At 72.2% G+C, this 57,250-nt stretch carries 48 protein-coding genes and 1 tRNA gene; 28 read left to right on the top strand and 21 right to left on the bottom strand.

Features of this window, described 5'->3' with window-relative positions; genetic code table 11:
* The 5 genes from BIU94_RS16370 to BIU94_RS16350 all read left to right on the top strand — a co-directional run.
* Window positions 1-1,459 (top strand): S1C family serine protease (locus BIU94_RS16370; RefSeq protein ID WP_083404926.1); only part of this gene is annotated, 1,459 nt, incomplete at its 5' end.
* 186 nt (window positions 1,460-1,645) lie between these two features.
* On the top strand, window positions 1,646-2,689 hold the full coding sequence (locus tag BIU94_RS16365; RefSeq protein ID WP_071263313.1) for a glycosyltransferase family 2 protein: 1,044 nt from the start codon (window positions 1,646-1,648) through the stop codon (window positions 2,687-2,689).
* Between the two features lie 4 nt (window positions 2,690-2,693).
* Entirely contained in the window at window positions 2,694-3,515 is an 822-nt protein-coding gene (locus BIU94_RS16360; RefSeq protein WP_071263311.1) for a CDP-alcohol phosphatidyltransferase family protein, read from the top strand.
* Complete coding sequence (locus BIU94_RS16355; protein WP_175472154.1) at window positions 3,512-4,420, top strand: glycosyltransferase family 2 protein; 909 nt, start codon at window positions 3,512-3,514, stop codon at window positions 4,418-4,420. Before BIU94_RS16360 ends, BIU94_RS16355 begins: the two co-directional genes overlap by 4 nt.
* Window positions 4,421-4,462: 42 nt before the next feature.
* On the top strand, window positions 4,463-5,713 hold the full coding sequence (locus tag BIU94_RS16350; RefSeq protein ID WP_071263609.1) for a hypothetical protein: 1,251 nt from the start codon (window positions 4,463-4,465) through the stop codon (window positions 5,711-5,713).
* A 35-nt stretch (window positions 5,714-5,748) separates the two neighbouring features.
* On the opposite strand, the gene BIU94_RS16345 is transcribed toward BIU94_RS16350, so the two are convergent.
* From BIU94_RS16345 to BIU94_RS16330, 4 genes are all read right to left on the bottom strand, one after another.
* Entirely contained in the window at window positions 5,749-6,051 is a 303-nt protein-coding gene (locus BIU94_RS16345; protein ID WP_071263309.1) for a hypothetical protein, read from the bottom strand.
* 116 nt (window positions 6,052-6,167) lie between these two features.
* The gene (locus BIU94_RS16340) at window positions 6,168-6,938 is read right to left on the bottom strand and encodes an ABC transporter ATP-binding protein (RefSeq protein ID WP_071263307.1); all 771 of its coding nucleotides are present in this window, start codon (window positions 6,936-6,938) and stop codon (window positions 6,168-6,170) included.
* On the bottom strand, window positions 6,938-7,762 hold the full coding sequence (locus BIU94_RS16335) for an ABC transporter permease (protein ID WP_083404925.1): 825 nt from the start codon (window positions 7,760-7,762) through the stop codon (window positions 6,938-6,940). Before BIU94_RS16335 ends, BIU94_RS16340 begins: the two co-directional genes overlap by 1 nt.
* 44 nt (window positions 7,763-7,806) lie before the next feature.
* Entirely contained in the window at window positions 7,807-8,502 is a 696-nt protein-coding gene (locus BIU94_RS16330; protein ID WP_071263305.1) for an NTP transferase domain-containing protein, read from the bottom strand.
* Between the two features lie 300 nt (window positions 8,503-8,802).
* Between BIU94_RS16330 and BIU94_RS16325 the strand changes: the two genes are divergently transcribed.
* The 3 genes from BIU94_RS16325 to BIU94_RS16315 are packed head-to-tail and all read left to right on the top strand — an operon-like array spanning window position 8,803 to window position 11,955.
* Window positions 8,803-10,101: an ABC transporter ATP-binding protein gene (locus tag BIU94_RS16325; protein WP_254784838.1), complete on the top strand. Its 1,299-nt coding sequence runs from the start codon at window positions 8,803-8,805 to the stop codon at window positions 10,099-10,101.
* Window positions 10,077-11,648 carry a hypothetical protein gene (locus BIU94_RS16320; RefSeq protein ID WP_071263303.1) on the top strand — a complete coding sequence of 524 codons (1,572 nt, stop codon included), beginning with the start codon at window positions 10,077-10,079 and terminating at the stop codon, window positions 11,646-11,648. Before BIU94_RS16325 ends, BIU94_RS16320 begins: the two co-directional genes overlap by 25 nt.
* A gap of 46 nt (window positions 11,649-11,694) precedes the next feature.
* On the top strand, window positions 11,695-11,955 hold the full coding sequence (locus tag BIU94_RS16315; RefSeq protein WP_099051947.1) for a DUF3039 domain-containing protein: 261 nt from the start codon (window positions 11,695-11,697) through the stop codon (window positions 11,953-11,955).
* A 281-nt stretch (window positions 11,956-12,236) separates the two neighbouring features.
* Here the strand turns inward: BIU94_RS16315 and BIU94_RS16310 are convergent, their stop codons facing one another.
* Entirely contained in the window at window positions 12,237-13,526 is a 1,290-nt protein-coding gene (locus BIU94_RS16310) for a nicotinate phosphoribosyltransferase (RefSeq protein WP_083404924.1), read from the bottom strand.
* Window positions 13,527-13,641: 115 nt separating this feature from the next.
* On the opposite strand from BIU94_RS16310, the gene murI reads away from it, so the two are divergent.
* The 3 genes from murI (at window position 13,642) to rdgB (ending at window position 15,878) form a co-directional block, all read left to right on the top strand.
* Window positions 13,642-14,481 (top strand): glutamate racemase, encoded by an 840-nt coding sequence (murI, locus tag BIU94_RS16305; RefSeq protein WP_071263301.1) that lies wholly within the window; start codon window positions 13,642-13,644, stop codon window positions 14,479-14,481.
* A gap of 75 nt (window positions 14,482-14,556) precedes the next feature.
* The gene (gene rph / locus BIU94_RS16300) at window positions 14,557-15,288 is read left to right on the top strand and encodes a ribonuclease PH (protein ID WP_071263298.1); all 732 of its coding nucleotides are present in this window, start codon (window positions 14,557-14,559) and stop codon (window positions 15,286-15,288) included.
* Window positions 15,285-15,878: an RdgB/HAM1 family non-canonical purine NTP pyrophosphatase gene (gene rdgB, locus BIU94_RS16295; RefSeq protein ID WP_071263296.1), complete on the top strand. Its 594-nt coding sequence runs from the start codon at window positions 15,285-15,287 to the stop codon at window positions 15,876-15,878. The genes rph and rdgB overlap by 4 nt, the downstream gene beginning before the upstream one ends.
* A 187-nt stretch (window positions 15,879-16,065) precedes the next feature.
* Here the strand turns inward: rdgB and BIU94_RS16290 are convergent, their stop codons facing one another.
* The 3 genes from BIU94_RS16290 to BIU94_RS16280 all read right to left on the bottom strand — a co-directional run bounded on the left by BIU94_RS16290 (window position 16,066) and on the right by BIU94_RS16280 (window position 18,322).
* On the bottom strand, window positions 16,066-16,782 hold the full coding sequence (locus BIU94_RS16290; protein WP_071263294.1) for a DedA family protein: 717 nt from the start codon (window positions 16,780-16,782) through the stop codon (window positions 16,066-16,068).
* A 136-nt stretch (window positions 16,783-16,918) separates the two neighbouring features.
* Window positions 16,919-16,999, bottom strand: a tRNA-Leu gene (locus BIU94_RS16285).
* Between the two features lie 42 nt (window positions 17,000-17,041).
* Window positions 17,042-18,322, bottom strand: coding sequence for an MFS transporter (locus BIU94_RS16280; protein ID WP_071263292.1), 1,281 nt, complete (start codon window positions 18,320-18,322; stop codon window positions 17,042-17,044).
* A 56-nt stretch (window positions 18,323-18,378) separates the two neighbouring features.
* On the opposite strand from BIU94_RS16280, the gene mnmA reads away from it, so the two are divergent.
* The 9 genes from mnmA to BIU94_RS16235 all read left to right on the top strand — a co-directional run bounded on the left by mnmA (window position 18,379) and on the right by BIU94_RS16235 (window position 31,509).
* Complete coding sequence (mnmA, locus tag BIU94_RS16275; protein ID WP_083404923.1) at window positions 18,379-19,485, top strand: tRNA 2-thiouridine(34) synthase MnmA; 1,107 nt, start codon at window positions 18,379-18,381, stop codon at window positions 19,483-19,485.
* Window positions 19,486-19,551: 66 nt separating this feature from the next.
* Entirely contained in the window at window positions 19,552-21,942 is a 2,391-nt protein-coding gene (gene ligA, locus BIU94_RS16270) for an NAD-dependent DNA ligase LigA (protein ID WP_254784837.1), read from the top strand.
* Between the two features lie 149 nt (window positions 21,943-22,091).
* Window positions 22,092-23,417: an alpha/beta hydrolase gene (locus tag BIU94_RS16265; protein ID WP_071263287.1), complete on the top strand. Its 1,326-nt coding sequence runs from the start codon at window positions 22,092-22,094 to the stop codon at window positions 23,415-23,417.
* A gap of 232 nt (window positions 23,418-23,649) precedes the next feature.
* A complete protein-coding gene (locus BIU94_RS16260; RefSeq protein ID WP_071263284.1) occupies window positions 23,650-25,974 on the top strand; it encodes a transglycosylase domain-containing protein in 2,325 nt (774 codons plus the stop codon).
* A 231-nt stretch (window positions 25,975-26,205) separates the two neighbouring features.
* Window positions 26,206-26,505: an Asp-tRNA(Asn)/Glu-tRNA(Gln) amidotransferase subunit GatC gene (gene gatC / locus BIU94_RS16255; RefSeq protein ID WP_071263282.1), complete on the top strand. Its 300-nt coding sequence runs from the start codon at window positions 26,206-26,208 to the stop codon at window positions 26,503-26,505.
* The gene (gatA, locus tag BIU94_RS16250; RefSeq protein ID WP_071263280.1) at window positions 26,502-28,049 is read left to right on the top strand and encodes an Asp-tRNA(Asn)/Glu-tRNA(Gln) amidotransferase subunit GatA; all 1,548 of its coding nucleotides are present in this window, start codon (window positions 26,502-26,504) and stop codon (window positions 28,047-28,049) included. The genes gatC and gatA overlap by 4 nt, the downstream gene beginning before the upstream one ends.
* Window positions 28,049-29,554 carry an Asp-tRNA(Asn)/Glu-tRNA(Gln) amidotransferase subunit GatB gene (gene gatB / locus BIU94_RS16245; RefSeq protein ID WP_071263276.1) on the top strand — a complete coding sequence of 502 codons (1,506 nt, stop codon included), beginning with the start codon at window positions 28,049-28,051 and terminating at the stop codon, window positions 29,552-29,554. The genes gatA and gatB overlap by 1 nt, the downstream gene beginning before the upstream one ends.
* Before the next feature lie 96 nt (window positions 29,555-29,650).
* Complete coding sequence (locus BIU94_RS16240) at window positions 29,651-30,790, top strand: type III polyketide synthase (protein ID WP_071263274.1); 1,140 nt, start codon at window positions 29,651-29,653, stop codon at window positions 30,788-30,790.
* A complete protein-coding gene (locus tag BIU94_RS16235) occupies window positions 30,787-31,509 on the top strand; it encodes a methyltransferase domain-containing protein (protein ID WP_302846888.1) in 723 nt (240 codons plus the stop codon). Before BIU94_RS16240 ends, BIU94_RS16235 begins: the two co-directional genes overlap by 4 nt.
* Window positions 31,510-31,717: 208 nt before the next feature.
* Here BIU94_RS16235 and BIU94_RS16230 read toward each other — a convergent pair whose 3' ends face one another.
* The 7 genes from BIU94_RS16230 to BIU94_RS16200 form a co-directional block, all read right to left on the bottom strand.
* Window positions 31,718-32,719 (bottom strand): N-acetylglucosamine kinase, encoded by a 1,002-nt coding sequence (locus BIU94_RS16230; protein ID WP_071263594.1) that lies wholly within the window; start codon window positions 32,717-32,719, stop codon window positions 31,718-31,720.
* A 74-nt stretch (window positions 32,720-32,793) separates the two neighbouring features.
* Complete coding sequence (locus BIU94_RS16225) at window positions 32,794-34,098, bottom strand: 6-phospho-beta-glucosidase (RefSeq protein WP_071263272.1); 1,305 nt, start codon at window positions 34,096-34,098, stop codon at window positions 32,794-32,796.
* A 7-nt stretch (window positions 34,099-34,105) separates the two neighbouring features.
* The gene (locus BIU94_RS16220) at window positions 34,106-34,999 is read right to left on the bottom strand and encodes a carbohydrate ABC transporter permease (protein ID WP_071263270.1); all 894 of its coding nucleotides are present in this window, start codon (window positions 34,997-34,999) and stop codon (window positions 34,106-34,108) included.
* Window positions 34,999-36,039 (bottom strand): carbohydrate ABC transporter permease, encoded by a 1,041-nt coding sequence (locus BIU94_RS16215; protein ID WP_217639517.1) that lies wholly within the window; start codon window positions 36,037-36,039, stop codon window positions 34,999-35,001. The genes BIU94_RS16220 and BIU94_RS16215 overlap by 1 nt, the downstream gene beginning before the upstream one ends.
* A complete protein-coding gene (locus BIU94_RS16210; protein WP_071263268.1) occupies window positions 36,039-37,379 on the bottom strand; it encodes an extracellular solute-binding protein in 1,341 nt (446 codons plus the stop codon). Before BIU94_RS16210 ends, BIU94_RS16215 begins: the two co-directional genes overlap by 1 nt.
* 177 nt (window positions 37,380-37,556) lie before the next feature.
* On the bottom strand, window positions 37,557-38,798 hold the full coding sequence (locus BIU94_RS16205; protein WP_071263266.1) for an ROK family transcriptional regulator: 1,242 nt from the start codon (window positions 38,796-38,798) through the stop codon (window positions 37,557-37,559).
* A gap of 177 nt (window positions 38,799-38,975) precedes the next feature.
* Entirely contained in the window at window positions 38,976-40,028 is a 1,053-nt protein-coding gene (locus tag BIU94_RS16200) for a zinc-binding dehydrogenase (RefSeq protein WP_071263264.1), read from the bottom strand.
* A 79-nt stretch (window positions 40,029-40,107) separates the two neighbouring features.
* Here BIU94_RS16200 and BIU94_RS16195 point away from each other — a divergent pair, with 79 nt between their 5' ends.
* On the top strand, window positions 40,108-41,052 hold the full coding sequence (locus BIU94_RS16195) for a DUF3097 domain-containing protein (RefSeq protein WP_071263260.1): 945 nt from the start codon (window positions 40,108-40,110) through the stop codon (window positions 41,050-41,052).
* Between the two features lie 809 nt (window positions 41,053-41,861).
* On the top strand, window positions 41,862-42,515 hold the full coding sequence (locus BIU94_RS16190; protein WP_071263258.1) for a spermidine/putrescine ABC transporter substrate-binding protein: 654 nt from the start codon (window positions 41,862-41,864) through the stop codon (window positions 42,513-42,515).
* 16 nt (window positions 42,516-42,531) lie between these two features.
* Here the strand turns inward: BIU94_RS16190 and BIU94_RS16185 are convergent, their stop codons facing one another.
* A complete protein-coding gene (locus BIU94_RS16185) occupies window positions 42,532-42,954 on the bottom strand; it encodes a DUF3054 domain-containing protein (protein ID WP_071263256.1) in 423 nt (140 codons plus the stop codon).
* 72 nt (window positions 42,955-43,026) lie between these two features.
* Here BIU94_RS16185 and BIU94_RS17180 point away from each other — a divergent pair, with 72 nt between their 5' ends.
* From BIU94_RS17180 to BIU94_RS16160, 5 genes are all read left to right on the top strand, one after another.
* Window positions 43,027-44,616: an inositol monophosphatase family protein gene (locus tag BIU94_RS17180; RefSeq protein ID WP_139196086.1), complete on the top strand. Its 1,590-nt coding sequence runs from the start codon at window positions 43,027-43,029 to the stop codon at window positions 44,614-44,616.
* A 198-nt stretch (window positions 44,617-44,814) separates the two neighbouring features.
* Window positions 44,815-45,579 carry a hypothetical protein gene (locus BIU94_RS16175; protein ID WP_071263253.1) on the top strand — a complete coding sequence of 255 codons (765 nt, stop codon included), beginning with the start codon at window positions 44,815-44,817 and terminating at the stop codon, window positions 45,577-45,579.
* A gap of 59 nt (window positions 45,580-45,638) precedes the next feature.
* Window positions 45,639-46,655 carry an ATP-binding cassette domain-containing protein gene (locus tag BIU94_RS16170; protein WP_071263248.1) on the top strand — a complete coding sequence of 339 codons (1,017 nt, stop codon included), beginning with the start codon at window positions 45,639-45,641 and terminating at the stop codon, window positions 46,653-46,655.
* The gene (locus BIU94_RS16165; protein WP_071263246.1) at window positions 46,652-47,497 is read left to right on the top strand and encodes an ABC transporter permease; all 846 of its coding nucleotides are present in this window, start codon (window positions 46,652-46,654) and stop codon (window positions 47,495-47,497) included. Before BIU94_RS16170 ends, BIU94_RS16165 begins: the two co-directional genes overlap by 4 nt.
* A gap of 148 nt (window positions 47,498-47,645) precedes the next feature.
* Window positions 47,646-49,547, top strand: a complete 1,902-nt coding sequence (locus BIU94_RS16160) for an amino acid transporter (protein WP_254783032.1) — start codon at window positions 47,646-47,648, stop codon at window positions 49,545-49,547.
* A 554-nt stretch (window positions 49,548-50,101) separates the two neighbouring features.
* Here the strand turns inward: BIU94_RS16160 and BIU94_RS16150 are convergent.
* A complete protein-coding gene (locus BIU94_RS16150) occupies window positions 50,102-51,787 on the bottom strand; it encodes a long-chain-fatty-acid--CoA ligase (RefSeq protein WP_071263240.1) in 1,686 nt (561 codons plus the stop codon).
* 59 nt (window positions 51,788-51,846) lie between these two features.
* On the opposite strand from BIU94_RS16150, the gene BIU94_RS16145 reads away from it, so the two are divergent.
* Window positions 51,847-52,797, top strand: coding sequence for an oxygenase MpaB family protein (locus BIU94_RS16145; RefSeq protein ID WP_071263233.1), 951 nt, complete (start codon window positions 51,847-51,849; stop codon window positions 52,795-52,797).
* 56 nt (window positions 52,798-52,853) lie between these two features.
* On the opposite strand, the gene BIU94_RS16140 is transcribed toward BIU94_RS16145, so the two are convergent.
* From BIU94_RS16140 to BIU94_RS17170, 4 genes are all read right to left on the bottom strand, one after another.
* Window positions 52,854-53,801 carry an aldo/keto reductase gene (locus BIU94_RS16140; RefSeq protein ID WP_071263587.1) on the bottom strand — a complete coding sequence of 316 codons (948 nt, stop codon included), beginning with the start codon at window positions 53,799-53,801 and terminating at the stop codon, window positions 52,854-52,856.
* A gap of 128 nt (window positions 53,802-53,929) precedes the next feature.
* Window positions 53,930-54,496 (bottom strand): TIGR03086 family metal-binding protein, encoded by a 567-nt coding sequence (locus tag BIU94_RS16135; protein ID WP_071263231.1) that lies wholly within the window; start codon window positions 54,494-54,496, stop codon window positions 53,930-53,932.
* Window positions 54,497-55,307: 811 nt separating this feature from the next.
* On the bottom strand, window positions 55,308-55,868 hold the full coding sequence (locus BIU94_RS16130; protein WP_071263229.1) for a YceI family protein: 561 nt from the start codon (window positions 55,866-55,868) through the stop codon (window positions 55,308-55,310).
* Window positions 55,869-55,966: 98 nt separating this feature from the next.
* Window positions 55,967-56,560, bottom strand: coding sequence for a hypothetical protein (locus BIU94_RS17170; protein WP_083404919.1), 594 nt, complete (start codon window positions 56,558-56,560; stop codon window positions 55,967-55,969).
* Window positions 56,561-57,250: the final 690 nt, after the last annotated feature.

Here is a 57,250-nt window from a genome sequence, read left to right as displayed (position 1 = left end):
CCAGCAGCCGTCGCAGTACGGTCAGCAGGGCCAGCAGTCGCAGTACGGCCAGCCCACGGCCGCCCAGCCCCGCTACGGCGAGTACGCCCAGCCGGCGTCCGCCACCGCCCCGGCCTCGTCGTCCGAGTACACCGCAGCGTCGGCCCAGGCGCCGCAGTCCGCCACGAGCGCCTTCGGCGACGTGGACGGCTCCGACCGCCGCAACGGCCACTACTTCACCGAGGGCTCGACGGCCGCCAGCACCTCCGACCGACGGACGGGTCGCAACCGCCTCGTGCTGCCGATCGTCGCCGGTCTGGTCCTCGCGGGGCTCGTCGGCGGCGGCGCCGGGTGGGCCGCGAGCGCCGCGAACGACGGCGGCGGCATCGTGTCCTCCGGTTCGTCGCAGGGCGGCAACCTCACGGTGAACGACTACGACTCCGCGACGGTCGTCACCGCCGTCGCCGCGCAGGCGACCCCGTCGGTCGTGACGATCAACGTGTCGTCGAGCAACGAGGCCGGCACCGGTTCCGGCGTCGTGATGACGAAGGACGGCTACATCGTCACGAACACGCACGTCGTCACCCTCGACGGCGACAGCGCGAACGGGTCGATCACGGTCACGACCTCCGACGGCAAGATCTACCCCGGCAAGCTCATCGGCACCGACCCGACGGTCGACCTCGCGGTCATCAAGATCGATGCCTCCGGCCTCAAGCCGATGGCGTTCGCCGACTCGACGAAACTCAACGTGGGCGACACCGCGGTCGCGATCGGTGCCCCGCTCGGCCTGTCGAACACCGTCACCGACGGCATCGTCTCGACGCTCGACCGCAGCATCCAGGTCACCTCGAGCGCCCCCAGTCAGGGCGGCGACTCGAACGAGGGCGGCAACGGCGGCAGCGGTCCGTTCGACTTCTGGGGCAACGGCGACAACGGCAGCAGCTCCTCGGCGAACACGACGGTGTCGCTGCCGGTGATCCAGACCGACGCGTCGATCAACCCCGGCAACTCGGGCGGTGCGCTGCTCGACTCGAAGGGCCGCCTCATCGGCATCAACGTCGCCATCGCGTCGGCCGGCAGCTCGTCGTCGTCCGAGTCGGCGGCCGGCAGCATCGGTGTCGGCTTCTCGATCCCGTCGAACCTGGTGAAGCGGGTCGCGAACGAGATCAAGGACAACGGCTCGGCCACGCACGGACTCCTCGGTGCGACCGTCGGCGACGCCTCCGACGACCGGAGCGCCACGCAGATGGGCGCGCTCATCAAGTCGGTGTCGTCCGGCGGAGCGGCCGCGAAGGCCGGCCTGCAGAAGGGCGACGTCGTCACGAAGATCGGGTCGGCGAACGTCTCGGACGCAACCGACCTGACCGCGCAGGTCCGGTACTTCGCCGGCGGCGCCTCAACGACGATCTCGTACCTGCGGAACGGCCAGTCCCGCCAGGCCGACGTGACCCTGGGGACGTACGACAGCAAGGGCTGACGCGACCAGCCGACGAACAGGAGGCCCGGTGCACGACGTGCGCCGGGCCTCCCGTCCGTCCCGGGGCGGCGTCCGCAGCCGCACCGCAGGGAGCCGGTTCGGCTCCTTGATAGGCTCATGGTCGCTCTGCGGGGCGGCACCGGCCCCGGTGCGTCCCGTGCTCCCAGCCAGCACCCCGAGGTACGCATGCAGACAGACGGACAGCCCCTGCCGGGCGTCTCGTACGTGATGCCCGTGCTCAACGAGGTCACGGAGGTCCGCGCCGCCGTGGGCAGCCTGCTCGACCAGGACTACGACGGCCCCTTCGAGGTCATCCTCGCCCTGGGGCCCTCGATCGACGGCACGAACGAACTCGTCGCCGAGATGAGCGCGGCCGATCCCCGCATCCGCGCGATCGAGAACCCGGTCGGCTCGACCCCCGCGGGCCTCAACGTCGCGATCCGCGCGTCCGTGCACCCCGTCGTCGTCCGGGTCGACGCGCACTCCGTGCTGCCGACGGACTACACCCGGATCGCCGTGCGCACGCTGCTCGAGTCCGGCGCCGACAACGTCGGCGGCATCATGCGGGCCGAGGGGCGCACGCCCTTCGAACGGGCGGTGGCCCTGGCCTACGGCAGCCGGGTCGGGCTCGGCGGCACGCCCCACCACGTCGGCGGCACCGCCGGACCGGCAGAGACGGCGTACCTCGGGGTCTTCAAGCGGGACCGCCTGTTCGCGGTCGGCCTGTTCGACGAGGGCATCAAGCGCGGGCAGGACTGGGAACTCAACCGGCGCCTGCGCCAGACCGGCGGCACCGTGTGGTTCACGCCGGAGCTCGTCGTGACCTACCGCCCGCGGCCGAGCCTGAAGCGCCTGGTCCGGCAGTTCGTCGCGACCGGTCTGTGGCGTGGCGAGCTCGCCCGACGGTTCCCGGCGAACAACGGCCTGCGCTACTTCGTGCCCCCGGCGATGGTCGCCGCGATGGCGCTCGGGATCGTCGTGGGGCTCGTCGGCGTCGTCGGTGCTGCGCTGGGCACACCGCTCGCCTGGGCGCTGATCGGCTTCGTCGTCCCCGCGGTGTACCTGCTCTTCGTCGTGCTCGGATCGGTCGCCGTCGCGCGTCGGTCCGGGGTCGCGACCCTCGCCTGGCTGCTCGTGGTGCTGCCGTGCATCCACGTCGGGTGGGGGATCGGTTTCATCATCGGGTTTCTCACCCGGACCTCCGAGCTGACCACCCACACCGGACGGTGACCGCATGACCGACCACGCTCTTCCCCACCAGGGCGCCGCACGGCCGTCCTCGATCGCCGAACTGCGTGCCGTGGGCCAACCGGACGAGGTCCGCGCCCGCGCCAACGCGGAGCACTGGACCGCCTCGCTGTACCTGCGTGACGTGTCGCCGTACCTGACCTGGGTGCTCCTCAAGACCCGGGTCAGCGCCAACCAGGTGACGGGCCTCATGATCCTGGTCGGCTGGAGCGTCGCCGCTGCTCTGCTCATCCCCGGCATCTGGGGTGCCCTGCTCGCGCTGGTGCTCGGGCAGCTGCAGATGCTCGTCGACTGCAGCGACGGCGAGGTGGCCCGTTGGCGCGGCACGCACTCGCCCGCTGGGGTGTTCCTGGACAAGGTCGGCCACTACACGACGGAGGGGCTGATCCCCGTCGCCCTCGGCATCCGTGCCGCGACCTGGCCCGTGCACGACGCCGACTGGATGTGGACGACGATCGGGTGCGCACTCGGTCTCGTCATCGTCCTCAACAAGGCGCTCAACGACATGGTGCACGTCGCCCGCGCGAACGCCGGCCTGGACAAGCTCGTCGACCGCCGCGACGCGTCGACCGCCCCGTCCGGACGGAAGCTCGCATCGCTCCGTCGGCTCGCCCGGTTCCTGCCCTTCCACCGCCTGTACCACTCTGTCGAACTGAGCATGCTCGCCTTCGTGTTCGCCCTGCTCGGACTGGTCATCGGCGACCCGCTCGCCAGCCGGATCCTCGTCGGCGCGCTGCTGCCGCTCGCGGTGCTCGCCACGATCGGGCACTTCCTGGCGATCATCGCGTCGAAGCGGGTCCGCGCGTGACACCCGGCACCGTGCGGCGTCACGCCGTCGTCCACCGGGCGCACCCCCGCGTGGCGGTCGTGAGCCTGTCGCAGGGCACCCGCCCGGACGACCTGCACCGCGGCCTCGAGAGCGTCCTGGCACAGCGGGACGTCGAGCTCGACGTCGTCTGCGTCGGCAACGGCTGGGAGCCGACCGGCCTGCCCGACGGGGTGCGGGCCCTGGCCCTGCCGGAGAACGTCGGGATCCCCGCCGGGCGCAACGCCGGAGCCGCAGTCGTGGACGGCGACTACGTGTTCTTCCTGGACGACGACGCGTCGGTGCCGTCGGACACGTTCCTGCGCGACGCGATCGACCGGTTCGAGCACGACCCGTCGCTCGGGCTCCTGCAGCCCCGCGTCGTCGACCCGACCGGGGCCGCGAACCCCCGCCGCTGGGTCCCGCGCATCCGCAAGGGCGAGCCGGACCACTCGTCGCCCGTCTTCTCGGTCTGGGAGGGCGCGGTCGTCCTGCCCACGGACGTCTACCGGGCTGTCGGCGGCTGGGGTGCCGAGTACTTCTACGCGCACGAGGGCATCGAGCTCGCCTGGCGGGTGTGGGACGCCGGCCGCCGTGCGTTCTACGCGGGGGACCTCGTGGCGCACCACCCGGCGATCGACCCGGCACGGCACACCGAGTACTACCGGCTGAACGCCCGCAACCGGGTGTTCCTGGCACGCCGCAACCTGCCGGCGGTCCTGCGCCCGGTGTACGTCGGCACCTGGGCCGGGATCCAGGTGCTGCGCTGGTGGCGGCACCCGCGTCGACTCGCGACCTGGTTCGGTGGGATCCGCGAGGGGTGGACGGCCGACTGCGGTCCCACCCGCCCGATCGGCTGGCTCACCGTCGCGCGGATGACCCTGGCCGGTCGCCCGCCGGTCGTCTGAGCCGTCCGGACCAGAACAGCAGACCCCTGCGGGAGGATGACCATGCCCATCACGAGCGACCTGCGCACCGCCGTCCGGCTCGCGAGCCGACTGCTCGCGTCGCGTCGGAGCCGTCGTGCGCTGGCCCGTCGGCTGCCGTCGGTGGAGACTCCCGCACCGGGATCCATCGAGGTCGCCGTGTACTTCGCCGACGGCCCGGTGAACATGTACCAGGTGCGCCAGTGGTACGCGCCCCTCGCCGAGCTCGCCCGCACCCACCCGGTGGCGATCGTCTCGCGCAGCCCGGGCACGATGCTCCAGCTGCTCGAGGAGTCGCCGGTCCCGGTCGTGTACGCGCGGCAGGTGATCGACCTGGAGCACTTCGTCGAGACCCAGGCGCCGAAGCTCGTGCTGTACGTCAACCAGAACGCCCGCAACTTCCAGATGATGCGGTACGGGCGCATGTGGCACGTCTTCGTCAACCACGGCGAGAGCGACAAGATGTACATGACGACGAACCAGTTCAAGGCGTACGACCACGCGCTCATCGCGGGCGACGCCGCGCGCGACCGGCTGGCCGAGGCGCTGTGGGACTACGACCTCGACACGCGCACCACCGCGATCGGCCGGCCGCAAGCGGACCACTTCGCCGGCACCGTGCCGTACCCGCACGACGAGCGCACCGTGGTGCTCTACGCACCGACGTGGGAGGGCGACCGGCCTGCGGCGGCGTACGGGTCGATCGCGTCGCACGGCACGACCATCGCGGAGCAGGTCCTCGCCTCGCCGCGGCACCGGCTCGTGTACCGGCCGCACCCCCGGAGCGGGGTGCTGGACCCTGCGTACAAGGCGGCACACGAGCGCATCCTGGCGGCCATCGCCGCGGCGAACGCGGCGGACCCGTCGGCGCACCACGTGCACGACGACGGCCCGACGCTCGGCTGGCAGCTCGCCGACGCCGACGTCGCGATCACCGACATCAGTGCGATGATCTACGACCGGCTCGCCGTGGGCAAGCCGCTCATCGTGGCGCGTCCGGTCTCGCCGGAGGCCGAGGTCGACGAGCGCGGGTACCTCGGTGACGCGAACTGGCTGACGGCGGAGGACGCACCCCGCGTGCTCGAACGGGTGGACGCGGCGGCGGGCGACGCCGACGAGCTCGCCCGTCTGCAGCACTGGGTCGTCCGCTACTTCGGCGACACCACGCCCGGCGCCGCGACCGCGCGGTTCCACGCCGCCGTCGAACAGTTGCTCGCGCGGTGGCGGGACGTCGCGGCTGCCCGCGGCGAGGGCGGCCCCCGAGCGGAGCGCTGAGCCCGGGCGGATCGCTGCCGGTTGCTCGTGCCCCGTCACGCGACCGGCCCGCCACCGACGAGCGACATGCGCCAGAGGTACTCGGAGCGGTCCGGGCGCCGCCACCGCACGACGACGACCCCCGTGCGCTCGGGATCGGCTCCGAAGACCGCGATGGACAACGCGCGGCCCGGTTCGAGGCGTCGCACGGCGAGCGGCGGGCAGTACCCGTCGCCGAGGTGGGTGAGGGTCAGGCCGTCGAGTGGCTCGTCCCCGGTGTTGACGAGGTCGTAGCGGCGCGGGGCGTGGGTGCGGTCGACGGAGAACGGGACGGGGTAGGCGGTCGGTGGGTGGTGCATGCCCGGAACGTTAGGGGGAGGGTCCGACGGTGGGGGCCGCCGGAACCCCGGGGACGCGCGGGCTGTGGAGGGAGCACCCGGAGGCGGTGACCGTGCAGGGGGAGTACCCCGGTCGGTCAGGACCCGTAGTCGGCCGAGTAGCGGGCCAGCGCGGCCTCGATCGTGTCGTCGAGCTGCAGCCGTCCCTTGTCCAGGTACAGCCCGCGGTCGCAGAACCGGCGCAGGTCCTTGTCGCTGTGCGAGACGAAGAAGAGCGTGCGGCCGCCGGCGAGCAGCTCCTCGATCCGCTTGTAGCACTTCTCGCGGAAGGCCTTGTCGCCGACCGCCAGGACCTCGTCGACCAGGATGACCGGCTCGTCGAGGCGCGAGATGACCGCGAAGGCGATGCGCACCTTCATGCCGCTGGACAGGTGCTTGTACGGGGTGTCGACGAAGTCGCCGATCTCGGCGAACGCGATGATCTCGTCGAACGCCTCGCGGATCTCGGAGCGCGTCATGCCGTGCAGCCCCGCGGTCAGGTACACGTTGTCCCGGACGGACAGGTCGCCGACGAACCCGCCGGTGATCTCGATGAGCGGGGCCACCCCGGCGCCGACGTCCACGCGGCCCTCGTCCGGCAGCATGACCTGCGCCACGAGCTTGAGGAGCGTGGACTTGCCCTGGCCGTTGCGTCCGACGACGCCGATCGCCTCGCCGGGGCGCACGTCGAAGGAGACGTCGCGGAGCGCCCAGAACTCGTCCGCGCGCTTCCGGCGTCCCCGGCCGGCGAAGAGGTCCTTGAAGTTGCGGCTCGCGCGGCGGTTCCGCTTGAAGCAGATGCCGGCGCCGCGCACGGAGATCACCGGGGCGACGGTCTCGGTGCGGGTGGTCTGGTCGGTGGCGGTCATCACAGCTCCTTGAGCACGCGGTGCTCGCTCCGACGGAACACGGCGAAGCCGACGACCAGGACCACGGCGGTGGTGAGCACCGACGCGCCGACCTCGAACCAGTCGAGCTGCGCGGGGAAGAACGCCGACCGGTACAGACCGAAGATCCCGGTGAGCGGGTTGATCGCGGCGATCCCGCGCAGCGCGTCCGGCAGCGCGGTGGTGCCGTAGATGATCGGCGACGCGTAGAAGAGGAAGCGCAGCACGAGCTTGGTCGCGCGCTCGAGGTCACGGAAGAACACGACGAGCGGCGCCACGATGAGGCCCAGGCCGTAGACCAGGGCGCACTGCAGGACGATCCCGAGCGGGAAGAACACCGCCTGCCAGTGCAGGTGCGCGCCCGTCGCGACGACGAACACCGCGAGCACCGGGATGCTCAGCAGGAACTCGATGCCCTTCGACGCGACGATCCGTGCGACCCAGATCGAGCGCGGGATCGTCGTCGACCGGATGAGCTTCGACTCCTTGATGAAGGCCCGGGTCGAGTCGGAGACTCCCCCCGTGAACCACATCCAGGGGAGCAGTGCCACGAGCAGGAAGACGATGTACGGGTCCTCGCCCACCGAGCCGCGGTGGAACACCTTGGTGAAGACGAACCAGTAGATCGCCGACATCACCAACGGGTCGAGGATCGACCAGAGGTACCCGAGCGCCGACGTCGAGTAGCGGACGCGCAGGTCGCGGACCGTCAGCAGCCACAGGGCATGACGGTAGCGCCGACCGGCACTCCGTGTCGCTGCGGGAGCGGTCGGCACGGTCGCGGTCGGCGCACTCGCTGTCGTCACGGCTTCCCTCCGGGCGGAACCGCCGAGGGGGTCCTGATCAGCGCTCAGGCGAACAGGTCGTTCGCGCGCTCGAGGTCCTCGGCGAAGTCGATCTCGACCGCGTACAGGTCGGAGATGTCGATCGGCGTCCAGCGTAGCCCGTCCTCGGCGATGGCAGCCTCGATGCCGCCCTCGAAGTACTCCTGGTCGTCGACGCGACCGAGCTGGCGGATCAGGGCCTGCTTGTCACCGGCGGACACGTAGTTGATGCCGACGGCCTCGCCGAGGCCACCGACGACCTGCTTGGACAGCTTGTGGATGAAGCCCTCCGCGTCGACCGTGTACTTGACCTCTTCGTCGGAGACCTTCTCGGTGTTGACGCTGACGAACGAGCGGTCCTCGTCGATCATGTCGGCTGCACGGACGAGCGCCATCGGGTCGAAGACGACGTCGCCGTTCATCCAGAGGACACCGCTCTTGCCCGTGGCCTTGAGCGCACGGAGCAGGCTCTTCGAGGTGTTCGTGGAGTCGTAGGACTCGTTGTAGACGAAGTTCGCCTCGGGGAAGGCCTCGACGATGTGCTCCGACTTGTAGCCGACGACGATGGTCACCCGGGCGCTCGAACCGAACGCCGCACGGATGTTGTCGAACTGCTGCTGCATGATGGTGCGGCCGTCGCTGAGCTCGGTGAGCGGCTTCGGCAGGCTGCGGCCGAGACGGCTCCCCATCCCCGCTGCGAGGATCACGATCTGCGTGGTCATGCTTGTCCCTTCTGGTGTCCGCCCGCGCGCCGTTGGGCACGGGCGGGCCTCGTCGAGTCTGCTCGCGGAACGTCCGAGTTCCCCGAGAACCCGGCGGTACCGACGCGGTGGCCGGCTGGTTCGTGGAGCCCGGGTGGTGCCGTTTCGGCGGGTTTCCCGGGGGTGAACACTCCGTCGTGTCCCGGTGAATGATACGGAAACCCGTCCGCGCGGGGTACAGCCCGAGGCCCTTCGTGCCCAATTCGTGACACTGCACAGGCCCGTCCACCGGTGTCGGTACAGCATTGGTACGGTTGGGCGATGGCAGCCGGAGCAGCAGATGACGAGGACGTGTACGCCACGACCGATGCTGCCTGGATGACCGAGGCGAGCGACACCGACGAGGCAGACGCCGCCGCGGACGAACGTGCCGACGACGACGACATGGGGGACCCGGATGCGCCTGACGCACCCGACCGGGACGCGCTCGACGCACCCGGTGATGACGCGATGACCGACGACGCACCGGGCAGCGCGACGGACACCACGACGGCCGCGGACGCACCGGAGGACGCCACCGCGACCGGTGTCGTGGCGGCAGCCGCCACGCCGACGACCACCGGGCCGCGGCTGGCGAAGACGAAGGCGCGCGGCGGCAAGGGACGGGCCAAGCGCCCGGCGGGGGCCGGCGGGACCGCCGGCACCGTGCCTCCCGGCCGGAGCGCTGCGACCGACGCGACCGCCACGACGGACGCTGCCGACGCGGGCCGCGCCGTGACGGAGGCGGGTACCGCCGACGAGGCGCCGGCGCCCGTCGCGAAGAAGCGCGCGCCGCGCGCCGGAGCCGCACAGCCGCAGCAGCCGGTCGTGCTCCGGGCCAGTGGACTGGTCAAGCGCTACGGCCAGACGCTCGCCGCGGACGAGGTCGACCTCGAGATCCGCCAGGGCTCGATCTTCGGCGTCGTCGGCCCCAACGGTGCCGGCAAGACCACGACGTTGTCGATGGTCACCGGTCTGCTGCGTCCGGACGCCGGCTCGGTCACCGTCCTCGACCACGACGTCTGGGCCGACCCGACCGCCGCCAAGCGCAGCCTCGGCGTGCTGCCGGACCGGCTCCGGCTGTTCGACCGGCTCACCGGCGCACAGCTCCTCTACTACTCGGCGACGCTGCGGGGACTCGACGGCGCGACCGCCCGGGCACGCAGCGCCGACCTCGCCGACGCCTTCGGGCTCGGCGACGCGCTCGGCCGCCAGGTCGCCGACTACTCGGTCGGCATGGCGAAGAAGATCGCCCTCGCCGCCACCCTCATCCACTCGCCGCGGGTCCTCGTGCTCGACGAGCCCTTCGAGTCGGTGGACCCGGTGAGTGCCGCGACCATCACCGACATCCTGCGCCGGTACACCCGGGGCGGCGGGACCGTCGTGCTCTCGAGTCACTCGATGGAACTCGTGCAGCGCACGTGCGACTCGGTCGCCATCATCGTCGGCGGTCGCGTCCTGGCCTCCGGCACGATGGCGCAGGTGCGCGGGCGCAAGAGCCTCGAGGACAAGTTCGTCGAACTCGCCGGCGGCCGCGTCGTCGCAGAGAGCATGGAATGGTTGCACAGCTTCTCCGGCTGAGGGTCGACCTGCTCGCGGGCGAGGTCCGCGGCAGCGCCCGCCGGTCGGTGTTCGTCGTGCTCGGCAGTCTGGTCGGGCTCCTCGCCGCGGTCTGGGCCGCGGCGCAGCTGATCGACCTCCGCCCGGCCGACGCCGAGACGGCACGGGCGGTCGTCGTGCCGGTCGGTGCCCTCGTCGCGTTCGCGTTCACCGTGGTGCCGCTCGTGGTCGGCCGGGGCGACCAGCTCGACCCGAGGCGCTTCACGGTCTTCGGTATCGGCCGTCGCCGGCTCGCGGTGGGCCTCGGTGTCGCCGGGCTCGTCGGCGTCCCGGTGCTCGGGGTCGTCGTCCTCGCGGTCGGCCAGGTCGCCGTCTGGGCCCGCGACGCGGGGACCGGGTTCCTCGCGGTCGTCGCCGGGCTGCTCGCCGTGGCGACCTGCGCCCTGCTCGTCCGGGTCGGCAGCGCCGTCGGCTCGCGCGTCATCGGGCCCCAGCGGTCGCGGGACGCCGGGTGGCTCGTCGCCCTCGTCGTCGTCGCGCTGACGATCCCGGCCGTGTCCCTGCTGCTGCGCGTCGACTGGCTCGACACCCGGGGCGCGGAACTGCAGCGCGTCGCGGACGTCGCCGGCTGGACCCCCTGGGGCGCCGCGTGGGCCGTGCCGGCGGACGTCGCCAGCGGGCACGTCGGAGCCGGCATCCTCAAGCTGCTCGTCGCCGTCGTCGTGGTCGCCCTGCTCGCCTGGGCCTGGTGGGCGCTCGTCGGCCGGGCGCTCGAGACCGTCGACGGTCGCCCCCGTGCCCGTCGCTACCGCGGGCTCGGCTGGTTCGCCCGTCTCGGGTCCACGCCCGTGGCCGCGGTCGCCGCCCGTGCCCTGACGTACTGGGTGCGGGACCCGCGCTACCGCGCCTCGTACCTCGTCATCGTGTTCGTGCCGGTCGTGGTGCTGCCGCTCGGCGTCGCCGGAGTGCCGTGGCACTGGACGGCCCTCGTGCCGCTGCCGCTCATGGCCCTGATCGCCGGGTTCCTGCCGCACAACGACGTCTCCTACGACAACACGGCGGTCTGGCTGCACGTGGCGTCCGGCGCACCGGGGTGGAGCGACCGGCTCGGCCGCGTCGTGCCGCTGCTCGTCGTCGGTACGCCCCTGATCGTGGCCGGTGCATGGGTGTCCGCGCGCCTCTACGGCGACCTCTCGGTGTTCCCGCTGCTCGTCGGCGTGAGCGCGAGCGCCCTGCTCTCCGGCCTCGGGCTGTCGAGCGTGGTCTCGGTCCTCATGCCGTACCCGACGGTGCGGCCCGGTGACCACCCGTTCCAGCAGCCGCAGGCCGCCGGCGTCGCCGCGACCGTGGCGCAGGCGACGATGGTCATCGCGATCGTGGTGTGCACGGTGCCCGCCGCGGTGCTCGCGGCCCTCGCCCTGACGCAGGGCAGCGAGCCGTGGTCGATGCTGACGCTCGGCGTGGGCATCGGGGTCGGCGTCGTCGTCCTCGCGATCGGTGTGGCAGCGGGCGGGGCACTGTTCGACCGCCGTGGCCCGGACCTGCTCGCCGCGGCGCAGCGCAACTGACCGCAGGCACGCTGCGCGTCCGGCTCGACCGTCGTACCCTGGGTCCATGAGCATGACGGAACCCGGCGGCGGCCTCGACGTGATGGACCGGGAGCTCGAGAAGCTCCTCGAAGACGAAGCGATCGAGCCCGGCGACCACGAGCGGTTCTCGCACTACGTCAAGAAGGACAAGATCCTGCAGTCCGCCCTGTCCGGCAAGCCGGTCAAGGCACTGTGCGGCAAGAAGTGGATCCCGGGCCGCGACCCGGAGAAGTTCCCGGTCTGCCCGGACTGCAAGGCCATCTACGAGAAGATGAAGGCCGAGTAGACGCGAGTACGGAACGGACGGGAGGCCCGTGGCGACGCCGCCACGAGCCTCCCGTCCGCCGTCTGGGTCGGCAGCCTGCGCATCGTGAGCAGAAGAGGTCGGGTCGCGTTCCGGGACTCGACCTCTTGTGCTCACTGGACGCGTGCGCTCTGCGCCGCCGTCGGCCCGGCCCCGGGCGGCTGCGCTGAGTGAGCAGAAGATGTCGGGTCGCCGTCCGCGACCCGACGTCTTCTGCTCACTGGACGACGCGGCCTGCGCCCCGCAGCGCTCCGCGCCCGCGCTCAGATCACCAGCGTCGGGATCGCGGGGTCGCCGCGGCCGATGCGCGCGGCATCCGCGGGCAGCTCGGCCTTCGACCGCTTGTGGTGCGCCCGGGCTGCCTCGACGCCGTCGACCCCGAGGAAGGCCTGGTCGACCTCGCCGCCGGTGACCACCGGCACGAGCAGGGGGCGCTCGTCCGGGCCGACCTGGCCCTGGGTGAGCACGACCTCGGCCGTCGCGACCCCGTTGCGCAAGCGTCGGCCGGCCTCCTTGCGGCCGCCCGCCGAGGCCTTGTCGGCGGACTTCTTCGCGACCGGCACCCACGAGTCGCCGTCGGCGGACTCGTGCGCGACGAGCTTGAAGACCATGCCGGCGGCGGGGTGGCCGGAGCCGGAGACGACCGAGGTGCCGACCCCGTACGAGTCGACCGGCGCCGCGCGGAGGGCCGCGATCGTGTACTCGTCGAGGTCGTTCGTGACGGTGATCTTCGTGCCGGTCGCGCCGAGCCGGTCGAGCTGCGCCCGCACCGACGCCACGACCGAGGGCAGGTCCCCGCTGTCGATGCGGACGGCGCCGAGCGCACCGTCGGTGAGCCGGACGGCGGTGTCGACGGCCGCCTCGATGTCGTAGGTGTCCACGAGCAGCGTCGTGCCGCTGCCGAGGGCGTCGAGCTGGGAGCGGAACGCGGCCTCTTCCGAGTCGTGCAGCAGCGTGAAGGCGTGCGCCGCGGTGCCCATCGTCGGGATGCCCCAGGTGCGCCCGGCCTCGAGGTTGCTCGTCGCGCCGAACCCGGCGATGTACGCGGCCCGAGCGGCGGCGACGGCGTTCCACTCGCCCGTGCGGCGCGAGCCCATCTCGGCCAGGGGGCGTCCGTCGGCTGCGGAGACCATGCGTGCCGCGGCGGACGCGATGGCGGAGTCCGCGTTGAAGATGCTCAGCGCGAGCGTCTCGAGAATGACTGCCTCGGCGAAGGTGCCCTCGACCTGCAGGATCGGGGAGTTCGGGAAGTAGACCTCGCCCTCCCGGTAGGCGCGGACGTCACCGGTGAAGCGGTAGTCGGCGAGCCAGGCAGCGGTCCCCGCGTCGATGACGCCGCGGTCGCGCAGGAAGCCGATCTCGTCGTCGCCGAAGCGGAACTCGCCGAGTGCGGTGAGGAAGCGTCCGAGCCCGGCGGCGACGCCGTACCGGCGTCCGTCCGGCAGTCGGCGGGCGAAGACCTCGAAGACGCACCGGCGGTCGGCGGTCCCGTCCTTGAGGGCCGCGTCGACCATGGTGAGTTCGTACTGGTCGGTCAGGAGCGCGCTGGTCACCCCTCCGACACTAGTGACGCGACGGTCGGGAGGCCCGGATTGCGTCGGGCGCGCAGCCGCGGCACGCAGGTGGTCGGTCCAGACGTCCGCCGCCCGCGTCGGTACGCTGGTCACCGTGACGGATGCACCGATCGGAGTCTTCGACAGCGGGGTCGGCGGGCTCACGGTGGCCCGCGCCATCATCGACCAGCTGCCGCGCGAGAGCATCCGGTACGTCGGTGACACCGTGCACTCGCCGTACGGCCCGAAGCCCATCGCGGACGTCCGCCGCTACGCGCTCGAGGTGATGGACGACCTGGTCGAGCAGGGCGTGAAGGCGCTCGTGATCGCCTGCAACACGGCCTCGTCGGCGGTGCTCCGCGATGCCCGTGAACGCTACGAGCAGGCCTACGGCATCCCGGTGGTCGAGGTCATCCAGCCCGCGGCCCGCGCCGCCGTGAAGCAGACCCGGACCGGCCGGGTCGGCGTCATCGGCACCGTCGGCACGATCGCGTCCCGCGCGTACGAGGACGCCTTCGCCGTGGCCGCCGACGTCACGCTGACCACCGCGGCGTGCCCGCGGTTCGTGGAGTTCGTCGAGGCGGGGGACACCTCGTCGGCGGCGCTCCGCGAGGTCGCGGCCGGCTACCTCGACCCGGTGCGGGCGGCGGACGTCGACACCCTCGTGCTCGGCTGCACGCACTACCCGCTCATGTCCGCCGCGATCCAGTTCGTCATGGGTCCGGACGTCACCCTGGTGTCGAGCGCCGAGGAGACCGCGAACGACGTCTACCGACGGCTCGTCGAACACGGCCTCGAACGCACCGCGACGACCGCGCCGACGTACTCGTTCGAGTCGACCGGCGACGACGAGGACGGCTTCCTCCGGCTCGCCCGACGGTTCCTCGGCCCCGAGATCGTGCGCGTCGGCCACCTCGAGACCGGCGCCATCACCCTGCCCCGCGAGCGGGCCTGAGCGGCGACCAGCCGCCCACCGCAGCCCGCTCCGCACGACCCGCACCGTGCCTCCCGGCCGGACCGAAAGGACACCATGACCACCCGCATCGACGGCCGCCAGGCCGAGGACCACCGCCCCGTCACCATCGAGCGGGGGTGGAGCACGCAGGCCGAGGGCAGCGCGCTCATCTCGTTCGGCGACACGAGGGTGCTCTGCACCGCCTCGTTCACGAACGGCGTGCCGCGCTGGCTCGCCGGCAAGGGCACCGGCTGGGTCACCGCCGAGTACTCGATGCTGCCGCGCTCGACGAACGAACGCATGCAGCGCGAGTCGATCAAGGGGAAGGTCGGCGGGCGCACGCACGAGATCTCCCGGCTCATCGGGCGTTCGCTCCGCGCCGTGGTCGACACGAAGGCCCTCGGCGAGAACACCCTCGTCATCGACTGCGACGTGCTGCAGGCCGACGGCGGCACCCGCACGGCGTCGATCACCGGCGCCTACGTGGCGATGGCCGACGCGATCGAGTGGGGCCGCGACAAGGGCTTCATCGGCAAGAAGGCCACCCCGCTCACCGACAGCGTGCAGGCGATCTCCGTCGGCATCGTCAAGGGCGAGCCGATGCTCGACCTGGCGTACACCGAGGACTCCGCCGCCGACACCGACATGAACATCGTCACCACGGGTTCGGGCAAGTTCATCGAGGTGCAGGGCACCGCCGAGCACGCGCCGTTCGACCGCGACGAACTGAACGTGCTGCTCGACCTGGGCCTGGCCGGCAACCAGTCGCTCGCGGCGATCCAGCGTTCGGTCCTGGGTCTGGCGTGACGCCCCGCGAGGTGGTCCTGGCCACCCACAACCAGGGCAAGGTCGTCGAGCTGCGCGAGATCCTCGGGTCGGCGCTGGGCGAGGGCGTCGAGCTCGTCGGCTACGACGGCCCCGAGCCCGTCGAGGACGGCGACAGCTACGCCGCGAACGCCCTCATCAAGGCCCGGGCCGCGGTCGCGCACACGGGGCTGCCGGCGCTCGCCGACGACTCGGGCATCGCCGTCGACGCACTCGACGGGGCGCCGGGCATCCACTCGGCCCGGTACGCCGGCACCCGGTCGGACGCCGACAACATCGCGCTGTTGCTGCGGAACCTGGAGGGCGTCGTGGAGCGCACCGCCGCCTTCGTGTGCGCGGCCGCGTTCGTGACGCCCGACGGGGCCGAGCACGTCGTCGAGGCGGTGTGGAACGGCGAGGTCACCACCGAGCCGATCGGTGACGGCGGCCACGGCTACGACCCCGTGTTCCGGCCGGACGACGCCGACCGCTCGTCGGCGGAGCTCACCCGCGAGGAGAAGAACGCGCTCTCGCACCGCAGCAAGGCGTTCCGCGGCATCGCCCCGATCGTGCGGGAGCACTTCGGGGTGTAGCGGTGCGCGGGCCGCGGGCTGTGGGCTCGGGCTGTCGGCTGCGGCCCGGGCGGCCGGTGCGAGTGCGGTTCGCACAACCGAAGTGCATCGGAACCACGCGGTGACGTGGTGCCGATGCACTCCGGTTGTGCGCCGCCGCGGCGTTGCCTTGGGTGCGCCGCCGCCGCGCCGCGGCGCGCAGCCGCCGCTACGGCTTCGGGTCGACCGCCGGCTGGGCGGGCGGGGCCGCCGCCTCGGCATCGGCCTCGTGCTTGGCCTTCCGCGCGTTCCGCAGGTAGGTGAGCGCCATCGGCACGACGGTCACGACGACCGCGGCCAGCAGGATGATGTCGATGTACTCCCGGACGATGTGCGCCACGAACGGGATGTAGCCGAGGACGTACCCGAGGAACGTCACGCCGACGCCCCAGATCACGGCGCCGATCGCGTTGTACAGCGAGTACTTCTTGTAGTTCATGCGGCCGACGCCCGCGGCGATCGGCGCGAAGGTGCGCACGACCGGCACGAAGCGGGCCAGGATGACGGCGGCGGGGCCGAAGCGGTGGAAGAACGCGTTGGTGCGGTCGACGTTCTCCTTCGAGAACAGCCCGCTCTCCTTGCGTTCGAAGATCGGTGGCCCGGCCTTCTTGCCGATGTAGTACCCGAGCTCGCCGCCGAGGAACGCCGAGGCGCCGATCATCAGCGCCGCGACCCAGACGGGGATGCCGCCGATCTCGCCGCCCCGGTCGAAGGCGAAGAGGCCGGTGATGACGAGGAGGCTGTCCCCGGGGAAGATGAAGCCGATGAGCAGCCCGGTCTCGGCGAACACGATCGCGCACACGACGAGCACGGCGATGGCCCCGAAGTGGTCGAGGATGTACTGCGGATCGAGCCACGGGATCAGGGCGAGTGCGACGGAGTGCATGGTTCTTCCGGTCGAGCGAGCGGGACACGGGGGAGTGTCCCGCAGGACGAGGGTACCGTCCGCGGGTGTCGCGACCATCCGCCGTCGGTATGACATCCGTCGGACGCCGTGACGCCAGGGGCGGGGGCTGGGCCGGTGCGGAAGGAGGGACTCGAACCCTCACGCCTGGGGCACAGGAACCTAAATCCTGCGTGTCTACCGATTCCACCACTCCCGCGAGCGACGGCAGTCTACCGACAGCGGCCGCCCGACCGCGGTGTCAGCGCAGCTGCCGGGGCAGGTACCGCGGCACGTACCGGAGCAGCACGCCGGCGCCGATCAGGCCGAGCACGCCCATCACCCCGCTGGCGACCGCGATCGACGCCACCGCCGTCACGCCGGAGATGAGGAGCGGCGCCGCGGCCGAGCCGAAGTCGCCGGTGAACCGCCACGCCCCGAGGAACGGGGCCGGGTCGTCGCGCGGGGCGAGGTCGGCGCCGAGGGTCATGAGGATGCCCGACCCGACGCCGTTCGCGAGCGACATGGCCATCGCGATCGCGACGAACCAGCCGACGCGGGCGTCGAGGTGACCGCTCCAGGCGAGCAGGAAGTAGCTGATGCTCAGCCCGAGCATGCAGGGCAGCGCGCTCGCCAGCCGCCCCCAGCGGTCCATGATCTGCCCGCTCGTGTAGAACAGCGCGAAGTCGACGGCGCCCGCGATGCCGATGACGAGTGCGGCCGTCGAGTCGTCGAGCCCGACGCTCACCGCCCAGAGCGGCAGGATCACCTGGCGTCCGGCGCGCATCGCGCCGATCAGTCCGGCGCCGCTGCCGAGGCGCAGCAGGACGGCCCGGTTCGCGCGGATGGTGCGGAAGAGGCCGTGCGCCTCCTTCTCGACGAAGACCGCACCGGTGTCGGTGGACGGCTCGGTCGCGTCGGTCGGCCGGGAGGCCCGTGCCGGCAACCGCAGACCGCGCGCGCCCGTCGCCGGGTCGCGCAGCACCAGGAGCACGGTCGCCGCCGCCAGGCAGCACGCGACGTGGATCCAGAACGCGCTGCGGGTCGCGCCGGTCACGTGGATCACGCCGGCGGCGACGAAGGGGCCGACGAAGTACCCGAAGCGGAACACGCCGCCCAGGCTGGACAGGGCCCGCGCGCGGATCCGCACCGGGATCGCGGTCGTCATGTAGGCGTGCCGGGCCAGGGCGAAGACGGCGGTGGAGACGCCGACCAGGAACACGCCGAGCGCGAGGACCCAGGCGTTCCCGGCCGTCGTGCAGACGACGAGGCCGCCGACCGACACCAGGGCGGCGCCGATCATCGCGTTCCGCTCGCCGATGCGGGCGACGACGATGCCGGAGGGGACGTCGCCGATGAGCTCGCCGACCAGGATGAGCGACGCGACGAAGCCGGCGAAGGCCAGGCCGGCGCCGAGCGAGTCGGCCGCGATCGGGATGATCGGGATGATCGCGCCCTCGCCGATCGCGAACAGCGCCGCGGGCAGGAAGCCCGACAAGAGCACGGACCGGAAGTCGAATGAGTCGTTCGGGGTCGTGGCCATCGCCCGACCAACGGTACGCCAGCGGTACCGGTTCGGCGTCGGGTTACCCTTGGTGCATGCGTGTTCTGGCGGCGATGAGCGGTGGGGTCGACTCGGCGGTGGCAGCCGCCCGTGCGGTCGACGCCGGCCACGACGTGGTGGGCGTGCACCTCGCGCTGAGCCGGATGCCGGGCACCCTGCGCACCGGCAGTCGCGGGTGCTGCACCATCGAGGACTCGATGGACGCCCAGCGCGCGGCGTCCGCCCTCGGCATCCCGTACTACGTGTGGGACTTCTCGGCCCGGTTCAAGGAGGACGTCGTCGACGACTTCGTCGCCGAGTACCAGGCCGGCCGCACCCCGAACCCGTGCATGCGGTGCAACGAGCGCATCAAGTTCGCCGCGCTGCTCGAGAAGGCCCTCGCGCTCGGCTTCGACGCCGTCGCGACCGGGCACTACGCCTCGATCGTCACCGGTCCCGACGGCTCGCGCGAGCTGCACCGGTCGGCCGCGTGGGCGAAGGACCAGTCCTACGTGCTCGGGGTCCTGACCGCCGAGCAGCTGCAGCACGCGATGTTCCCGCTCGGGGCGACCCCCTCGAAGGACGAGGTCCGGGCCGAGGCCGCCGCCCGTGGGCTGACGGTCGCGCAGAAGCCGGACTCGTACGACATCTGCTTCATCCCGGACGGGGACACCCGCGGGTGGCTCGCCGACCGCGTCGGCAGCGAGACGGGCGACGTCGTCGAGCGCGACGGCACCGTCGTCGGTTCGCACGACGGCGCGCACGGCTACACGGTCGGCCAGCGGCGCGGCCTGTCGCTCGGGCGCCCGGCCGCCGACGGCAAGCCCCGCTTCGTGCTCGAGATCCGCCCGAAGGACAACACCGTCGTGGTCGGACCGAAGGAGGCACTGGCCGTCGCGTCGATGTCGGGCTCCCGGTTCACGTGGGCGGGCACGGCCCCGGCCGACCCGGCGACGCCGTTCGCCTGCGACGTGCAGATCCGCGCGCACGCCGACCCGGTGCCCGCGACCGCGCGGGTGCAGGACGACGTGCTCGTCATCGACGTCGACGAGCCGCTGCACGGGGTCGCCCCCGGCCAGACCGCGGTGGTCTACGTCGGCACGCGGGTGCTCGGCCAGTGCACCATCGACAGCACGGTGAGCGCCGTCCCCGTCGACGCCTGACCCCGCCGCTCCCGGGGCACACGTCCGCTGCACGTCACGTCGGTGGCGCACGGTAGAACTGATGCCATGAGCGAGACCGACGCGACGTTCGAGACCATCGACCCCGACGGGCTCGACGCCGCCCAGGCCGCGCGCGAGGTCGACCGGCTACGGGCACGCATCAACGAACTGCGCGAGGCGTACTACCAGGGCGAGAACGGGTCACCGGCCGCGGATGCCGACTACGACGCCCTGGTGCACCGGCTCGACGCGATCGAGCAGCGGTTCCCGGAGCTCCTGACCGAGGACAGCCCGACCCAGACAGTGGGCGGGCAGGCACAGACGACGCAGTTCGCGCCGGTCGAGCACGCCGAGCGCATGCTCTCGCTCGACAACGTCTTCAGCCCCGACGAGCTGACCGACTGGGCCGTCAAGGTGCAGCGCGACGCCGGAGCCGAGCGCGTGCGGTTCCTGACCGAGCTGAAGATCGACGGCCTCGCGATCAACCTGCGGTACGAGCACGGGCGGCTCGTCTCGGCGGCGACCCGCGGCGACGGCGTCGTCGGCGAGGACGTCACCGGCAACGTGCGGACGATGGGCACGATCCCGGACCGTCTGTCGGGCACCGGCCACCCGCCCCTGGTCGAGGTCCGCGGCGAGATCTTCTTCCCGGTCGCCGAGTTCGACGAGCTCAACGCGAACCAGCGCGAGGCGGGGGAGCGCGTGTTCGCGAACCCGCGCAACGCCGCCGCCGGCTCCCTCCGCCAGAAGGAAGAGGGCAAGTCCGAGGCGAAGCGCGCGCTCATGGTCGACCGGCTGCGGCGGCTGCGGATGCTCGTGCACGGCATCGGCGCGTGGCCGGTCCGCGAGCTCGAGCAGCAGACCGACGTCCGGAGCCAGTCCGAGGTGTACGAGCTGCTCGACACGTGGGGGCTGCCGACGAGCAGCCACTACCGGGTGTTCGACACCATCGACGAGGTCAACGGCTTCGTCCGGACCACCGGTGAGCGTCGCTCTGCCGTGGAGCACCAGATCGACGGCGTCGTGGTGAAGGTCGACGACCTCGCCCTGCACGAGGAACTCGGCTCGACGTCCCGGGCGCCGCGGTGGGCGATCGCGTACAAGTACCCGCCGGAAGAGGTCCACACGAAGCTCCTCGACGTCGTGGTGAGCGTCGGTCGCACCGGCCGTGCCACGCCGTTCGCGGTGATGGCCCCGGCCGAGGTCGCGGGGTCCGTGGTGCGCCAGGCCACCCTGCACAACCAGCAGGTCGTCAAGGCCAAGGGCGTGCTCATCGGCGACACGGTCGTGCTGCGGAAGGCCGGTGACGTGATCCCCGAGGTCCTCGGCCCGGTGGTCGAGCTCCGCGACGGCTCCGAGCGCGAGTTCGTCATGCCGACCCACTGCCCGGAGTGCGGCACCGAGCTCGCCCCCGCGAAGGAGGGCGACATCGACCTCCGCTGCCCGAACGCCGAGAGCTGCCCGGCGCAGGTGCGCGGCCGGGTCGAGCACATCGCGTCGCGCGGGTCGCTCGACATCGAGGGACTCGGCGAGGTCGCCGCCGCGGCGCTCACGCAGCCGCTCCGACCGGAGACCCCGCCGCTCGTCACCGAGGCCGGGCTGTTCGACCTGACGATGCAGGACATCGTCCCGATCGAGGTCATCGTCCGCGACGCCGAGACCGGCATGCAGAAGACCGACGACGACGGCACGCCGAAGCGGGTCACCCCGTTCAGTCGTGCGCGCAAGAAGACCGACCCGCCGTTCGACCCCGAGGCCCGCGGTGCGGACTACACCGGCGAGCCGAGCCGGTACCCGTCGAAGAACGCGTTCGAGATGCTCGCGAACATCGACGCCGCCCGGACGAAGCCGCTGTGGCGGATCCTGGTCGGCCTGAGCATCCGGCACGTCGGACCGGTCGCGGCGCGTGCCCTCGCGAACCACTTCGGGTCCCTCGACGCGATCCGGTCGGCCTCGCGCGAGGACCTCGCGGCCGTGGACGGCGTCGGCGGCATCATCGCGGACGCCCTGCTCGACTGGTTCGATGTCGACTGGCACCGCGAGGTCATCGACCGGTGGACCGCGGCCGGCGTGCAGTTCACCACCCCGGACCACCCGGGCCCCGGCGGCGCGGTCGCCGAGGGCGGCGTGCTCAGCGGCGTGACGGTCGTCGCGACCGGCTCGCTCGAGGGCTACACGCGCGAGGGCGCGCTCGAGGCGATCATGACCGCCGGCGGCAAGGCGGCGTCGAGCGTGAGCAAGAAGACCGACTTCGTCGCCGCCGGTCCAGGGGCGGGGTCGAAGCTCACCAAGGCCGAGCAGCTCGGGCTCCGGATCATCGACGCGGCGCAGTTCCACCTGCTCGTGACCGAGGGGCCGGGCGCCCTGCCGGAACCGGAACCGGAGCCGGAACCGGAGTCGGGCCAGGAGCCGACCGAGGAGGGCACGACCGCGCCGGACGCCGCGCCGGACGCCTGACACGCGCCCGTCCGCAGGCCGAGCCTCCCCATTTCGGGGGACAAGTTGCATCTGGCACGAGCGTTCGTCAGCATCCTCCGTAGACTCGGCAGGGCATCACCCGTCGTCTGCAGGGAGCCGACGGGAAGGCCTTCCCGGGGGAGACCCGAATGCTGCTCGTCGCCGCTGCGCTGTTGACCGCCTCGATGCACTCGCTCGGAGTGGTCGAGACACCGAACGTGCCTCCGACCCCGCCACCGACAGCGGTCGTGGCCGTCGCGCCCGTCGCCCCGGTCACCGCCGACGACGCCGCGACCGCGCACGGCCGCCGGCTGCTCGACGACCTCGTCGCGCTCGCGCCGGTCGACCTCCGGCACGCGCAGGACGACGCGCGCCTGGTGGCGACCGTGCAGGACGACCCGCCGTCGGCCGTCGACGTGATCCGGTGGTGGGCCGGCCTCGGCGACGGTGAGCGACAGTACGTCGAGCAGACCGCGCCGGCGGTGGTGGGGAACCTCGAGGGCGTGCCGTACGCCGTGCGCGACCGGGCGAACCGGACCACGTTGGACCGCGCGCTCGCGGCGGCCGACGGGGACGACGGGTCCGCCACGGTCCGGATGCTCGACCGGGTCCAGGAGTCGCTCGTGACGCAGCCGGGCGACCCGCAGCGCTTCCTCGTCACCCTCGACACCCGTGGTCCGGGCCGCGCGGCGATCGCGATCGGCGACCTCGACACCGCGACGGACGTGACGCTGGTGGTGCCGGGCATGTTCTTCACGGTGTCCGGGCAGATGGTCGACTTCACCGCCACCGCGAACGACCTGGCCGCCGAGCAGGCGTCGCTGGCCCCGCTCGCGGTGCACGGCGACCGGTCGAGCGTCGCGGTCGTCGCGTGGATGGGGTACCGCACGCCGGACCTGTCGAACATCCTGTCGCTGCAGCTCGCCGAGACCGGGGCGGACCGCCTCGAGCGCGCCGTCGACGGCCTGCGCCACGTGCGGGACGGCGACCAGCCGCGGCTCAACCTCGTGGCGCACTCGTACGGGTCGACGACGGCGATGATGGCGCTCACCTCGGGGCGCATGAGCGCCGACACCCTGACCGTGCTCGGCTCGCCGGGCAGCGACGTCCGGTCCGCGTCCGACCTCGCCGTGCCGCACGGGCAGGTCTTCGTCGGCAGCGCGCACAGCGACCCGATCGCCGGTTCCGGGTACTTCGGCACCGACCCCGGCGAGGCGTCCTTCGGTGCGACGGTCCTCGACCTCCGCGCCGCGACGCACGGGCAGGGCACGACTGCGGTGTTCCGACGACCGGTCGGCCACAACGACTACCTGAAGCCCGGAACGGCCTCGCTGCACGACGTCGCGCTCATCGGGGTCGGGCGCGGGGACGTCGTGCGCGACCAGGCGCAGGGCGGATCGTCCCGCGGCGACGGCGTCACGGTCTCGCCGGACGTGTTCCTCGTCCGTCCACAGGACCTGCAACCCCGCGACTGACGGACCGCACCGGTGCGCGGGCCGGCACCGGGCCCGCGGGCTCCCGCGACGTGACCGGATCGTGACCCGCGGCCGACGTGCCGGGGCCGCGCCGGGCCTCCCGACCGGATCGGCGAGCCCGCGCGGATCGCGGGCCGCTCGGACCGGTGGCTGGACGGCAACCTGTGCGCCGCCGCAGCCTGCACTCGTTCCACGGCAGAACGGTTCCAGCCCGCCTGCCTACCGTGCACCCATGCGAGTGGTGCGTTGGCCTGGGGCCCTGTTGGTCTTCGTGGTGATGTCCGTGCTGGCGGGCATGCTCGTCACGGTCGCGTTGACGCCCGCGGTCGCCGTCGCCGGCGAGAGCGCGTCGGGCGCGGCGGCGTTCTTCGAGGACCTGCCGAGCTACCTCGACGTGCAGACCCCGCAGCAGGTCTCGTCGGTCTACGCGACGAAGGACGGCAAGCAGATCAAGATCGCGTCCTTCTACGCCGAGAACCGCACGAACGTGACGTCCCACCAGATGGCCGACTCGCTCAAGCAGGCGGCCATCGACACCGAGGACCCGCGGTTCTACGACGAGGGCGGCATCGACCTGCTCGGCACGGTCCGCGGTGCCGCGGCCACCGTCGTCGGCGGGGACGTGCAGGGCGGGTCGAGCATCACGCAGCAGTACGTCAAGAACGTGCTCGTGCAGCAGTGCGAGCAGCTGACCGGCACCGACCAGGCCGCCACCGAGGCGAAGGTGGCCGCGTGCTACCAGGACGCCGCCGGCGTCACCCCGCAGCGGAAGCTGCAGGAGATGCGGTACGCCATCGCGGTGAACAAGAAGTACACGAAGGACCAGATCCTGACCGGGTACCTCAACATCGTCGGGCTCGGCGGGCGGGTCTACGGTGCCGAGGCCGGTGCCGAGTACTACTTCGGCGTGCACGCGGCGGACCTGTCGCTCGTGCAGTCGGCCACGCTCGTCGCGATCCTCAACAACCCGTCGAACCTGCGGATCGACCGGCCCGGCGACCGGCACAACGGGCAGTCGGACGGGTACGCGGCGACGAAGGAACGCCGCGACTACGTGCTCCGCCGGATGCAGGCGCACGGGTCGATCACGACGGCACAGATGAGGACGGCGATCGCGACGCCCGTCACGCCGAGGATCACCGAGACCGCGAACGGCTGCTCGACCGCCGCGACGAACTTCGACGCGGGCTACTTCTGCGACTACGTCCGCGACCAGGTGCTCCGGGACCCCGCCTTCGGCAAGACCGCGGCCGCACGCATCGCCACCCTCGACACGAAGGGCCTGCAGATCCACACCTCGCTCGACCTCGACGTGCAGGCGCAGGCGCAGAACGCCCTGTCGACCTACGTCCCGGCGACGATGGCGGGGGTCGACCTCGGCGGGTCGAACGTCACCGTCGAGCCGGGGACCGGTCGGATCATGTCGATGGTGCAGAACACCGCCTACACGCAGGCCGACACGGCCACGCCCGGCACGACGGCCGTGAACTACAGCGCCGACGCCGCCTCCGGCAACTCGGGCGGGTTCCAGACCGGCTCCACGTACAAGGTGTTCACGCTGGCCGAGTGGCTCGCGAGCGGGCACACCCTCTCCGACTCCGTCACGACCTCCGAGCACCAGTTCGAGAACGCCGAGTTCACGAACAGCTGCCAGAACGTCGCCGGCGGCGTCTGGAACGTGGCGAACGCCGAGGCCGTGCCCGCGTCGATGACCGTCGCCGCGGCGACCACCGAGTCGATCAACACCGCGTACGCGCAGATGGGCAAGCAGCTCGACCTGTGCCGGATCGCCCAGCTCGCGCAGTCCATGGGCATCCACCGCGCCGACGGCGCACCGCTCGGCCAGACCCCGTCGTCGATCCTCGGCGTCAACGAGCTGTCGCCGATCGACCTCGCCGAGGCCTACGCCGGCTTCGCGAACGGCGGCATCGTCTGCACCCCGACCGCCATCGACTCGGTCACCGAGGCCGACGGCACCGCGATCACACCGACGCCGTCGTCCTGCACCCGAGGGGTCGGGGCGGACGTCGCGGGCACCGTCGACTACGCGCTGCAGGGGGTCCTCAGCGGGTCCGGCACCGCCGCGCTGGCGAACCCCGGCGACGCGGTCCCGAAGTTCGCGAAGACCGGCACCACCGACGGCGACGTGCAGAACTGGCTGGTCGCCTCGACGACGAAGTACACGAACGCGACCTGGATCGGCAACGTCCAGAACGCGGTGTCGCTCGCGCAGGTCCCGTTCCCGTGCGGCACGACCGGGTACAGCGCCAAGTTCGGGGTCGGGAAGGCGATGATGACCTACCTCGACGGGGCGGTCGGCGGGGGAGCGCTGCCGGCTCCGGACCCGGCGATGATCGGGAACGCGTCGAGCGGGTCCGCGTCCCAGCAGGCGTCCGGTGCGTCGGCGGGGGCCGGTGCGTCGGCCGCGTCGGGTGCGTCGGCTGCTCCGTCGCCGGCCGCGACCGCTGCCCCTGCTGCTCCTGCTGCCCCTGCTGCTCCGGCTGCTCCGGCGACGGCGGCACCTGCCGCACCGGGTGCGGCTCGCGGTCGGCACTGACGCCAGGCCGGGAGGCCCGGTGCCGGTCCGGTGGGCGGCCCGCCGTCGGTGCGGCGCGGGTCCGGCGCGGGTCGTCGTGCCGATGCTCGCCGCGGGCACTCGTCGCGGTCGGTGCGTCGGTCGGGGCGCTGGCCGAGGGCCGGTTCTCCACCGATGGGCGGGACTGCGCGGTGGTGACACGGGGTCGGCAATAGACTGGTCCGCATTCCACGAACCGATCGACGGAGCACCATGCCTGACATCACGAGCGAGCAGGTCGCCCACCTGGCGAACCTCGCACGTATCGCACTCACGCCCGACGAGATCGAGAAGCTGACCGGGGAGCTGTCGCACATCGTCGACAGCGTCGCCCGTGTGGCCGAGGTCGCGACAGACGACGTCCCGCTGACGAGCCACCCCGTGCCGCTCGGCAACGTCTTCCGCCCCGACGTGGTCGGCACGACGCTGACCCAGGAGCAGGCGCTCTCCGGGGCGCCCGACTCCGACGGCGAACGGTTCCGTGTGACGGCCATCCTGGGAGAAGAGCAGTGACCGACGACATCACCCGCCTCAGCGCCGCGGCGCTCGCCGACGCCCTCGTGGCGCGCGACGTCTCCAGCGTCGAGGCCACGCAGGCCCACCTCGACCGCATCGCCGCGGTCGACGGCGACGTGCACGCCTTCCTGCACGTCAACCAGAACGCCCTCGCGGTGGCGAAGTCGATCGACTCGCGCCGCTCGGCGGGCGACGACCTCGGCCCCCTCGCCGGCGTGCCGATCGCGGTCAAGGACGTCCTGTGCACGCAGGACATGCCGACCACGTCCGGCTCGAAGATCCTCGAGGGCTGGGTGCCCCCGTACGACGCGACGCCGGTCGCGAAGCTCCGTGCCGCCGGCCTGGTGCCGCTCGGCAAGACGAACATGGACGAGTTCGCGATGGGCTCGACCACCGAGTTCTCGGCGTACGGCCCGACGCACAACCCGTGGGACCTCGACCGGATCCCCGGTGGCTCCGGTGGTGGCTCCGCGGCCGCCGTCGCCGCGCACGAGGCGCCCCTCGCCCTCGGTTCCGACACCGGTGGGTCGATCCGCCAGCCCGGTGCCGTCACGGGCACGGTCGGCGTGAAGCCGACGTACGGCGGGGTCAGCCGCTACGGCTCGATCGCGCTGGCGTCCAGCCTCGACCAGGTCGGTCCGGTGTCCCGCACCGTCCTCGACGCCGCGCTCCTGCACGACGTCATCGGCGGGCACGACCCGCGCGACTCCACCTCGATCCCGGACGCCTGGCCCTCGATGGCCGCGGCGGCCCGCGAAGGCCTGCAGGCGGACACGCTCCGCGGCCTGCGGGTCGGCGTCGTGAAGGAACTCGCCGGCGGCGACGGCTTCCAGGCCGGCGTCACGCAGCGCTTCCAGGAGACGGTGGCCCTGCTCGAGTCGGCCGGTGCGGTCGTCGTCGAGATCGACGCCCCGTCGTTCGCGTACGCCATCAGCGCGTACTACCTGATCCTGCCGGCCGAGGCGTCGTCGAACCTCGCCAAGTTCGACTCGGTGCGCTTCGGGCTCCGCGTCACGCCGGAGAACGGTGCCACCGTCGAGGACGTCATGGCGGCCACGCGCGAGGCCGGCTTCGGCCCGGAGGTCAAGCGCCGCATCATCCTCGGCACGTACGCCCTGAGCGCCGGCTACTACGACGCCTACTACGGCTCGGCGCAGAAGGTCCGCACCCTCGTGCAGCGCGACTTCCAGGCCGCGTTCGAGCAGGTCGACCTGCTCATCAGCCCGTCGGCCCCGACGACGGCGTTCCCGATCGGGGAGCGCATCGACGACCCGCTGGCGATGTACCTCAACGACCTCACGACGATCCCGGCGAACCTGGCCGGCGTCCCCGGCATGAGCATCCCGAACGGCCTCGCGCCCGAGGACTCGCTGCCCGTCGGCGTGCAGCTCATGGCACCCCAGCGCGAGGACGCCCGGCTCTACCGCTACGGCGCCGCCCTCGAGCGGTTGCTCGAACAGCAGTGGGGTCGCCCGCTCATCGACAGCATCCCGGACCTCGACCAGTCTCAGCAGTCCGCTGCGCAGGAAGGTGTGATCTGATGGCGCAGAAGGACGCGCTCATGGACTTCGACGAGGCGCTCGAGCGCTACGAGCCGGTGCTCGGCTTCGAGGTGCACGTCGAACTCGCGACGAAGACGAAGATGTTCTCGGACGCTCCGAACTTCTTCGGTGGCGAGCCGAACACGAACGTCACGCCCGTCGACCTCGGTCTGCCCGGGTCGCTGCCGGTCGTGAACGAGCAGGCCGTGCGCTACTCGATCCAGCTCGGGCTCGCGCTCGGCTGCTCGATCGCCGAGTCGTCGCGGTTCGCCCGGAAGAACTACTTCTACCCGGACAACCCCAAGAACTACCAGGTCTCGCAGTTCGACGAGCCGATCGCCTTCGAGGGCGAGGTCGAGGTCGAACTCGCCGACGGCACGATCTTCAACGTCCCGATCGAGCGCGCCCACATGGAGGAGGACGCCGGCAAGCTCACGCACGTCGGTGGCGCCACCGGTCGCATCCAGGGCGCCGAGTACTCGCTCGTCGACTACAACCGCGCCGGTGTGCCCCTGGTCGAGATCGTCACGAAGCCGATCGTCGGCGCGGAGCACCGCGCCCCCGAGCTCGGTGCCGCGTACGTGCAGGTCATCCGCGACCTCGTCCGTGCGCTCGGTGTCTCCGAGGCCCGCATGGAGCGCGGCAACCTGCGCTGCGACGCGAACATCTCGCTGCGCCCCCGCGGCCAGGAGAAGCTCGGCACCCGCACCGAGACGAAGAACGTCAACTCCTTCCGCGCCGTCGAGCGTGCGATCCGCTACGAGATCCAGCGCCAGGCCGCGATCCTCGCCGCCGGTGGGACGATCACGCAGGAGACCCGGCACTGGCACGAGGACACCGGCCGCACGTCGTCCGGCCGTCCGAAGTCCGACGCCGACGACTACCGCTACTTCCCGGAGCCCGACCTGCTGCCCGTGGTGCCGGACCCCGCCCTCATCGAGGAGCTCCGTGCGTCCCTGCCCGAGGCCCCGGTGGCCCGGCGTCGACGACTCAAGGGCGAGTGGGGCTTCGCGGACCTCGAGTTCCAGGACGTCGTCAACGGCGGGCTGCTCGACGAGGTCGAGGGGACGGTCGCCGCAGGTGCCGCACCGCAGGCCGCGCGCAAGTGGTGGACCGGTGAGATCAGCCGTGTCGCGAACGCGCAGGACGCCGCCCCCGGCGACCTGGTGTCGCCGCAGCACGTCGCCGAGGTCATCGCGCTCGTCGAGTCCGGCGACCTGACCGACCGCCTGGCGCGCCAGGTGCTCGAGGGCGTCATCGCGGGCGAGGGTTCGCCGGCGCAGGTCGTCGAGTCCCGCGGGCTCAAGGTCGTCTCCGACGACTCGGCGCTCACGGCGGCCGTCGACGAGGCCCTGGCCGCCCAGCCCGACGTCCTGCAGAAGATCCGCGACGGCAAGGTGCAGGCCGCCGGCGCGATCATCGGTTCGGTGATGAAGGCCATGAAGGGCCAGGCCGACGCCGCTCGTGTGCGGGAGCTCGTCCTGGAGCGCGCGCAGCAGTCGTAGTCGCCACCGACGACGGACAGGAGGCGCGGTGCCAGCTGGCACCGCGCCTCCCGTGCATCCTGGGGACGCGTCAGCGATGCGGTGACAGGATGAGTCGTGTCCGCAACGATCCGCGCCATCGGTACCGCCGTCCCCGAGACGACCCTCGACCAGCCGCGGGTGCGTGACCTGTTCGCGGCGCAGCCCGGCCTCGGTCGCCTCGGGCAGCGGCTCGTCCCCGCTGCCTTCGACGGCTCGGCGGTCGACCGACGGCACACCGTGCTCGAAGAGCTCGACTCCACGCGCGGCGGCGGTGCCTTCCGCGACGACGACGGGACCCTGCGCTCCCCGACGACCGGCTCACGCAACGACCGGTTCCGCGAGCTCGCGCCGCCGCTGTTCGTCGCCGCCGCACGCGACGCGGTCGACCGCGCGGGCATCGCCCCCTCGTCGGTCACGCACCTGGTGACCGTGTCGTGCACCGGGTTCACGCAGCCCGGCCCGGACATCGACGTCGTCGACCAGCTCGGTCTGCCGGCAGGGGTCTTCCGGCACCACATCGGCTTCATGGGCTGCTGCGCCGCGTTCCCGGCGCTCCGGATCGCCGCGGCCTTCGTCGACCAGGACCCGGACGCCGTCGTGCTCGTCGTCTGCGGCGAGCTCTGCACCCTGCACGTCCGCGCGTCGAACGACCCCGACCAGATCGTCGCGAACAGCGTCTTCGGGGACGGAGCCGCCGCGGCGGTCGTCGCACGCGACGGCGCCGGCCTGCGGTTCGACGCGTTCGCGACGGCCGTGGTGCCGGAGGGCGCGTCGGAGATGGCGTGGAACATCGGCGACGAGGGCTTCGAGATGGTCCTGTCGACGGCCGTCCCGAAGCTCGTCGGCCTGCACGTGCCGCGGGCCGTGGAGTCGCTGCTCGGCGGCGGTGCGGCCTCCGACGTGCCGGTGTGGGCGGTGCACCCCGGCGGCCGCGCCATCCTCGACCGTGCGCAGGAGTCGCTCGGCCTGCCCGACAGTGCGATGGTGTCGAGCCGACGGGTGCTGCGCGACCACGGCAACATGTCGAGCGCCACCGTGCTGTTCGTCCTCCGCGACGCGGTCGACGCGGGCCTGGCCGACGGCGGCGCCGTCGTCGCGCTCGCCTTCGGGCCCGGACTCACCGTGGAGAGCGCACGCCTCACCGCGGTGCGCACCGAGGCGTCGCCCGTGGTCGAACCGGTGCGGGTCCCGATCGCGACCACGGGCACGGCGTGAGTCGTCGAGGCGGGGTCGACCCGGCCCGCTCGGCCGTCGACCTGCGCTCCCGGGCGCTCGACCTGACCGAGCTGATGGACGACCCGGACTGCGACCCGCGCGTCCTCGCGCGCACCTTCCGGCGCTTCGCGCTCGTCAACGCGCTGGTGAGCGGCTGGCGTTCGGCGTGGAGGACCCACATCGTGCCGGCGCTGCCGGTGGACGGCCGTGCTCGGGTCCTCGACCTCGGCTGCGGCGGGGGCGACCTGGCGCGCGCTGTCGTGCGGTGGGCGGCGAGCGACGGCTTCGACGTCGAGGTCGTCGGGGTCGACCCGGACCCGCGGGCGATCGACGCGGCCAGTCGACGGACGCCGCGCGGGGTCACCTTCCGGCAGCAGTCGAGCGGCGAGCTGGTGGCAGCGGGGGAGCGGTTCGACGTCGTGGTGTCGAACCACGTGCTGCACCACCTGGGCGACGACGAGCGGGCCGGGTTCCTCGCCGACTCCGCGGCACTCGCGACGAGCCGCAGCGTGCACTCGGACATCCGCCGGTCGCGTGCGGCGTACGGGGCCTACGCGCTGGCGTCGCCGCTGGTGTCGGCCGGCACCTTCGTGCGGGTCGACGGCCTGCGGTCGATCCGCCGGTCCTTCACCCTGGCCGAGCTCCGGGACGCACTGCCCGGCGGGTGGCGGGCCGAACGGGTGGCGCCGCACCGGGTGCTGGCCGTCCGCGACGCCTGAGGGGCACGGGCACTCCGACAGCCGGGACCGGTGGCGGGGGTCCCGCAGCGCGTGGCACCCCCGCGCGGCGCGGCGTGCGGGGGTGCCGACCGCGCCGTGCCGCGCGGGCCAGCGGCCAGCGGATCAGCGGCCAGCGGATCAGCGGATCAGCGGATCAGCGGGCAGCGGATCAGCGGATCAGCGGGCAGCGGATCAGCGGATCAGCGGATCAGCGGATCAGCGTGGTCGTGCTCGCGAAGGCGCGGGAGCGCACGGCCTCGCGGTACCGCTCGAGCGCGGCGTCGTCGGCGCCGACCGACTCCAGCGCCGCCAACCCCGCGCCGAGCACCGGGGGATCGGTCACCCAGGTCGGCACCGCTCCCGGCACCCGGGCAGCGAGCCCGCCGACGACACCGTCGACGAGCAAGGGGTGCCGCGCCGCGAGCACGCCGCCGCCGAGCACCACGGGTACCGACTCGGTCGCCGAACCAGCGAGGCCCAACCGCTCGAGTGCGACCGCGGCGAGCAGGACGATCTCCTCCGCCTGGCGCTCCACGACGCTCCGGGCCACCACGTCACCGGCTCCGGCCACGTCGAACAGCACCGGGCAGAGCCGGTTGAACACGCGCTGGTCGAGGCGTCCGAAGTGGATGGCCTCGGTGACCTCGCGGACGCTGCGGAGGCCGACCGCCGCCGGCACCGCGTCGACCAGCGCCGTCGCAGGTCCGCGGCCGTCGTCGGCCCGCGCCGCGTGCCAGAGCGCCCGGTTGCCGAGCCACGCGCCGCCGCCCCAGTCACCGGAGACGTCGCCGATGGCGGGGAACCGTGCGGTCGTGCCGTCGGCACGCACGGCGAGGGCGTTGATCCCGGTGCCGCACACCACGGCCGCTGCGTCGGGGGACAGGGTGCCGGCCCGCAGCAGCGCGAACAGGTCGTTGTCGAGCACGTGCGGCTCGCCGCCGTCCTCGGCCCAGTGCGCGAGGGCCGCGGTCGCCGCGACGAGCTCGTCGTGCAGGTCGAGCCCGGCCAGGTACACGTGCGTGGTGCGGATGCGCCGGTCGCCCAGCTCACCCACCACCCGTGCACGGACGTCGTCGAGGATCGGGCCGGCGAGGTCCCACCCCCGGGTCTGCGGGTTCGACCCTGGACCGCGCGCGTGCCCCACGATGGTCCCGTCGAGCGCGATCGCGACGACGTCGGTCTTGCTCCCGCCACCGTCGACGGCGAGCACGACGTCGGTCGCGTCCGGTGGGGCCGGAGCGGGCGGACGGGAGGCTCGCGCCGGGCCCGCCTCGCCGGTCCGGCTCAGCCCGCCCACGGCACGTGCTCCGATCGCGCCCACGGGATGTGGTCCGCGTTCGCGGCCAGGAGCAGGTCGGTGAGCTGCTCTGCCTTGTCGACCTGTCCCACGAGCGGGTGCGCCCACATCGCGCGGAGCACCCGGTCGCGGCCGCCGTGCACCGCGGCGTCGAGCGCGAGCCGCTCGTACCCGGCGACGTGGGCCACCAGGCCCGCCATGTCCGGGTCGAGCGGGGACACCGGCAGCGGGGTGATCGCCTGACGCGTGACCCGGGCCGGCACCTCGATCACGTGGTCGTCCGGCAGGAACGGGAACGTGCCGTCGTTCCGGACGTTGAGCACCTGCACGTCGCCGCGGTCGCCGAGGATCGAGGACAGCACGTCGATCGCCGCCTCGGAGTAGTACGCACCGCCCCGCTGCTCGAGCTCGGCGGGCTTCGTCACGACGGACTCGTCGGCGTACTTCGCGAGCAGGGCCCGCTCGGTCTCCATCACCGCTTCGGCCCGGGTGGGGGCGTGCAGTTGCTCCTCGAGCACGACGTCGTGGCTGTAGAAGTAGCGCAGGTAGTACGAGGGCACGGCGTGCTGCATTCGGATGAGGTCGGCGGGCATGTGCACGCTCTCCGCCATCCGGTCGAGGGCACCGGTGTCGGCAGCGAGCAGCTCGGACAGGACGTCGCGCTCGCCGGAGCCGTCCGTCACGTGGACGCCGCGCTCCCACGTCAGGTGGTTGAGACCGACGTGGTCGAGCCGGACGGCCGACGGAGCGACGTCGAACTCCTTCGCGAAGCGCCGCTGGAACCCGATCGCGACGTTGCAGAGGCCGACGGCGCGGTGCCCGGCTTCGAGCAGGGCGCGGGTGACGATGCCGACGGGGTTGGTGAAGTCGACGATCCAGGCGTCCGGCTTCGCGTGCTCGCGGACGAGCTCGGCGTACTCCAGGACCACGGGCACGGTGCGGAGCGCCTTCGCGAACCCGCCGGGACCGGTGGTCTCCTGCCCGATGCAGCAGGCCTCGTGCGGCCAGGTCTCGTCCTGGTGCCGGGCGGCCTGCCCGCCGATCCGGAGCTGGAACATGACGGCGTCGGCGTCCGAGACCCCGGCGACGACGTCGTCCGTGACGTGGATCGTGCCGGGGTGGCCGGTGTGGGCGAACATCCGCCTCGCGACACCGCCGACGAGTTCGCGGCGGACGGGGTCGGGGTCGACGAGCCAGAGCTCGTCGATGGGGAGCTGGTCGCGGAGCCGGGCGAAGCCGTCCACGAGTTCGGGGGTGTAGGTGGATCCGCCACCGATGACTGCGAGTTTCACTGTGGTGCTATCCCTTCACGCCGGTGAGCGCGATGCCCTCGACGAATGCCTTCTGTGCGAAGAAGAAGATGATGACGACGGGGACCATGACGACGACGGTCATCGCCATCGTCATCGACCAGTCGGTGCCGTGCTGCCCGCGGAACGTCGCGAGCCCGTACGCCACCGGCCAGGCGGCCTGGTTCTCGGACGCGTACAGGAGCGGGCCGTAGTAGTCGTTCCACGAGTGGAAGAACATGAAGATCGCCGCCGACGCGATGCCCGGGCGGGCCATCGGGACGACCACGCGCCAGAGCACGCCCCACTCGCTGCAGCCGTCCATGCGGGCGGCGTCGCCGTACTCCTTCGGGATGGTCATGAAGAACTGGCGGAGCAGGAAGATGCTGAACGCGTCGCCGAGCAGGTTCGGCAGGATGAGCGGCCACAGGGTGCCGGTCAGGTGCAGGTGCGACCACATCACGTAGACCGGCACCGCGGTGACCTGCGGGGGCAGGAGCATCGCGACGATGATCACCGTGAAGATGAGGTTCGCGCCCCGGAACTTGATCTGGGCGAGCGCGTAGGCCGCCGGCACCGAGCTGACGAGCATGAACGCGGTGGCGAGCACGGCGTACATCGACGAGTTGCCGAACCACTGCGCGAGCGGCAGTTCGGTGAACACCCGCGCGTAGTTCGAGAAGTCGAGCGGCCGGGGAACGATCGACGCCGTGAGTGCCTGGTTGCTCGACATGAGCGAGGTCAGGACCACGAACACGATCGGGGCGATGGTCAGCACGCCGAGGGCCACCAGCGCGGCGTGTTCGGCGATCCAGACCAGCAGGCTGCGGCGCGGACCGCGGGCGGAGCCGGACGCCGCACCGCGGGGAGCCCGGGCGAGCGGGGACTGGGACACGGCGGTCATCAGGACTCCTCGGGTCGGAAGACGGAGATGCGGCGCATCGTGAGGACGAGCACCACCGCGGTGATCACGAACAGGACCACGGCCATGGCGGACGCGTAGCCGAACTGGAAGTTCGCGAACCCGTGCTGGTAGAGCAGCTCGGTGTACGTGAGCAGCGACGTGCCCGGGTAGCCGAGCTGGGCGGCGGTCCCGCCACCGATCGTCGCCTTGCCGGACGCGACCCCGGACGCCACCGCGGCCTCGGTGAAGTACTGCAGGGCCGCGATCACCCCCGTCACCGCGGCGAAGCCGATCACCGGGGCGATCGTCGGCAGCGTGATGTGCCGGACCCGCTGGACGCCGTTCGCACCGTCGAGCGACGCGGCCTCGTACAGGTCGCGCGGCACGTCGAGCAGGGACGCCAGGAAGATGATCATGATGTCGCCCATCACCCAGACGCCCAGGATGACGAGCGACGGCTTCGACCAGGCCGGGTCGTTGAACCACAGCGGCCCGTCGACGCCGAAGACGCGGAGGATCTGGTTCACCGGCCCGGTGCCCGGGTTGAAGAGGAACACGAACGCCACGACGCTCGCGACCGGCGGCACCAGCGCGGGCAGGTAGAAGAGCGTCCGCCAGAAGCCCGTGGCGGTGCGGGCACGTGACAGCAGCCCGGCCACCAGGAGTCCGCACACGATCCGGACGGGCACCAGGATGACGACGAACCACAGCGTGTTGACGACCGCGGGGCCGATCTGCGGGTCCTGCGTGAACAGGAACCGGTAGTTCAGCAGCCCGACGAACTCGGGTTCCTGCAGCTGGTTGTAGCGCGTGAACGAGTAGAAGATCGACGCGACGAGCGGGTAGGCGAAGAAGACCACCAGGCCCGCCAGGGCCGGCGCGAGCATCGTCAGCGCGACCAGGCGGCGCCGGGACTCCGCGGAGCGGGGACGACGTCGCGGAGCGGTCGGGGGCACCGGACCGGACCCCGTCGGGTCCGTGGGCCGAGCGGCGCGGGCGAGCCGAGCCTCCTGGCCGGTCGTCTTGGTGGTGACGCTCATCACGGACCAGCCAGCTGGTTGGCGTTGTCGATGTCCGAGTCGAGCTTCTGCAGCTGGGCGTCGAGGTCGCCGCCCTTCTGCTGGTACGCCTGCCAGAACTTCGTGAAGGTGCCGATGTACGCGGCGCCGTCGGCGGTGCCGGGCGAGGTCATGGTGTCCTTGTTGCCCGCGACGTCGACGAAGGTCTTGTAGTTCTCGTCGACCTCGAGGTCGGGGGACTCCAGCGCCGAGGTGAGCGTCGGGATGTTCTTCAGCCCGTTGCCCAGCGTGACCTGCGCGTCGGTGTCCGTCGACAGGTACTTCAGGAGTGCCCAGGACAGCTCGGGGTTCTTGGAGCCCTTCGCGATGCCCGCCACGTTGCCCGCGATGTACGTCGAGCCGTAGTTGCCGAGCCCGTCCATCACCGGGGTCGGCGCGGTGCCGTAGTCGAGGTCCGGCTTCTGGTCCTTGATGAAGGCCGTGCGGTACTCGCCGTCGATCTGCATCGCGACCTGGCCGGTCTGGAACGCGTTGTCGGCCGCGAACTCCTGCCCGAGGCCGGACGTGAAGGCCTTGAGCTTGTCGTACCCGATCTCGTCGACGAAGCCCTTCTGCCAGGTGATGAGCCGCTTCCAGGCGTCGGACGTGCCGATCACGCTGTTGCCGTCCTCGTCCAACCACGAGCCGTCGACCATCGGCGCCCAGTGCTCGGGCGAGTTCTCGTAGAAGTCGATGAGCGGGTTGAAGCCGAGCTGCTTGATCGAGCCGTCGGCGTTGTACGTCGTGAGCTTCAGGGCGTCGGTCTTGAGCTCGTCGAGCGTCTTCGGTGGGGAGTCGATCCCGGCCTTCTCGAGCAGCGGCTTGTTGTACATCAGCGCACTGACGTCGGCGAGGGCCGGCAGCGTGCACCGGGTGCCCTTGTACTGCGTGTACGACTGCACGGCCTTCGGGATGTCCGACAGGTCGACCTCGTCGCGCTCGATGTAGGGGGAGAGGTCACGGAAGGCACCCGAGGAGCAGAAGCTGCCCACGATGGCGGTCGAGTACGACAGGCCCACGTCGATGTTCTGGCCGGACGAGATCGCCTTCTGCAGCTTCTCGTCGTCCTGGCCGGCGTGGATGTCGACGGTGACGTCGGGGTTGGCCTTCTCGAAGCCCTCGACGGCGGTCTTCACCACGCCGGCTTCGCGGCCGGTGAAGAAGTGCCACAGGGACACGGTGCCCTTGAGCTCCTTCGGGGCGCTCTCGTCGATGCTCTCGGCGCTCGAACCCGAGCTGCAGCCGGCGACGACGAGGGCGCCGGCCGCAGCGACGGCGACGGCGGCGACGATCCGCCGGGACTTCGGACTGGGGAGTGACATGCGGGACTCGCTCTCTGATCTCGCTCCGCCGCTCCGCGGTCGCGGCCGGTGCCCGGTGCCGAGCGGTGCCCGTTGCCGGGTGCTGCTCGTTGCCGGGCGCCGTCCGTTTCCGGGCGCGACGAAGAGCCCTGTGACAGGGCTGGGTGATGGTGCCTCGAGTGGTGCGGGTGGAACGGTTCAGGGGCGCTCGACGGGGTCCGGCGTCGGGGCATCGTCACTGATGCGCTCGAGTCGGTCCGCGAGCGCGGTGCGGACGACGTCGATGAGGACGTGTCTGGCACCGTGCAGGACGGGGGTGTCGGGGACGCCGGGCGCGACCACGGCGGTGGACCAGCGCGAGCGGGTCCGGAGCCATGCGGTCACGGCGGCGGCCAGGGCGGGGCCACCAGCGATCCCGGTCGGACCGTGCAGGACGACCGTCTCGGGATCGGCGACGGCGAGGGCGGGGAGCACGTTGTGCCCGACGCGCTCGCCGAGGGCGACGGTGAAGGGGTGCTGCTCGGGCAGGCCGGGCAGCTGCGGGAGCACCTGGCGCCAGTCGGCGGCGGTGCCGTCCGGTGCCGTGATCCCGTGCTCGGCGGCCAGGGCGATGACGGCGGACTCGGAGATGAGGTCCGCGACGATCGTGGCCGTCGGGTCGATGGAGCGTGCGTCGGCGGGCACGCTGAGGTAGCCGATCTCACCCGCGGCGCCGGAGGCGCCGGTGTGCAGGTGGCCGTGCAGGTCGAGGGCCATGCCGAGGCCCTCGGCCATCCAGAAGAGGGCGAACGACCCGGGCGCCCGACCGGCCCCCATGTTGCGTTCGGCGATGGCGGCGAGGTTGGCGTCGTTCTCGACGACGACGTGGACGCCGAGCTCGGCGGACAGGGTCGCGCTCACCTGCTCACGGGGCCATCCGGGCAGGCCGTCGGTGAAGATGAGGGTGTCGGTCGCGTGGTCGACACTCGCCTGCACGCCCACCGCGACGGCGGTGACGAGTTCGGGGTCCACGCCGGCCGCAGCGGCCGCGCGGGAGATCGCCGCGGCGACGATGTCCGACCCGGGGGAACGGACCTCGGCGTCGGACATGCGGTGGGTGGCGACCGGGAACGTGCGGCCGGCGGCGTCCACCACGGTCGACCGGACGTCGACGAGCTGCACGTCGACCGCCACCCCGAGGTCACGGTCGGTGATGGCTTCGTACACGACGGCGCTCGGACCCCGACGCCCGGTCTGGGTGTCGGTGCCCGCCGGGCGGATGAGGTCGGCCGACTCGAGCCGGCGGATGATCTCGGCGGCGGTCGGCTTGCTGAGGCCGGTGCGTTGCGCGATCTCGTTGCGCGTCGACGGACCGCCGTCGAGCAGCAGTTCGAGGGCCGCCCGGTCGTTCAGCACACGGAGCAGGCCGGGTTGGCCGGGGGTGCGTCCTCGTGTGGTCATGTCGAGGACTGTAACGGACAACGTTGTTTACTGAAAGGTTTGTTTACCGATCGGTAACACGCGTTCTGCTCCGCGAAACGTACGAGCTCCGGACCCGGCCCGCCGACGGACAGGAGGCCCGTGGCGGCATCGCCACGGGCCTCCCGTCCGGCCGGACGTGCGTCTCGGCGCGCGCCGCTACGGGCGCAGCAGCACCTTGATCGCGCGGCGCTCGTCCATCGCGGCGTAGGCCTCGGCGGCGTCGTCGAGCGGCAGCTCGAGGTCGAACACCTTGCCGGGCTCGATGCGACGCGCGAGCACGTCCTCGAGCAGCTCCGGGATGTACGCGCGGGCCGGGGCCATGCCGCCGCCCACCGTGATGTTCTTCGCGAACAGGAACGGCATCGGCAGCTCCGGGTCACCAGCCGGCACGCCGACGTACCCGACGTTGCCGCCGGGACGGACGACCCGCAGGGCCTGGTCCATGCTCTCCGCGGTGCCGACGGCCTCGAGGGCGCAGTCGGCCAGGTCGCCGCCGAGCAGGTCCCGGACGGCCTGCACGCCCTCGTCGCCGCGGGTCTCGACGACGTCGGTCGCGCCGAACTCGCGCGCGAGCGCCTGCCGGTCGGCGTGCCGGCTCATCGCGATGATGCGCTCGGCACCGAGGCGCTTCGCCGCGAGCACGGCGGACAGCCCGACGGCGCCGTCGCCGACGACCACGACGGTCTTGCCAGGGCCGACCTCGGCGGAGACGGCGGCGTGGTGGCCGGTCGAGAACACGTCGGACAGGGTCAGCAGCGAGGGGACGAGGTCGTCGTCCACCGGGCCCGGCACCCGCACGAGCGTCGCGGCGGCGTCCGGCACGCGCACGAACTCCGCCTGGGCGCCGCCGAGCGGCTCGCCGTAGGCGTCCGGCGTGACACCGAAGGTGGAGCCGTGGTCGCACCCGCTCGTCATGCCGTGCGCACACGCCTGGCACGTGCCGTCGTTCGTGGTGAACGGCGCGATGACGAAGTCGCCCGCTGCCAGGTCGCTGACCTCGGCACCGACGGACTCGACGACTCCGACGAACTCGTGGCCGATGGCCCGGGGCTCCTTCGTGTCGCGGACACCGCGGTAGGGCCAGAGGTCGGAGCCGCAGACGCAGGCCGCGACGACCCGGACGACGGCGTCGCCGGGGAGCCGGATGCCGGGCTGGTCGCGCTCCTCGACGCGGATGTCGCGGGGGGCGTGGATGACTGCTGCGCGCACGGACGTGCCTTCCGTCGGGGGATGCTGGGATCGGCCGGTCGTCCTCGTCCGGGGCCGCATCGACAGTACTCTCGTGCGGGTGGACGAGGACCGGTACGGCAGTGACGTGCTCTCGGGCGACTGGCGCTCGAAGGGCGTGAAGAAGGTGCGGCAGGTGCCGCTCGAACGGGACATGGTGCTCGAGGACCCCGACTCCGGCTGGGCCGGCGCGGTCGTCGGGCTCGAGGCGGGCAACGTCGCCCTCGAGGACTGGAAGGGCCGCACCCGCTCCTTCCCCTTCACCGGGCAGTTCCTGCTCGAGGGCGAGCTCGTCACGCTCGGCCGCCCGCAGGCGCCGGTCGGCCGGTCTGCCGCAGCCGCTGCCGGCGCACCGGGTTCGCCGGGTTCCGTCCACGCGGACTGGAGGCCCGGGGCCGCGCCCGCCGTGCGGCAGGCGTCCGACGGCGGTCGCCTCCGCACCGCGTCCGGATCGTTCGCGGTGGAGTCGCAGCGAGCTCGGGTGGCCCTGCCCTCCCGCATCATGGTCGAGGGCAAGCACGACGCCGAGCTCGTCGAGAAGGTCTGGGGCGCCGACCTCCGCGTCGAGGGCGTCGTGGTCGAGGAGCTCTCCGGCGTCGACAACCTCGCCGACGTGCTGGACGACTTCCGCCCGACGCGAGACCGTCGCGTCGGCGTGCTCGTCGACCACCTGGTGCCCGGGTCGAAGGAGTCCCGGTTCGCCGACGCGGTGATGCGCGGCAAGTGGGGCGCGCACGTGCTCGTCGTCGGGCACCCGTTCGTCGACGTCTGGCAGTCGGTCAAGCCGGCCCGCGTCGGGCTGCGGGAGTGGCCGACGATCCCACGCTCGATCGAGTGGAAGGCCGGCATCTGCCAGGCGCTCGGGTGGCCGCACGCCGAACAGGCCGACATCGCCCGGGCGTGGCAGCGGATCCTCGGGCAGGTGCGCACCTTCGCCGACCTCGAGCCCCAGCTACTCGGCCGCGTCGAGGAGCTCATCGACTTCGTCACCGAACCGCAGGGCTGACACCCGGCCCCGTCGGCGCGGCGGGCCGGGCGCTCGTGGCGATCCGTGCCTCCCGTCCTTCCCGCGCTCTGCGCGAGCGGGCGGATCCGCTGGGTGCGGGGGTCGCGTGTGTGAGTGTTTGTGCCCGCTCGCGTGAGCGGGCGTTTTCAGTGGGTGTGGGGCCGTGCGTGTGTGCGTTTCTGCCCGTTCGCGTGAGCGGGCGTTTTCGGTGGGTGTGGGGGCCGTGCATGTGGGCGGTTCTGCCCGCTCGGCGAGCGGGCGGGTCGGGACGTCTCCGCCCCAGCGGTGAGCGGGCGGATGCGGTGGGTGTGAGGGCCGCGCGTGTGGTCGTTTCCGCCCGTTCGCGTGAGCGGGCGGTACGGGCTGGGGCGGGAGCCGCACGGGTGGGGATGTTTCCGCCTCAGCGGTGAGCGGGCCTTTTCGGTGGGTGTGAGGGTCGTGCGTGTGGTCGTTTCCGCCCGTTCGCGTGAGTGGGCGGATCCGGTGGGTACGGGAGTCCCGCGGGTGGGCGGTTCTGCCCGCTCGGCGAGCGGGCGGCATGGGCGGGTACGCCGCCGTGCGTAGGGCGGTACTGCCCGCTCGCGTGAGCGGGCGGATCCGGTGGGCGCGCGGCGCGGACAGGGGACCATTTCGCCCGTTCGCGGGAACGGGCTCGGGCGGTGGGCGTGCGGGGCGTGCGGGGTGGCGTTCGCGCCCGTTCGGGTGAGCGGGCGGATCCGGTGGGTGTGGAGGCGGCGGAGGGGACGATTCCGCCCGCTCGTGCGGGATGGCGGGGCGCGATCGGTGGCCGTGCTCCGTATCGTTGAGGGATGGACGGCATCGACGGACGCGTGCGCGGCGCGGTCGACGTCTGGCTGCGCTGGCTGCCGCGGTGGCAGATCGGCACCGCCCGGCCGCGGACCCGCATCTGCCGGAAGTGCACCGGGTCGCCGATCGCGAGTGCTGCGGGCTTCGGCCCCGACGTCCCGCACGCCGTCCAGCACGCCCTGATCGGTCGGATCTCGACGATCATCGAGGACGCCGTCGACGACTACACGGCGAAGAACCTGCCGCTGCTGCAGCGCGAACTGGAACGGGCGGCGGCGCGGAAGCGGCACGCCGGGTACCAGCCGGCCGAGGGGCTCTCGCCGGAGTTCCAGGGGCTCGACGTCGACCCCGAGCCGTCGCCGGGCGAACCGTTCCTGTTCACCCTCGACGAGCTGACCGGCACCGGGGCCGCCGAGCAGACGCCGCGCGAGCCGCTGTCCGACGAGGCGAAGGCGGCGCTCCGGCACGAGATCGGGCTGTCCGACGAGTGTGCTCGGTCGACCGGTACGGCGGTGTGCCTGGCGCTCATCGACCACCGTCCGCGGATCGCCGAGGCGGTCGAACGGCTGGTCGAGCCGCAGATCGAGGCGCTGGTGTCGGACATGTTCCGCGGCTTCGACGGCCCGGACGACGGCGCGCGATCCGGGCTCTTCTGACCCGGCCGCTCGGGGGTCACCGCCCGGCGGTCGTTCCCTGACGGGCGGAGCGGCGTTCCCGTGTGCGGAGGACGAGACGGGCGATCGCACGCCACCCGAGCAGGAAGACCCCGAGCACGATCGTCGCGACGATGACGAACGAGACCGGCAGTGGGTCGCCGTCGACGTCGCCCTGACCGGTCCAGACGCGGATCGCCAGCCCCACGGCGACGGTCAGCAGCCACACCAGGACGCCCGTCGGCCAGAGGCGCAGCGGTCGCTTCCACCCCGCCGTGGCGACGAAGCCGACCACCCAGCCGGCCAGGAACGGGTACGCCGTCGTCCAGAGGGCGCCCGCGGTGTTCGCCTCGCCGTGCGAGGACCGGCCGATGAGTGCGAACAGGACGATCAGGACGATGTCGACGACGGCTGCGAGCCATCCCCAGGTGCGTGCGGTCACCCGTCCATCATCGCAGCCGCCCGTTCACGGTCCGGTCACGCGGTGTTCGTCGAGATCGGCGACGATGCGGCGATGACGACGACACCGCAGGCCCCGGTCACGCATCGGACCCCGGCTGCGTCGCCCGGCGGGCACGGTGTCCGGCCGCCCCGCCTCGTCGCACTCCGCGGTGCGCCGCGCGTCCGCCGCGAGAACACGCTGCCCGCCGTCGCGGTGGCCGAGGCGCTCGGCGTCGACACCGTCGAGGTCGACGTCCGACGCACCGCCGACGGGGTCGCGGTGCTGCTGCACGACGAGACCCTCGGCCGGATGTGGGGGGACCGCCGCCGCGTGGCCGACGTCGACTGGTGCGAGGTCGCCCGGCTCGGCAACGGCCTCGACCGGATCCCGCGGCTCGACGCCGTGCTCGAGCGGCTCGACGGCTGCCACGCCTCACTGCTCGTCGACCTCGTCGACCCCGCCGACGCCCTCGTGGCGGCACGGACGGTCGGCACCGCCACCGGCTCGACCGCCGTCGCCTGGCGCGGCACACCGGACGCGATGGCCACGGTGCGCGCCGCGTTACCGGACGCCGAGGTCTGGCTGACGTGGGAGTCGCTCGCGCCGCCGACGGCCGCAGACCTCGAGGCCCTGCAACCGTCGACCCTCGACCTCGACGTCGCCTTCCTCACCCCGGCCACGGTCCGGGCCGCCCACGCCCTCGGGGTGCGGGTCGCGGCGCGGACGGTCGACGAACCCGCCCCGGCGCTCTGGGCGGCGCAGCTCGGCGTCGACGCGATCACCACCGACGACGTCGCCGGCATCCGGGCCGTGCTCGCCGCGGCGGAGCGCGACGGGTGGCCGGACCGCGACCGCGAACCCACCGAGGCCGAGGTCGCCGCACGTGCGCAGGCCCTGGCGCACCGGATCGCCCACGAGGTCATCGCCCTCACCCGGGAGCACCCCGTCGGCGAGGTGCGGGCGAAGGCCGACCCCGCCGACCTCGTGACCGACGTGGACCGGATGGTGGAGCTGCACGTCCGCTCCCGGGTGCGTGCCGCCTTCCCGACGCACGGCTTCACCGGCGAGGAGTACGGCGAGGCCCCCGGCGACCGGCACCGCTGGTACCTCGACCCCGTCGACGGCACCACGAACCTGGTGAACGGCGTGCCCTGGACGTCGATGTCGCTCTGCCTGACGCGCGGCGGCCGGCCCCTCGTCGGTGTCGTCGCCGACCCCTGGCGCGGCGAGGTGCTCGAGGCCCGACGCGGGCGCGGCGCCGTCCTGCGCGACCGTGCCCTGCAGCTCGACGACGCGCCCCGGTCGCTCGCCGGGGCGGTCGTCGGCACCGAGCTCGACGGGCACCGACCGTGGCCGGGCTTCGGGGCGTTCCTCGACGCGCTCGCCGACCGCTCGTGCACGGTCCGGGTGCAGGGTTCCGGGACGCTGACGATCGCGCAGGTCGCGGCCGGGCGGGGGATCGGCGCCTGCGTGCCGGCGTTCAACCCGGTCGACCACGGTGCCGCCGTGCTGCTCGTGCACGAGGCCGGCGGCGTCGTGCTCACCCGCGACGGGTCCGTCGAGGGCTTCCCTCCCGTCGGCGAGCCGTTCCTCGTCGCCCACCCCGGGGCCGCCGACGAACTGCACACCGTCTGGGTGCGCGCGCTGGCGACCGCGCGCTGACCACCCGGGCCGCGGTCCCGAGCCGGCCACGCGCGTGCGCACCGGGCGGGGCGGGCGTGCACCGGGCCTCCCGGCCGCTCGTCCGTCGCTCTCGGCGGACTCTGTGCAGGCGCACAGTCAGCGGCGCCCGTGCCTGCCTACTGTGGCAGTCCACGGCGGGTCCGACCGGACCGGCCGCGCACCGAAGGAGCACTGACCATGGGATTCCTCGACCGTCTGCTCGGACGCCCGGACCGCGACCGGAACGGGGACGCACAGCAGAACCAGTGGGGGCAGCCGCAGCAGCAGGGCTACCAGTACGGCCAGCAGTCCTACCAGCAGCCCGTGCAGCAGCCGGCCCCGTCCGGCGCACCCGCGGCCACCGACGACGAGCGTGCCGTCGAGCGGTACCGCTACCTGCTCCGGACCGCGCCGCCGGAGCGCATCGAGGAGGTCCACGCCGAGGCCTTCGCGACGTTGACCGACGAGCAGCGCCGCATGGTGTTCGACGAGTTCACGCGCACGGCACCCGCCGGTGAGGCACCGCGTGGCGACGACCCGCGCTCGCTCGCGCAGGCCGTCACCCGGTCGGAGATCCGCCAGCCCGGCTTCGCCGAGCGGTCGCTCGGCGGCGTTGGCCGCGGCGGCGCGGGCGGGATGGGCGTATTCGGCGGCCAGCGCGGCGGTCCCTCCTTCGGCAGCATGATCGGTGCGTCGATCCTCGGCACGGTGGCGGGCTACGTCATCGGGTCGGCGATCATGAGCGCGTTCCTGCCCGACCCCGGATCGTTCGACGGCGGTACGGATGCTGCGGGCGAGGGCGGATCGGAGGACACTGGTGCCGAGTCCGGTGACGGTGGTGCCTCCGATGGCGGTGGGGCCGACGGCGGCGGGTTCGAGAGTGCGGGCTGGGGCGACGGCGGTTCCGACTTCGGTGGCGGCGGCGGTGGCTTCGGTGACTTCGGTGGGGACTTCGACGTCTAGGTGACGGTCGTCGCTCCCACCGCTCGACGGATCTGCTGCAGGGTCGACGAGGGAGCGACATGGCCATCATCGAGGCCTCCGGGCTGACGAAGACGTACCGATCGAGGTCCGGGACGGTGCACGCGCTGACCGGACTCGACCTCTCCGTGCCGCAGGGCACGGTGACCGCGTTGCTCGGACCGAACGGCTCCGGCAAGACGACGACCGTGAAGGTCCTCACCACCCTCGTCACCCCGGACGCCGGCACGGCGACCATCGACGGCATCGACGTGGTCGGTGACCCGCAGACGACCCGGCGGTCGATCGGCGTGTCCGGCCAGTACGCGGCGGTCGACGAGAACCTGACCGGGTTCGAGAACCTCGAGATGATCGGGCGGCTGTACCACCTCGGCCGGCGGACGGCCCGCGAGCGGGCCCGCGAGCTCATCGACGTGTTCGACCTGTCCGAGGCCGGCGACCGTCCGGTCAAGGGGTTCTCGGGCGGGATGCGTCGCCGGATCGACCTGGCGGGCGCCCTCGTGATGAACCCGCGGGTGCTGTTCCTCGACGAACCCACGACCGGCCTCGACCCACGCAGCCGGCTCGCGCTCTGGGGCATCATCGAGGACCTCGTCGCCGGGGGCACCACCGTGCTGCTCACCACGCAGTACCTGGAGGAAGCCGACCGGCTCGCCGACGACATCGTCGTGATCGACGAGGGCACGGTCATCGCGGAGGGCACGGCGGACCAGCTCAAGGCACAGGTCGGCGGGCACCGGGTCGTCGTCACCCTGGTCGACGAGACCGACGGCGACGCGGCGACGACGGTGCTGCGGCGGTACGGCCGCGGCGAGGTGGAGACGTCGGGGGACGGGCGGACACGAGCGGTCGCGGTCGACGCCGGTCCCGCCGCCCTGCAGCGCGTCCTCGCCGACCTGAGCGCGGCGGGCGTCGCGCTCCACGACGCGGGGATGCGCCGCCCGACCCTCGACGACGTGTTCCTGCGCCTGACCGGCCACGCGGCCTCCGGGGACGACCCCGATCCGGACGTGCCGGGCACCCGTTCCGAGCGCCCCCGGAAGGAGACGGTCCGATGACGACCTCCGTCGGGACGGGGCGGCAGCTCCCCGTCGCGGTGACCGCACCGGTGGCGGTCTGGTTCGAGGACGGCTGGACCGTCACCAAGCGCAACCTGATCAAGATCAAGCGCTCGCCGGACATGCTCGTCTTCGCGGTGCTCCAGCCGATCATGTTCGTGCTGCTGTTCAGCCAGGTGTACGGCGGCGCGATCCGGGTGCAGGGCACCGACTACACGCAGTTCCTGATGGCCGGGATCTTCGCGCAGACCGTGGTCTTCGGTGCGACGTTCTCGGGGTCGGCGATGGCGCAGGACCTCAAGGAGGGGCTGATCGACCGGTTCCGGACGCTGCCGATGTCGGCGTCGGCCGTGCTCGTCGGCCGCACGAACTCCGACCTGGTGCTCAACGGCATCTCGATGGTCATCATGATGGCCACGGGGCTGGCGGTCGGGTGGCGGGTGCAGTCGTCGCCGACCGCGTTCCTGGCGGGCATCGCGTTGCTGCTCCTGTTCAGCTACGCGTTCAGCTGGGTGATGGCGCTGCTCGGCATGAGCGTGCGGACCCCCGAGGTGATCAACAACGCGTCGTTCATGATCCTCTTCCCCCTGACCTTCGTCTCGAACGCGTTCGTGCCGAGCGACACCCTGCCGCTGGTGCTGCGCGTGTTCGCCGAGTGGAACCCGGTGTCGTCGCTCGTACAGGCCGCGCGGGAGCTCTTCGGCAACGTCGGCACGGCGCCGGTCCCGGACGTCTGGACGATGCAGCACCCGGCGCTGACGGTCCTGGTCGGCATCGCGGTGATGCTCGTGGTGTTCGTGCCGTGGAGCGTGGCGAAGTACCGCAGGATCAGCGCGGCGTAGGGGCTCTCCACAGGCAGCTCCCGGGTGTACGCACCGGTCGTCCGGACGGCTTAGCATCAACCTCGTGACCGCGACAGACGCCGAGCGGGCCGCCCAGCGCGACGCCACCGAGCAGCCCCTCGACCGCAGTACCCGCATGCGCCGCTGGATGCTGCACGGCGCCGACCAGGGTGCCTCGCACCAGGGGCCGCACCAGGTCGAGGTGGAGAAGACCCACTCGTGGTGGCGGGTCATGTGCCTGACCGGCGTCGACTACTTCTCGACGCTCGGGTACCAGCCGGCGATCGCCGCGCTCGCCGCGGGCCTGCTGTCGCCGATCGCCACCATCGTGCTCGTCCTCGTGACGCTGTTCGGGGCACTGCCCGTGTACCGCCGGGTGGCGCAGGACAGCTTCAAGGGCGCCGGGTCGATCATGATGCTCGAGAAGCTGCTGCCCTGGTGGGCCGGCAAGCTGCTCGTGCTCGTGCTGCTCGGCTTCGCCGTCACCGACTTCATGATCACGATGACCCTGTCGGCGGCGGACGCCACGGCGCACATCGCCGAGAACCCGTACACGCCGCAGTGGTTCACCGAGATCCCGGTCCCGCTCACCCTGGCGCTGCTGCTCCTGCTCGGCATCGTGTTCCTGCGCGGGTTCAAGGAAGCGATCGGCATCGCCGTCGGGCTCGTCGCCGTGTTCCTCGCCCTGAACGCCGTCGTCGTGGTCGTCGCGCTGTGGCACGTGTTCGAGCACCCGATGGTCGCGAGCGACTGGTGGTCCGGGCTCACCGCGCAGCACAGCAACCCGCTCGTGATGATCGGCATCGCCCTCGTGGTGTTCCCGAAGCTCGCGCTCGGCCTGTCCGGGTTCGAGACCGGCGTCGCCGTCATGCCCCAGGTGCGTGGCGACGCGTCCGACGACACGAGCGACCGCCCCGAGGGCCGGATCCGCGGCACGAAGCGCCTGCTCACCGTGGCGGCCGTCATCATGAGCTCGTTCCTCATCACGTCGTCGATCGCGACGACCTTCCTCATCCCGCAGGCCGAGTTCCAGCCGGGCGGCGGCGCGAACGGCCGGGCACTCGCGTTCCTGGCGCACGAGTACCTCGGCGGCGTCTTCGGCTCGGTCTACGACTTCTCCACCGTCGCCATCCTGTGGTTCGCGGGCGCGAGCGCGATGGCCGGTCTGCTCAACCTCGTGCCGCGCTTCCTGCCCCGGTACGGCATGGCCCCGCAGTGGGCGCGGGCGACCCGACCGCTCGTCATCATCTTCACGCTCATCGCGTTCGTGATCACGATCGTCTTCGACGCCGACGTCGACGCCCAGGGCGGCGCCTACGCCACCGGCGTCCTCGTGCTCATCACCAGCGCGGCCGTGGCCGTGACGCTCTCCGCCCGCCGCAAGCAGCAGCGCGGCTGGACCATCGCGTTCGCGGTCATCTCCGTCGTCTTCGTGTACACGACGGTCGCGAACGTCATCGAGCGGCCGGACGGTGTGCGCATCGCCGCGATCTTCATCATCGCGATCGTCGTCGTCTCGCTCGTGTCACGCGTGCGGCGGTCGTTCGAGCTCCGCGCGTCGTCGATCGAGCTCGACGCGGTGGCCCGGCAGTTCGTCGAGGCCGACGCCGACCAGTTCAGCTCGGTGTGCATCATCGCGAACGAGCCCGGCGCCGGCACCGCCGAGGCGTACCGGTCCAAGGGCCGCGAGGAACGCCGCGACTCCGGCATCCCCGCGCGCGTGCCGACGATGTTCCTCGAGGTCCTGCCGGCGGACTCGTCCGACTTCGAGGAGGACCTGGTCGTCGAGGGGCACGTGGTGTCCGGCCACCGGGTGCTGCGGGTGCGCTCGGGGAACGTGCCGAACACCATCGCGTCGACCCTGCTCGCCATCCGCGACATCGCGGGCGTCGTGCCGAGCATCTACTTCGAGTGGAACGAGGGCAACCCGATCCGGAACGCCATCCGCTTCGTGTTCACCGGCGTCGGCGACGTCGCCCCCGTGACGCGCGAGGTCCTGCGCGAGGCCGAACCGGACGTGAACCGCCGCCCGACCATCCACGTGTCCTGACCGTGCCCCCGGGACCGCGGGCGGTGTCGGGGGAGCGCCGCGGTCCCGACGGTAGGGCCACGACGGTCGACGTCGCCGCGACGGTCCGGGGCACGACAGGCTTCGCCCCGGGGGTGCCACCCGCCGTCTTCGGGGTGGTCACCTCCGGGCTCGACGGCCTGGTGCTCGCCGCCGCCGCGGGTCGTGACTTCCTCGATGTCGTGCGACGTCGATCACGTCGCGGGGGTCGGGGGGTCTCCGGGGCGCGGTGAGCGGTCGTCGTGGAACGACGTGGTCGATGTCGTACGACGTCGATGGTGTCGCAGCGGCCCGGCGCTCGGCGTGGCCGCTGCCGGACCCCGCCGGCAGTCGCCTGCCGCCGCCACCGACCGTCCACCCTGCGCCGCCGCCGCCGCCGCCGCCGCCGCCGCCGCCCGCCGGCCGTGGCCCTCCGCCGCCGCCCGCCGGCCGTGGCCCTCCGCCGCCCGCCGGCCGTGGCCCGATGCCCGCCGTCAGTCGTCCGTCGTCAGCCGTCAGTCGTCCGTCGTCAGCCGTCAGCCGTCAGCCGTCAGCCGTCAGTCGTCAGCGAGGATGCGGTCCCGCACCTTGCGCCGGAGCACCTTGCCGATCATCGAGCGCGGCAGGTCGTCGACGACGACGATGCGCCGCGGCACCTTGTAGGCCGCGAGCTGCTCCCGCGCCCAGGCCCGCAGCGCCGCAGGGTCGAACGAGGACGGGTCCTTCGGCACGACGGCGGCGACGACCTGCTCGTTGCCGGCCGTGGTGATGCCGACGACCGCGACCTCCTTGACGCTGGGGTGCTTGAGCAGGGCGTCCTCGACCTCGGAGGGCGAGACGTTGAAGCCGCCCGTGATGATGAGCTCCTTGAGGCGGTCGACGATCCGGACGTACCCGTCCGCGCCGATCGAGACGATGTCACCGGTGCGGAACCAGCCGTCGGACGTGAAGACCTCGTCGGTGGCCTCGGCCTTGCCCCAGTACCCGCGGAACACCTGCGGGCCGCGGACCTGCAGCTCGCCGGGCTCGTCGGTGCCCAGGACCTTCTCGGCGTCGTCCGGGTCGACCACGCGGGCCTCGGTCGACGAGAGCGGCAGCCCGATCGACCCGAGGCGCCGCTCCGGCGACACCGGGTTCGCCATGAGCACGGGGGAGCACTCGGACAGGCCGTAGCCCTCGACCAGGTAGCCGCCGGTCCGGGACTCCCACGGTTCGACGATCTCCTGCGAGAGCGGCATCGCGCCGGAGATGCCGATCTCGATGCCCGCGAGCGACACCTTCGCCGAGTCCGCCGCGTGCTGCAGGCGGGCGTAGATCGGCGGCACGGCCGGCAGGAACGTCGGCGGGTGCTTCTTCACGGCGGTGAGCACGAGTGCCGGGTCGAAGGACGGGAACAGCACGAGCCGCGAGGCCATGCTCATCGCGAAGGTCAGGCACAGCGTCAGGCCGTACGCGTGGAACATCGGCAGCACCGCGTACACGACGTTGTCGCCCCGGCGGACCTGGGGGACCCACGCTCGGGACTGCGCGGCGTTGGCGAGCAGGTTCCGGTGTGTCAGGACCGCACCCTTCGGCGTGCCCGTCGTGCCGGAGGTGTACTGGATGAGCGCGACGTCGTCGGTGGACGGCCGCGGGTGGCGCTTCGACAGCTTGCGCGAGCCGACCAGGTCGTCCCACTTCGTCGTGCCGCGCACCGAGGTCGTCAGCTTCGCACGGGACTCGCGGGCCTTCGCGACGGGCAGGGCGAGCGCGAGGCGCGTGCTGCGGGGCATCGCGCGGGTGAGGTCGACGGACACGATCGCGTCGAGTGCGACGTCCGCCGGGAAGTCCTGCAGCGTCGCCACGGACTTGTCCCAGGCGATGGCGACCTTCGCCCCGTGGTCCTCGAACTGGTGGCGCAGCTCGCGCGGCGTGTAGAGCGGGTTGTGCTCCACCACGATCGCGCCGAGCCGGAGCACCGCGTAGAACGCCACGACGTGCTGCGGGCAGTTCGGCAGCACGATCGCCACCCGGTCGCCGGCGCCGACCCCGAGCTTCCGCAGACCGTTCGCCGCCCGGCGGATCTGCTCCTCGAGTTCGCCGTAGCTGGTGGTGCGCTTGAAGAACTCCAACGCCACCCTGCGGGGGAACTCCTGCGCGGACTGTTCGACGAGGTCGACGAGCGAACCGCGCTGTTCGTCGATGTCGTGCGGGACCCCCGGGGCGTACGAGGCAAGCCAGGGACGAGGCGTGTCGATGCTCACGCGACCAACCTAGCGGCCTCCCCGAGCGCATTGTCAGGGGCGCGACGGACCATGGCGTCATGCCCTCTGTCTCCGATGCCTTCCGCTCCCGCCTCAACGACACGTTCACGGGTGGGGCGACCGGCAAGCCGGAGTGGATCGACGAACTCGAACAGGGCGACGACGCCGGCTTCTTCGGCCCGGGATCGGCCACGTGGGCCGTGCACGGCGGCAAGCAGACCATCGTCGCCGGCGTCCGGGCGCTCCTCGTGCAGGCCCTGCACCCGGGGGCGCTCGCCGGGGTCGCCGACCACTCCCGGTACCGCGAGGACCCGTTCGGGCGGCTCGCGGGCACCATCCGCTGGATCTACACCGTCTCGCACGGCGACACCGCGACCGCCCGGGGCGCGAGCGCCTGGGTGCTCCGCCTGCACGAGCGGGTGCGGGGCCAGTACGTCGACGGGCACGGCATGCCCCGCGACTACTCGGCGAACGACCCCGACCTGGCGAAGTGGGTCCACCTGGCCTTCACCGACGCCTTCCTGCGTGCCGCCCAGCGCTGGGGCGACCCGATCCCGGGCGGTGCCGACGCCTACGTGCGCGAGTGGGCGACGGCCGGCCGGCTCATGAACGTGGTCGACCCGCCGGAGTCCGAACCGGAGCTCCGCGCGCAGATGGACGGCTACCTGGACCGCGGCGAGCTCGCCGTCACCCCGCGGACCCGCGACGTGGTGAAGTTCATCCGCAACCCGCCACTCGCGCTCATGCTCCGGCCGGGGTACCAGGCGCTCTTCCAGGGCGCGGTCTCGACGCTCGACCCCCGCCACCGCTCGATGCTCGGCCTGCGGTCGCCGTCGATCGGCCCCGTGGAGCTGCCGGTCGGGCGGGCGACGGGCCTCGTGCTCGACGGCCTCGGCGCGGTGCTCGGCGACCAGACCGGCACCGAGCGCGCAGCGCTCGTCCGCATCGCGCGGCTCGACCGCGAGCGCGGCGTGGCAGCGGCGGGTGCGGACCTGGACCCGGCCGTGTGACGGACGGGAGGCCCGGTGCCAGCCGGCACCGGGCCTCCCGTCCGGCAGGTGGTGCGTCAGAAACCGGACGGGACCCGGGGTGTGTACGCGGAACCGAGGCGCGTGACCTCGTCGTCGGTGAGCGTGATCGAGGCGGCGGCCACCGCGTCGTCGATGTGGTGCTCCTTCGTCGCGCCGACGATCGGGGCGGAGACCGCGGGCTGCCGCATCACCCAGGCGAGGGCGACCTGCGCCATGCTCGCGTCGTGGGCCTCGGCGACCTGCTGCACCGCGTCGACGATCGCGCGGTTCGCGTCCTCGTCCTGCTTGTAGAGCGTCTTGCCGAACTGGTCGGTCTCGGCCCTGCTCCCGGAACCCTGCGCGTCCCACGGGCGCGTGAGCTTGCCGCGGGCGAGGGGGCTCCACGGGATGACGCCGACGCCGGTGTGCGCGCAGAAGGGGAGCATCTCGCGCTCCTCCTCGCGCTCGAGCAGGTTGTACTGGTCCTGCATGCTGACGAAGCGCGTCCAGCCGTGCAGGTCGGCGACGTGCTGCATCTCGGCGAACTGCCACGTCCACATGCTGCTCGCGCCGATGTACCGGGCCTTGCCGGCCTTGACGACGTCGTGCAGGGCCTCCATCGTCTCCTCGATCGGCGTGTGCGGGTCGAAGCGGTGGATCTGGTACAGGTCGACGTAGTCCGTGCCGAGGCGGGTGAGCGACGCGTCGATCTCGTGCATGATCGCCGCACGGGACAGCCCGGCACCGTTCCTGCCCGGGCGCATCCGGTTGAAGACCTTCGTGAAGACCTGGACGTCCTCGCGCGGGGCGAGCTCCTTGAGGAGCGTGCCGGTGATCTCCTCGCTGCTGCCGGCCGAGTACACGTTCGCGGTGTCGAACGTGGTGATGCCCTGCTCGTAGGCACGGCGGACGAACGGGCGGGCGTCGTCGAGGCCGACGCTCCACTCGTGCGAGCCCTTGCCCGGGTCGCCGTAGGACATCATGCCGAGGACGACGCTGCTCATCTCGAGGCCGGAGGCGCCGAGGCGAACGGTGCCGGCGGTCGGGGTGCTCGTGCTGCCCGGGGTGCCCGTGTCGTTCGTGTCGGTGGTCGCGCTGCTCGTTCCTGCTGGCTGGTCGCTCGTGTCGGTCGTCATGCCGCCACCCTGGCATCGCGGCCTGTGACCGCGAGCAGGCGGGTCTGGAGCGGGGCGTCCTCGGTCACGTCGACCGGCGCAGCGTACAGCCCGGTGGCGGCGAGGTCCTCGATCTGCGGCTCGAAGTACTCCCACACCGCCTGCACGAGCTCCGGCGGCAGCGTCTCCTCGGTGCCGGTCGCCCGCGCGAGGTCCCACGTGTGGATCGTGATGTCGCTCGTCTGCTCGGTGAGGTACTGCGCGGCGGGCACCACGTCGGTGCTGAGGTGCACGGGCACGTCGGCGGGCGTCCGCTGCCACGCCTCGCCGGCCGCGGCGGCGTACCTCGCCCACTCGGCGGCGAGGTCGTCGCCGATCGGCTCGAGGTCCGCCGCCGCCTGCGCGTGGTCGCACCCCGTCAGGAGCTTCGGGATCCACCGCTGCTCGTCGACCACGTGGGCCACGAGGTCACGGGTGGACCACTCGGAGTCCGGGGTGGGGGCGTCCCAGTCCGTGACGGCGGCGACCCGGCGGCCGAACTCGGCTGCCGCGAGGGCCTGCATCGCGATCCAGTCGGTGGCCATGGGGTGCTCCTGTTCGTCGTGCGAGGGTGCTCGGTGTTCTCGTGTTGCTGGTGGTGCTCGATGTTCTCGTGTTCGTTGCCAACGGGGGAGCGCTGGTGGGGATTCCCGGTGGTGTTGGGCTTCCCGCGGTCGCCCCGGCTCTCGGTCGGGTGGTCGCCCTGCGGGCTGGGGTCCGTTGGGGGGTCGGCTTGCGGGCTGCTGTCTGGCGTCTGGCGCCTCTCCGTTGACGTTACGCGAAGGTGGCCGCCGCCGAGCGGGCGGTAGACCCGGGTCCTCGGAGGTGGTAGTCGGGTCTTTCGCCCGTTCGGTCTGACCTCGATCCGTTGTGGCGCTCGAGGCTCGCCCGGTGACTGTAGCGGTCCTGGTGGCGGAGTCGGGCGAGGGTGCCGGGTGCCGGGTGCCGGGTGCCGGGTGCCGGGTGCCGGGTGCCGGGTATCGGGCGGGGTGCGGGGTGCGGCGGGTCGAGCGGGCGAAATGACGGAGTCGCGTCCGGGCTGCACTGAGCATCTCCGCCCGGTCAGCTCGAGCGCTCGCAGCGGGCCTGGTGTGCTCACACGGCAACGTCGTCGGAGGTGCCGAGCGGGCGGAGTTGCTGGGTCGAGCGTGGTCGTGACCCGGGTGTTTCGCCCGGTCGCGACGTCCCCGGTGGGCAAGGCGGCATGGCGGGATTTGTCGGCCGATGGGGTTCGGGGCGTTGGGTCGGATGCGCCGGGAAACGACGAACGCCCCGACTCCGTGGGGAGCCGGGGCGATTGTCTCGGGTTCGGGTGGTGCTGTTCGGTGCCCTCGGTGGGGCTTGTCCGAAGGGGACTCAGGCCGCCTGGAGGACGAACTGGACGTCGAGGTTGATGGTGACGTCGTTGCCCAGGGTGAAGCCGCCGGCCTCGAGCGCAGCGTTCCAGTTCACGCCGAACTCGGTGCGGTCGATCTTCGTCGTGGCCTCGGCGCCGAGCTTGACCTGGCCGTAGCCGTCGGTGGTGACGCCACCGAACTCGGTCTTCAGGGTGACGTTCTTCGTGACGCCACGGAGCGAGAGCTCGCCGTCGATGAGCATGTCGTCGCCGTCTTCGCGGATGCCGGTCGACTTGAAGGTCATCTGCGGGTGCTCCTCGGCGAGGAAGAAGTCGCCGGTCGCGAGGTGCTGGTCACGCTGCTGCTGCTTGGTGTTGACGCTGGCGACGTCGATCGAAGCCTCGAGCGTCGTGTCGAGGGGGTTCTCGGCGGTCACGAGGGTCGCGTCGAAGCGCTCGAAGGAGCCCTTGACCTTGCTGATCGCGAGGTGACGGACCGAGAAGGTGACCTCGGAGTGCGTCGGGTCGATCTTCCAGGTGCCGGTCTGGTAGCCGGGGATGGCGGAGGCGGTGAGCGTCATGAGGGTCCTTCTTCCGAACGAGAGTGGGTCGTGTAGCACGATCGATGCGCCTGCATCGAGTTGATAGTACGACAGTCTGCACCCTTTTGGTTGAAGCGTCAACCAATGTTCACTGTCATGTCGCGAGACCTTCGATCGTGCGGTCCGTGGATGCCGGTCTGCAACAGGCGTCTCAGGCGCTGGACGAAGCGTTCGACGCCGCGGCCCACGTCGACTGCGGTCGCGCGAACGAGCCACCAGTCGACGTCCTTCAAGTGCTCGCCTCGGGTGAGGTCCTTCCGGAACGTCGACGGATCGGTGCGGTGCAGGTCACTCTCGTACTCGATGGCCACACGGGCCTCGACGTAGGCGAGGTCCACGCACGCCACCCACCTGCCGTCGACGACCACGTCGTGGTTCAGCGACGGTTCCGGTAGCCCGTGCCGCACGAGGGCCAGCCGTGTCCTGGTCTCGCCAGGAGACCGTGACCCGGCACGGATCTCGTCGAGGGCGAGTCGGAGCTTCCGGACGCCCCTGCAGCCCCTCCGCTCGGCGACCGCTGCGGCGAGCTCGTCGAGTGTCGCCCATCCCAGCCATCCGACCAGCGCGTCACCTGCCACGATGAGCTCGTCGAGGGTGAGCATCGTCGCGAGCGCGACGAACGTGTCGGCGGGAGCGCTGAGACGGACCCCGCGGGATTGCGTCGCCCGCACCGTTCCAGCGCGCGCTCGATGGCCGACTGCCCCGCGAACGCGGAGCGCCTGGTCGGGTCCGATGGTCGTGACGTGCAGCCGAGGAGCGCCTTCGTGTCGTCGGGGCAGCGGGATGCCGAGGATCGCGGCCGCGGTGACGTGGCTGAAGACCTGATCGCGACGCAGCCGCGGAGCGAGCGCTCGTGCACGTTCCTCGACGGTGCGTGGCGTGGTCGCAGAACGGATGCCATGGAACGGCCGGACGAGGTCCTTTGCGTCGAGTCGACAGCGGGAAACGCCACGGTGCAGGGCATCGCGCACTCGGAACGAGGTGTCGCGGAGGGCCATGGGGAGCCGACGTCTGGCGGTCATTGCCACAGCGTGTGGGCGAGCCGACGTGGTCGGGGTGCATCGACCTGCCGCTGTGGACGGTGGCGAGCGGAGCGCGAGTGTGGAGGAGTACCTGCGCTGCCGAGCGGGCGGAAACCCTGGTCGGAGGGGCGTGCGTACCCGGGTCTTTCGCCCGCTCGCCCACTCGGCCGCGCGGCAAGTGTGGCTCAGGGACGACGGCGAGGACGGCTCGGCCGCGGCGAGGGCGGGTCAGCGCGTCCTGCAGAGGACTCCGCTGCCGAGTGGGCGGAAAGGATCACCGGACGGACATGCAAACCAGGGCCTTTCGCCCGCTCAGCAGCCCGGCGGCCGGCGGCCAGG

Origin of the sequence: Curtobacterium sp. MMLR14_006 (assembly GCF_001864985.1) — a bacterium.
Classification (GTDB): domain Bacteria; phylum Actinomycetota; class Actinomycetes; order Actinomycetales; family Microbacteriaceae; genus Curtobacterium.
Note: the sequence above shows the minus strand (reverse complement) of the source record. Positions and strands in the feature narration are given on the sequence as shown.

Bases quoted from the DNA above. Each gene is read 5' to 3' on its own strand.
- BIU94_RS16365 (WP_071263313.1), top strand. From the start codon at position 1,646: ATGCAGACAGACGGACAGCCCCTGCCGGGCGTCTCGTACGTGATGCCC.
- BIU94_RS16360 (WP_071263311.1), top strand. From the start codon at position 2,694: ATGACCGACCACGCTCTTCCCCACCAGGGCGCCGCACGGCCGTCCTCG.
- BIU94_RS16350 (WP_071263609.1), top strand. From the start codon at position 4,463: ATGCCCATCACGAGCGACCTGCGCACCGCCGTCCGGCTCGCGAGCCGA.
- BIU94_RS16345 (WP_071263309.1), bottom strand. From the start codon at position 6,051: ATGCACCACCCACCGACCGCCTACCCCGTCCCGTTCTCCGTCGACCGC.
- BIU94_RS16340 (WP_071263307.1), bottom strand. From the start codon at position 6,938: ATGACCGCCACCGACCAGACCACCCGCACCGAGACCGTCGCCCCGGTG.
- BIU94_RS16330 (WP_071263305.1), bottom strand. From the start codon at position 8,502: ATGACCACGCAGATCGTGATCCTCGCAGCGGGGATGGGGAGCCGTCTC.
- BIU94_RS16325 (WP_254784838.1), top strand. From the start codon at position 8,803: ATGGCAGCCGGAGCAGCAGATGACGAGGACGTGTACGCCACGACCGAT.
- BIU94_RS16320 (WP_071263303.1), top strand. From the start codon at position 10,077: ATGGTTGCACAGCTTCTCCGGCTGAGGGTCGACCTGCTCGCGGGCGAG.
- BIU94_RS16315 (WP_099051947.1), top strand. From the start codon at position 11,695: ATGAGCATGACGGAACCCGGCGGCGGCCTCGACGTGATGGACCGGGAG.
- rph (WP_071263298.1), top strand. From the start codon at position 14,557: ATGACCACCCGCATCGACGGCCGCCAGGCCGAGGACCACCGCCCCGTC.
- BIU94_RS16290 (WP_071263294.1), bottom strand. From the start codon at position 16,782: ATGCACTCCGTCGCACTCGCCCTGATCCCGTGGCTCGATCCGCAGTAC.
- BIU94_RS16280 (WP_071263292.1), bottom strand. From the start codon at position 18,322: ATGGCCACGACCCCGAACGACTCATTCGACTTCCGGTCCGTGCTCTTG.
- mnmA (WP_083404923.1), top strand. From the start codon at position 18,379: ATGCGTGTTCTGGCGGCGATGAGCGGTGGGGTCGACTCGGCGGTGGCA.
- ligA (WP_254784837.1), top strand. From the start codon at position 19,552: ATGAGCGAGACCGACGCGACGTTCGAGACCATCGACCCCGACGGGCTC.
- BIU94_RS16265 (WP_071263287.1), top strand. From the start codon at position 22,092: ATGCTGCTCGTCGCCGCTGCGCTGTTGACCGCCTCGATGCACTCGCTC.
- BIU94_RS16260 (WP_071263284.1), top strand. From the start codon at position 23,650: ATGCGAGTGGTGCGTTGGCCTGGGGCCCTGTTGGTCTTCGTGGTGATG.
- gatC (WP_071263282.1), top strand. From the start codon at position 26,206: ATGCCTGACATCACGAGCGAGCAGGTCGCCCACCTGGCGAACCTCGCA.
- gatB (WP_071263276.1), top strand. From the start codon at position 28,049: ATGGCGCAGAAGGACGCGCTCATGGACTTCGACGAGGCGCTCGAGCGC.
- BIU94_RS16220 (WP_071263270.1), bottom strand. From the start codon at position 34,999: ATGACCGCCGTGTCCCAGTCCCCGCTCGCCCGGGCTCCCCGCGGTGCG.
- BIU94_RS16215 (WP_217639517.1), bottom strand. From the start codon at position 36,039: ATGAGCGTCACCACCAAGACGACCGGCCAGGAGGCTCGGCTCGCCCGC.
- BIU94_RS16210 (WP_071263268.1), bottom strand. From the start codon at position 37,379: ATGTCACTCCCCAGTCCGAAGTCCCGGCGGATCGTCGCCGCCGTCGCC.
- BIU94_RS16205 (WP_071263266.1), bottom strand. From the start codon at position 38,798: ATGACCACACGAGGACGCACCCCCGGCCAACCCGGCCTGCTCCGTGTG.
- BIU94_RS16190 (WP_071263258.1), top strand. From the start codon at position 41,862: ATGGACGGCATCGACGGACGCGTGCGCGGCGCGGTCGACGTCTGGCTG.
- BIU94_RS17180 (WP_139196086.1), top strand. From the start codon at position 43,027: ATGACGACGACACCGCAGGCCCCGGTCACGCATCGGACCCCGGCTGCG.
- BIU94_RS16175 (WP_071263253.1), top strand. From the start codon at position 44,815: ATGGGATTCCTCGACCGTCTGCTCGGACGCCCGGACCGCGACCGGAAC.
- BIU94_RS16170 (WP_071263248.1), top strand. From the start codon at position 45,639: ATGGCCATCATCGAGGCCTCCGGGCTGACGAAGACGTACCGATCGAGG.
- BIU94_RS16165 (WP_071263246.1), top strand. From the start codon at position 46,652: ATGACGACCTCCGTCGGGACGGGGCGGCAGCTCCCCGTCGCGGTGACC.
- BIU94_RS16160 (WP_254783032.1), top strand. From the start codon at position 47,646: ATGCTGCACGGCGCCGACCAGGGTGCCTCGCACCAGGGGCCGCACCAG.
- BIU94_RS16145 (WP_071263233.1), top strand. From the start codon at position 51,847: ATGCCCTCTGTCTCCGATGCCTTCCGCTCCCGCCTCAACGACACGTTC.
- BIU94_RS16140 (WP_071263587.1), bottom strand. From the start codon at position 53,801: ATGAGCAGCGTCGTCCTCGGCATGATGTCCTACGGCGACCCGGGCAAG.
- BIU94_RS16135 (WP_071263231.1), bottom strand. From the start codon at position 54,496: ATGGCCACCGACTGGATCGCGATGCAGGCCCTCGCGGCAGCCGAGTTC.
- BIU94_RS16130 (WP_071263229.1), bottom strand. From the start codon at position 55,868: ATGACGCTCACCGCCTCCGCCATCCCCGGCTACCAGACCGGCACCTGG.